The organism is Azospirillum halopraeferens DSM 3675, assembly GCF_000429625.1.
Classification (GTDB): domain Bacteria; phylum Pseudomonadota; class Alphaproteobacteria; order Azospirillales; family Azospirillaceae; genus Azospirillum; species Azospirillum halopraeferens.
The window spans coordinates 1-54,964 of sequence record NZ_AUCF01000017.1; the positions used below are offsets into that span (position 1 = coordinate 1).

54 protein-coding genes and 3 tRNA genes (1 of these 57 cut by a window edge) are annotated in these 54,964 nt (G+C 72.3%); 25 read left to right on the forward strand and 32 right to left on the reverse strand.

Annotated elements, in window-relative coordinates; translation table 11 throughout:
• From G472_RS0116825 to floR, 7 genes are all read right to left on the reverse strand, one after another.
• Nucleotides 1-286 (reverse strand): GNAT family N-acetyltransferase (locus tag G472_RS0116825; protein ID WP_029008207.1); only part of this gene is annotated, 286 nt, incomplete at its 3' end.
• A 14-nt stretch (nt 287-300) separates the two neighbouring features.
• A complete protein-coding gene (gene trpC / locus G472_RS0116830; protein WP_029008206.1) occupies nt 301-1,098 on the reverse strand; it encodes an indole-3-glycerol phosphate synthase TrpC in 798 nt (265 codons plus the stop codon).
• The gene (gene trpD / locus G472_RS0116835) at nt 1,095-2,147 is read right to left on the reverse strand and encodes an anthranilate phosphoribosyltransferase (RefSeq protein WP_029008205.1); all 1,053 of its coding nucleotides are present in this window, start codon (nt 2,145-2,147) and stop codon (nt 1,095-1,097) included. The genes trpC and trpD overlap by 4 nt, the downstream gene beginning before the upstream one ends.
• Nucleotides 2,144-2,734: an anthranilate synthase component II gene (locus G472_RS0116840; protein ID WP_029008204.1), complete on the reverse strand. Its 591-nt coding sequence runs from the start codon at nt 2,732-2,734 to the stop codon at nt 2,144-2,146. Before G472_RS0116840 ends, trpD begins: the two co-directional genes overlap by 4 nt.
• Before the next feature lie 42 nt (nt 2,735-2,776).
• A complete protein-coding gene (locus G472_RS0116845; protein ID WP_029008203.1) occupies nt 2,777-3,493 on the reverse strand; it encodes an MOSC domain-containing protein in 717 nt (238 codons plus the stop codon).
• On the reverse strand, nt 3,490-4,194 hold the full coding sequence (locus tag G472_RS0116850) for a glutamine amidotransferase (RefSeq protein ID WP_029008202.1): 705 nt from the start codon (nt 4,192-4,194) through the stop codon (nt 3,490-3,492). The genes G472_RS0116845 and G472_RS0116850 overlap by 4 nt, the downstream gene beginning before the upstream one ends.
• 303 nt (nt 4,195-4,497) lie before the next feature.
• Nucleotides 4,498-5,712, reverse strand: coding sequence for a chloramphenicol/florfenicol efflux MFS transporter FloR (gene floR, locus G472_RS0116855; protein ID WP_029008201.1), 1,215 nt, complete (start codon nt 5,710-5,712; stop codon nt 4,498-4,500).
• Between the two features lie 399 nt (nt 5,713-6,111).
• On the opposite strand from floR, the gene cueR reads away from it, so the two are divergent.
• Genes cueR through G472_RS0116870 form a run of 3 tightly spaced genes read left to right on the forward strand, consistent with a single transcriptional unit; the run spans nt 6,112 to nt 7,909 of the window.
• Nucleotides 6,112-6,552: a Cu(I)-responsive transcriptional regulator gene (gene cueR / locus G472_RS33725; RefSeq protein ID WP_051340615.1), complete on the forward strand. Its 441-nt coding sequence runs from the start codon at nt 6,112-6,114 to the stop codon at nt 6,550-6,552.
• Nucleotides 6,552-7,661, forward strand: a complete 1,110-nt coding sequence (locus G472_RS0116865) for a divergent polysaccharide deacetylase family protein (RefSeq protein ID WP_029008200.1) — start codon at nt 6,552-6,554, stop codon at nt 7,659-7,661. Before cueR ends, G472_RS0116865 begins: the two co-directional genes overlap by 1 nt.
• Nucleotides 7,662-7,705: 44 nt before the next feature.
• A complete protein-coding gene (locus G472_RS0116870; protein ID WP_029008199.1) occupies nt 7,706-7,909 on the forward strand; it encodes a heavy-metal-associated domain-containing protein in 204 nt (67 codons plus the stop codon).
• A gap of 80 nt (nt 7,910-7,989) precedes the next feature.
• Here the strand turns inward: G472_RS0116870 and G472_RS33730 are convergent, their stop codons facing one another.
• Both G472_RS33730 and G472_RS0116880 read right to left on the reverse strand, forming a co-directional pair.
• Complete coding sequence (locus tag G472_RS33730; RefSeq protein ID WP_035691686.1) at nt 7,990-8,172, reverse strand: hypothetical protein; 183 nt, start codon at nt 8,170-8,172, stop codon at nt 7,990-7,992.
• 198 nt (nt 8,173-8,370) lie between these two features.
• A complete protein-coding gene (locus G472_RS0116880) occupies nt 8,371-8,766 on the reverse strand; it encodes a tunnelling fold family protein (protein WP_051340614.1) in 396 nt (131 codons plus the stop codon).
• A gap of 272 nt (nt 8,767-9,038) precedes the next feature.
• Between G472_RS0116880 and G472_RS0116885 the strand changes: the two genes are divergently transcribed.
• Both G472_RS0116885 and G472_RS0116890 read left to right on the forward strand, forming a co-directional pair.
• The gene (locus tag G472_RS0116885; protein ID WP_029008197.1) at nt 9,039-9,245 is read left to right on the forward strand and encodes a hypothetical protein; all 207 of its coding nucleotides are present in this window, start codon (nt 9,039-9,041) and stop codon (nt 9,243-9,245) included.
• A gap of 47 nt (nt 9,246-9,292) precedes the next feature.
• Entirely contained in the window at nt 9,293-9,574 is a 282-nt protein-coding gene (locus G472_RS0116890; protein WP_029008196.1) for a hypothetical protein, read from the forward strand.
• A 6-nt stretch (nt 9,575-9,580) separates the two neighbouring features.
• Here the strand turns inward: G472_RS0116890 and folK are convergent, their stop codons facing one another.
• The gene (gene folK, locus G472_RS0116895) at nt 9,581-10,087 is read right to left on the reverse strand and encodes a 2-amino-4-hydroxy-6-hydroxymethyldihydropteridine diphosphokinase (protein ID WP_029008195.1); all 507 of its coding nucleotides are present in this window, start codon (nt 10,085-10,087) and stop codon (nt 9,581-9,583) included.
• 160 nt (nt 10,088-10,247) lie between these two features.
• On the opposite strand from folK, the gene G472_RS0116900 reads away from it, so the two are divergent.
• The 3 genes from G472_RS0116900 to G472_RS0116910 all read left to right on the forward strand — a co-directional run bounded on the left by G472_RS0116900 (nt 10,248) and on the right by G472_RS0116910 (nt 12,064).
• On the forward strand, nt 10,248-10,565 hold the full coding sequence (locus tag G472_RS0116900) for a hypothetical protein (protein WP_156927054.1): 318 nt from the start codon (nt 10,248-10,250) through the stop codon (nt 10,563-10,565).
• A gap of 74 nt (nt 10,566-10,639) precedes the next feature.
• Nucleotides 10,640-11,527 (forward strand): chorismate mutase, encoded by an 888-nt coding sequence (locus tag G472_RS37295; protein WP_051340613.1) that lies wholly within the window; start codon nt 10,640-10,642, stop codon nt 11,525-11,527.
• Between the two features lie 75 nt (nt 11,528-11,602).
• The gene (locus G472_RS0116910) at nt 11,603-12,064 is read left to right on the forward strand and encodes a hypothetical protein (RefSeq protein ID WP_035691684.1); all 462 of its coding nucleotides are present in this window, start codon (nt 11,603-11,605) and stop codon (nt 12,062-12,064) included.
• Here the strand turns inward: G472_RS0116910 and G472_RS0116915 are convergent.
• Entirely contained in the window at nt 12,001-12,429 is a 429-nt protein-coding gene (locus tag G472_RS0116915; RefSeq protein WP_029008192.1) for a PilZ domain-containing protein, read from the reverse strand. The genes G472_RS0116910 and G472_RS0116915 overlap by 64 nt on opposite strands.
• Before the next feature lie 29 nt (nt 12,430-12,458).
• Entirely contained in the window at nt 12,459-14,897 is a 2,439-nt protein-coding gene (amt, locus tag G472_RS37300) for an ammonium transporter (RefSeq protein ID WP_051340612.1), read from the reverse strand.
• A 390-nt stretch (nt 14,898-15,287) separates the two neighbouring features.
• Between amt and G472_RS0116925 the strand changes: the two genes are divergently transcribed.
• The gene (locus tag G472_RS0116925) at nt 15,288-16,169 is read left to right on the forward strand and encodes a LysR substrate-binding domain-containing protein (RefSeq protein ID WP_029008191.1); all 882 of its coding nucleotides are present in this window, start codon (nt 15,288-15,290) and stop codon (nt 16,167-16,169) included.
• A gap of 3 nt (nt 16,170-16,172) precedes the next feature.
• Here G472_RS0116925 and G472_RS0116930 read toward each other — a convergent pair whose 3' ends face one another.
• Entirely contained in the window at nt 16,173-17,300 is a 1,128-nt protein-coding gene (locus tag G472_RS0116930) for an SDR family oxidoreductase (protein ID WP_029009340.1), read from the reverse strand.
• A 397-nt stretch (nt 17,301-17,697) separates the two neighbouring features.
• On the opposite strand from G472_RS0116930, the gene G472_RS0116935 reads away from it, so the two are divergent.
• From G472_RS0116935 to G472_RS0116945, 3 genes are all read left to right on the forward strand, one after another.
• Nucleotides 17,698-17,784: transfer RNA gene (locus G472_RS0116935), tRNA-Leu, on the forward strand.
• A 3-nt stretch (nt 17,785-17,787) separates the two neighbouring features.
• Nucleotides 17,788-17,862 (forward strand) — tRNA-Gly (locus G472_RS0116940).
• Nucleotides 17,863-17,914: 52 nt separating this feature from the next.
• Nucleotides 17,915-17,991: transfer RNA gene (locus G472_RS0116945), tRNA-Arg, on the forward strand.
• Nucleotides 17,992-18,201: 210 nt separating this feature from the next.
• Here G472_RS0116945 and G472_RS33745 read toward each other — a convergent pair.
• On the reverse strand, nt 18,202-20,553 hold the full coding sequence (locus tag G472_RS33745) for a tetratricopeptide repeat protein (protein ID WP_051340611.1): 2,352 nt from the start codon (nt 20,551-20,553) through the stop codon (nt 18,202-18,204).
• Between the two features lie 509 nt (nt 20,554-21,062).
• Here G472_RS33745 and G472_RS37305 point away from each other — a divergent pair.
• Nucleotides 21,063-21,941, forward strand: coding sequence for a DUF3108 domain-containing protein (locus G472_RS37305; RefSeq protein WP_029009341.1), 879 nt, complete (start codon nt 21,063-21,065; stop codon nt 21,939-21,941).
• On the opposite strand, the gene G472_RS0116965 is transcribed toward G472_RS37305, so the two are convergent.
• From G472_RS0116965 to G472_RS0117010, 10 genes are all read right to left on the reverse strand, one after another.
• Complete coding sequence (locus G472_RS0116965) at nt 21,901-23,535, reverse strand: proton-conducting transporter transmembrane domain-containing protein (RefSeq protein ID WP_029009342.1); 1,635 nt, start codon at nt 23,533-23,535, stop codon at nt 21,901-21,903. The two genes, G472_RS37305 and G472_RS0116965, sit on opposite strands and share 41 nt — an antisense overlap.
• Complete coding sequence (locus G472_RS0116970; protein ID WP_029009343.1) at nt 23,535-25,037, reverse strand: complex I subunit 5 family protein; 1,503 nt, start codon at nt 25,035-25,037, stop codon at nt 23,535-23,537. The genes G472_RS0116965 and G472_RS0116970 overlap by 1 nt, the downstream gene beginning before the upstream one ends.
• A complete protein-coding gene (locus tag G472_RS0116975) occupies nt 25,034-26,467 on the reverse strand; it encodes a complex I subunit 5 family protein (RefSeq protein ID WP_029009344.1) in 1,434 nt (477 codons plus the stop codon). Before G472_RS0116975 ends, G472_RS0116970 begins: the two co-directional genes overlap by 4 nt.
• Nucleotides 26,464-26,862 carry an NADH-quinone oxidoreductase subunit K gene (locus tag G472_RS33755; RefSeq protein WP_051340924.1) on the reverse strand — a complete coding sequence of 133 codons (399 nt, stop codon included), beginning with the start codon at nt 26,860-26,862 and terminating at the stop codon, nt 26,464-26,466. The genes G472_RS0116975 and G472_RS33755 overlap by 4 nt, the downstream gene beginning before the upstream one ends.
• On the reverse strand, nt 26,850-27,563 hold the full coding sequence (locus G472_RS33760) for a Na(+)/H(+) antiporter subunit B (protein WP_051340925.1): 714 nt from the start codon (nt 27,561-27,563) through the stop codon (nt 26,850-26,852). Before G472_RS33760 ends, G472_RS33755 begins: the two co-directional genes overlap by 13 nt.
• Nucleotides 27,553-27,816, reverse strand: a complete 264-nt coding sequence (locus G472_RS0116990; RefSeq protein ID WP_029009345.1) for a hydrogenase subunit MbhD domain-containing protein — start codon at nt 27,814-27,816, stop codon at nt 27,553-27,555. The genes G472_RS33760 and G472_RS0116990 overlap by 11 nt, the downstream gene beginning before the upstream one ends.
• Nucleotides 27,813-28,172: a cation:proton antiporter gene (locus G472_RS33765; protein WP_084536710.1), complete on the reverse strand. Its 360-nt coding sequence runs from the start codon at nt 28,170-28,172 to the stop codon at nt 27,813-27,815. The genes G472_RS0116990 and G472_RS33765 overlap by 4 nt, the downstream gene beginning before the upstream one ends.
• The gene (locus tag G472_RS33770; protein WP_051340926.1) at nt 28,169-28,492 is read right to left on the reverse strand and encodes a monovalent cation/H+ antiporter complex subunit F; all 324 of its coding nucleotides are present in this window, start codon (nt 28,490-28,492) and stop codon (nt 28,169-28,171) included. Before G472_RS33770 ends, G472_RS33765 begins: the two co-directional genes overlap by 4 nt.
• 28 nt (nt 28,493-28,520) lie before the next feature.
• Nucleotides 28,521-29,060, reverse strand: a complete 540-nt coding sequence (locus G472_RS33775) for a Na+/H+ antiporter subunit E (RefSeq protein ID WP_051340927.1) — start codon at nt 29,058-29,060, stop codon at nt 28,521-28,523.
• Between the two features lie 79 nt (nt 29,061-29,139).
• Nucleotides 29,140-29,982 (reverse strand): universal stress protein, encoded by an 843-nt coding sequence (locus tag G472_RS0117010; RefSeq protein WP_029009346.1) that lies wholly within the window; start codon nt 29,980-29,982, stop codon nt 29,140-29,142.
• A gap of 237 nt (nt 29,983-30,219) precedes the next feature.
• On the opposite strand from G472_RS0117010, the gene G472_RS33780 reads away from it, so the two are divergent.
• Nucleotides 30,220-30,810: a ferritin-like domain-containing protein gene (locus G472_RS33780; RefSeq protein ID WP_156927149.1), complete on the forward strand. Its 591-nt coding sequence runs from the start codon at nt 30,220-30,222 to the stop codon at nt 30,808-30,810.
• Between the two features lie 15 nt (nt 30,811-30,825).
• On the opposite strand, the gene nrfD is transcribed toward G472_RS33780, so the two are convergent.
• Entirely contained in the window at nt 30,826-32,190 is a 1,365-nt protein-coding gene (gene nrfD / locus G472_RS0117020) for an NrfD/PsrC family molybdoenzyme membrane anchor subunit (RefSeq protein WP_051340929.1), read from the reverse strand.
• A gap of 88 nt (nt 32,191-32,278) precedes the next feature.
• Nucleotides 32,279-32,440, reverse strand: coding sequence for a hypothetical protein (locus G472_RS39485; RefSeq protein WP_169732825.1), 162 nt, complete (start codon nt 32,438-32,440; stop codon nt 32,279-32,281).
• Nucleotides 32,441-32,681: 241 nt separating this feature from the next.
• On the opposite strand from G472_RS39485, the gene G472_RS0117030 reads away from it, so the two are divergent.
• Nucleotides 32,682-33,734, forward strand: coding sequence for an SIS domain-containing protein (locus tag G472_RS0117030; protein WP_035692791.1), 1,053 nt, complete (start codon nt 32,682-32,684; stop codon nt 33,732-33,734).
• 7 nt (nt 33,735-33,741) lie between these two features.
• Here the strand turns inward: G472_RS0117030 and G472_RS0117035 are convergent, their stop codons facing one another.
• A complete protein-coding gene (locus G472_RS0117035; RefSeq protein WP_029009349.1) occupies nt 33,742-34,884 on the reverse strand; it encodes a PQQ-dependent sugar dehydrogenase in 1,143 nt (380 codons plus the stop codon).
• A 356-nt stretch (nt 34,885-35,240) separates the two neighbouring features.
• Here G472_RS0117035 and G472_RS0117040 point away from each other — a divergent pair, with 356 nt between their 5' ends.
• Genes G472_RS0117040 through G472_RS0117055 form a run of 4 tightly spaced genes read left to right on the forward strand, consistent with a single transcriptional unit; the run spans nt 35,241 to nt 39,096 of the window.
• Nucleotides 35,241-36,131 (forward strand): isocitrate lyase/PEP mutase family protein, encoded by an 891-nt coding sequence (locus tag G472_RS0117040; RefSeq protein WP_029009350.1) that lies wholly within the window; start codon nt 35,241-35,243, stop codon nt 36,129-36,131.
• Between the two features lie 23 nt (nt 36,132-36,154).
• Complete coding sequence (locus G472_RS0117045; RefSeq protein ID WP_084536714.1) at nt 36,155-37,144, forward strand: TRAP transporter substrate-binding protein; 990 nt, start codon at nt 36,155-36,157, stop codon at nt 37,142-37,144.
• A 60-nt stretch (nt 37,145-37,204) separates the two neighbouring features.
• Nucleotides 37,205-37,813 (forward strand): TRAP transporter small permease, encoded by a 609-nt coding sequence (locus tag G472_RS33785; RefSeq protein ID WP_051340930.1) that lies wholly within the window; start codon nt 37,205-37,207, stop codon nt 37,811-37,813.
• Entirely contained in the window at nt 37,810-39,096 is a 1,287-nt protein-coding gene (locus G472_RS0117055) for a TRAP transporter large permease (RefSeq protein WP_029009352.1), read from the forward strand. The genes G472_RS33785 and G472_RS0117055 overlap by 4 nt, the downstream gene beginning before the upstream one ends.
• 5 nt (nt 39,097-39,101) lie before the next feature.
• Here G472_RS0117055 and G472_RS0117060 read toward each other — a convergent pair whose 3' ends face one another.
• Together G472_RS0117060 and G472_RS0117065 are read right to left on the reverse strand one after the other, a co-directional pair.
• The gene (locus tag G472_RS0117060; protein ID WP_029009353.1) at nt 39,102-40,628 is read right to left on the reverse strand and encodes an L-lactate permease; all 1,527 of its coding nucleotides are present in this window, start codon (nt 40,626-40,628) and stop codon (nt 39,102-39,104) included.
• A 28-nt stretch (nt 40,629-40,656) separates the two neighbouring features.
• Nucleotides 40,657-41,661, reverse strand: coding sequence for a 2-hydroxyacid dehydrogenase (locus G472_RS0117065; protein ID WP_029009354.1), 1,005 nt, complete (start codon nt 41,659-41,661; stop codon nt 40,657-40,659).
• A gap of 215 nt (nt 41,662-41,876) precedes the next feature.
• On the opposite strand from G472_RS0117065, the gene G472_RS0117070 reads away from it, so the two are divergent.
• Nucleotides 41,877-43,751 (forward strand): ABC transporter ATP-binding protein, encoded by a 1,875-nt coding sequence (locus G472_RS0117070; protein WP_029009355.1) that lies wholly within the window; start codon nt 41,877-41,879, stop codon nt 43,749-43,751.
• A 22-nt stretch (nt 43,752-43,773) separates the two neighbouring features.
• On the opposite strand, the gene G472_RS0117075 is transcribed toward G472_RS0117070, so the two are convergent.
• Nucleotides 43,774-44,364: a hypothetical protein gene (locus tag G472_RS0117075; RefSeq protein WP_156927150.1), complete on the reverse strand. Its 591-nt coding sequence runs from the start codon at nt 44,362-44,364 to the stop codon at nt 43,774-43,776.
• 203 nt (nt 44,365-44,567) lie between these two features.
• Here G472_RS0117075 and G472_RS0117080 point away from each other — a divergent pair, with 203 nt between their 5' ends.
• The 4 genes from G472_RS0117080 (at nt 44,568) to G472_RS33790 (ending at nt 48,137) form a co-directional block, all read left to right on the forward strand.
• Nucleotides 44,568-45,158 carry a superoxide dismutase family protein gene (locus G472_RS0117080; RefSeq protein WP_051340931.1) on the forward strand — a complete coding sequence of 197 codons (591 nt, stop codon included), beginning with the start codon at nt 44,568-44,570 and terminating at the stop codon, nt 45,156-45,158.
• Nucleotides 45,159-45,241: 83 nt separating this feature from the next.
• On the forward strand, nt 45,242-46,333 hold the full coding sequence (locus tag G472_RS0117085) for a type III polyketide synthase (protein ID WP_029009358.1): 1,092 nt from the start codon (nt 45,242-45,244) through the stop codon (nt 46,331-46,333).
• A gap of 11 nt (nt 46,334-46,344) precedes the next feature.
• Nucleotides 46,345-47,058 (forward strand): methyltransferase domain-containing protein, encoded by a 714-nt coding sequence (locus tag G472_RS0117090; protein ID WP_029009359.1) that lies wholly within the window; start codon nt 46,345-46,347, stop codon nt 47,056-47,058.
• A complete protein-coding gene (locus G472_RS33790) occupies nt 47,055-48,137 on the forward strand; it encodes an NAD(P)/FAD-dependent oxidoreductase (RefSeq protein ID WP_035692828.1) in 1,083 nt (360 codons plus the stop codon). The genes G472_RS0117090 and G472_RS33790 overlap by 4 nt, the downstream gene beginning before the upstream one ends.
• 3 nt (nt 48,138-48,140) lie before the next feature.
• Here the strand turns inward: G472_RS33790 and G472_RS0117100 are convergent, their stop codons facing one another.
• Complete coding sequence (locus G472_RS0117100; protein ID WP_029009360.1) at nt 48,141-49,127, reverse strand: calcium/sodium antiporter; 987 nt, start codon at nt 49,125-49,127, stop codon at nt 48,141-48,143.
• A 360-nt stretch (nt 49,128-49,487) separates the two neighbouring features.
• Between G472_RS0117100 and acnB the strand changes: the two genes are divergently transcribed.
• Complete coding sequence (acnB, locus tag G472_RS0117105; protein WP_029009361.1) at nt 49,488-52,058, forward strand: bifunctional aconitate hydratase 2/2-methylisocitrate dehydratase; 2,571 nt, start codon at nt 49,488-49,490, stop codon at nt 52,056-52,058.
• 324 nt (nt 52,059-52,382) lie between these two features.
• Here the strand turns inward: acnB and G472_RS33795 are convergent, their stop codons facing one another.
• On the reverse strand, nt 52,383-54,964 hold the 3' portion of the coding sequence (locus tag G472_RS33795) for an EAL domain-containing protein (protein WP_169732826.1). It continues 427 nt past the right edge of the window; only the last 2,582 of its 3,009 coding nucleotides appear in the window; its start codon lies beyond the right edge, outside the window — the gene reads right to left on this strand; it ends in the stop codon at nt 52,383-52,385.

A 54,964-nucleotide genomic window follows, 5' to 3' on the forward strand; every position in this document is an offset into this window, starting at 1 on the left:
GCAGCCGCCGGCCGATGCCGGCGCCGCGCGCGTTGGGGTGCACGTACATGCGCTTCACCTCGCCGTAGCCGGCGGCGTCGTCGACGCGCAGCGCGCCGCACCCCACCGCCGTCCCGTCCCGCCGCGCCACGAAGAAGCGGACGTCGGGCGCCGCCAGCGTGGCCGGGTCGAGCAGGTGGTTCTCCTCCGCCGGGTAGAGGGCGTTGAGGTGGTCGTCCAGGTCGGCGATCAGTCGCACGACCTCGGGCGTGAGCGGGCTTTCCGCGGCGATTACGCAGGAGTCCATGGGAGTGGCCTCCGTCACGCCGGGGGCGCCAACAGGGCGCGCGTGGCGGCCGCCACGTCGTCCTGCCGCATCAGCGATTCGCCCACCAGGAAGCAGCGCGCCCCCGCGGCGGCCATGCGGGCAAGATCGGCGGGGCCGTTCAGGCCGCTCTCCGCCACCAGGGTGCGGCCGGCGGGAACGTGCGGTGCCAGATCCTCCGTCGTCGCCAGGTCGATGGACAGGGTCTTGAGGTTGCGGTTGTTCACCCCGATCAGGTCGGCGTCCAGGGTGAGGGCGCGGTCCAGTTCCGGGCGGTCGTGGACCTCCACCAGCACGTCCATGCCCCAGTGGCGGGCGGCGGCGGCCAGGTCGGCCGCGCGGGCGTCGTCGAGGGCGGCCATGATCAGCAGGATGCAGTCGGCGCCCAGCGCCCGCGCCTCCGCCACCTGGTAGGTGTCGACCATGAAGTCCTTGCGCAGCACCGGCAGAGGTACGGCGGCGCGGGCCGCCACCAGATACTCGTCCCGGCCGTGGAAATAGGGCTCGTCGGTCAGCACGGACAGGCAGGTGGCGCCGCCCAGCGCGTAGGCACGCGCCAGCGCCGGCGGGTCGAAGTCGGCGCGGATGATTCCCTTGGACGGGCTGGCCTTCTTGATCTCGGCGATCAGGCCGTAGCGGCCCTCGGCCACCGCGCGGGTCAGGGCGGCGGCGAAGCCGCGCGGCGGCGGAGCGTTGCGCGCCAGCGCCTCCACGTCGGCCGCGGGGCGGGCGAACTTGCGGGCGGCGACCAGAGCGCGCTTGTCGTCGCAGATGCGGGTGAGGACGTCGCTCATGCGGCGGAAACCGTTTCGTTGGTGATGGCGACCAGGCGGCGCAGCACGTCGCGCGCACCGCCGCCGTCGATGGCGTGGCGGGCGAGGTCGGCGCCGCCGCGCAGGTCGTCAGCCTTGCCGGCGACCACCAGCGCGGCGGCGGCGTTCAGCAGCACAATGTCGCGGTAAGGACCCGTGGCGCCGTCCAGCAGCTCGCGGATGGCGGCGGCGTTGGTCTCCGCATCGCCGCCCTTCAGCGCCTCGGGGGAGGCGCGGAACAGGCCGGCGTCCTGCGGGTCCACCTCGAACACCGTCACCTCGCCGTGGCGGAGCTGGGCCACCCGCGTCGGCCCGGTGGTGGTGATCTCGTCCAGCCCGTCGGAGCCGTGCACCACCCAGGCGCTGTCCGACCCCAGGCGCTTCAGCACGTGGGCCAGCGGCTCCACCCACTCCGCGGCGTAGACGCCGAGGAGCTGGCGTTTGGCGCCGGCCGGGTTGGACAGGGGGCCCAGCAGGTTGAACACGGTGCGCGTGCCCAACTCGACCCGGGTCGGGCCGACGTTGCGCATGGCCAGGTGGTGGCGCGGCGCCATCAGGAAGCCGATGCCGGCCTCCCACAGGGCCTTGCGCACCAGGGCCATGTCGCAGTCCAGGTTGACGCCCAGGGCGGCCAGCACGTCGGCGGCGCCCGACTTGGACGACATGGCGCGGTTGCCGTGCTTGGCGACGGGCACGCCGCAGGCGGCGGCGACCAGGGCGGCGGCGGTGGAGATGTTGTAGGTGCCGGCCCCGTCGCCGCCGGTGCCGCAGGTGTCGATGGTGCCCGGCGGCGCCTCGATCGGGACCGCCCTGGCGCGCATGACGCGCGCCGCCCCGGCGATCTCGTCCACCGTCTCGCCGCGCACCCGCAGCGCCATCAGGAAGCCGCCCATCTGCGAGGGCGTGGCGTTGCCCGACATGATGATGTCGAAGGCCAGCCCCGCCTCCTGCTCGCTCAGCCGCCGGCCGGCGGCGACGCGGGCGAGGATCGCCTTCATGTCGGAGAGGTCGCCGGAAACGGGCTGGCTCATGCGGCGGTCTCCAGCGGGCGCGTGGCGTTCAGGAAGTTTTGCAGGATGGCGTGGCCGTGCTCGCTCTCGATGCTCTCGGGGTGGAACTGCACGCCGTGGATGGGCAGTTCCTTGTGCATCAGCGCCATGATCAGCCCGTCGGCGGTCTCTCCCGTCACCTTCAGGCAGTCCGGCAGGCTGCCGCGCTCAACCACCAGCGAATGGTAGCGGGTGGCGCGGAACGGCGAGGGCAGGCCGGCCAGCACGCCCTTGCCGCCGTGCAGGATGTTGTCGACCTTGCCGTGCATGGGCTGCGGTGCGCGGATCACGTTGCCGCCGAACGCCTGCCCGATGGCCTGGTGGCCCAGGCACACCCCCAGCAGCGGCATGCGCGTCCGCTCCGCCGCGGCGATCAGGGGCAGGCAGATGCCGGCCTTGTCGGGATCGCAGGGGCCCGGCGACAGGACGATGCCGTCGGGCTTCATGGCCATCGCCTCGGCGACCGTGAGGGCGTCGTTCCGGCGCACCACCACCTCGGCCCCCAGCTCGCCCAGGTAATGGACGAGGTTGTAGGTGAAGCTGTCGTAATTATCGATCAGGAGCAGCATGGCAGCGATCCGCCGTTCCGGCCTCGTTCACGGGGGGTTACCCTAACCGGCCGGGGGGCGGATTTCCAGCGCCGCGGCGCGACCGGACAGGCGCTCCGTCTGGTCCTCCACGGCGCCGGTGGCGAGGCGGCGCGCGGCCAGGCGGCGCCAGCCCTCGGCCAGACGGGGCAGAGCCGCCATGGCGGCGAGGGCGTCGCGGTCGAACGGGTCCACGTACAGCAACCGCCGGAGCCGCTCCACGGTCCAGTCCGGCGCGTGCCGGTCGAGCAGCCGCAGGGAATCGCCGGGGCCAACCGTGCCCTCCTCCACGACGCGGCAGTACCAGCCGGTGCGGCCGCTGCGCTGCACCCGCAGGGCCATGTCGGCGACGGCGAAGCGGTGATTCAGCTTCCAGCAGGGCTGGCGGCCCTGGCTGACCTCGATGACCGCGGTGCCGAGCCGGAACATGTCGCCGATGGCGACGTCGGCCTCGGTCAGGCCGAGGGTCGAGAGGTTCTCGCCGAAGGCGCCGGGCCGGTCGAGCACGGCGCGGTCGCCGATCTCGCCCCGCCACGCCGGGTAATGGTCGAAGGGATAGTGGTGCACCGCCTTGTCCGGCCCGCCGTGGTGCCGCCGGTCCCCTTGGGCATCCCCGGCGAATCCCTCGCGGCCGAGCCGGACCGGAACGAGCAGCGGGTGCTTGGCGATGCCGCTCGGCACCGCGGCCGGTCCGAGCGGCGCGACGGTGCCGACCAGCAGGGCCTTCAGGGAGACGGTCACGGGCGCAGGCTCCCCAGCCATTCGGCGAACATGGCGCGGCCGGCGTCGCGCAGCCCTGCGGCGTGGCGGCCGGCCTCGGCGCGCAGCCGCCGGGGGTCGATGCCGGCGTCGGCCAGTTCCCGGGCGTGGCCGATCAGCCACCGCTCGAACCCCGTGGCCGCGTCCGCCTCCGGATGGAACTGCACGGCCATCACGTTGGTGCCGATCCGGAACGCCTGGTTGCGGCAGGCCGGCGTTTCGGCCAGCCGTTCCGCGTGGTCCGGCACCTCGAACATGTCGCCGTGCCAGTGCAGGACCGGGACGTCGCGCAGGTGGCGCAGGGGACTGTTCGCGCCGGCCCCGGTCAGCGTCAGGGGCGCGAAGCCGATCTCCGGCGTGCCGGTCGGGGCGACGGCCGCGCCGAGCGCCGCGGCGATCAACTGGGCGCCAAGGCAAATCCCGAAGGTCGGGCGGTCGGCCTCCAGGCGCGCCCGCAGGAACGCGCGTTCCTGCGCCAGGACGGGATAGGCGTCCGTCTCGTAGACGCCGACCGGTCCGCCCAGGACGATCACCGGGTCCGGCCGCAGTGCATCCAGCGCCGCCGGGTCGTCCACGCCGGCGTCATGGTAACGCACCGCATAGCCGGCAGCGGTGAGCACCGATTCGAAGGTGCCGAGGTCCTCGAAAGGGACGTGGCGCAGGGCGATGGCGGTGCGCGGCATGGGCGGGCTCCCGGATATTGAAGGAGGATGGCGCTTGCGGTACCGGTCATCCGGCCGGTTCCGCGATTTCCGATGGGCCGGATGATGCAGGAGATCGTCTTCGACCCGGACGAAGGCCTCAAGCGCTTTCACATGCGGGTTGACGCTCGGCCGGCGGACGTCGAGCGTCATGGCCGCGTACCGGATCTGCGGGTGCTCGGCAACAGCAATGAACGGAACAAGGAGGATGGGCGGTATCCTGCCGGACAGGATACCGCCGTTTACGAGACCGCGATGACGAGTGGTCCGCATGCCGGCGGTAGCTCAGACGACCGGCGACCTCTCGGCGCCGGCCCCTCGGGATCGAAGCAGCGCCAGACCGGCCGATACCGGTATGGCCATCGCCGTGGCGAAAAGGACCACGGGCCACGCTGTGTCGCCGTCCAGCAGCGTTACCGCCAGTGTTCCGGCGATGCTGACGATCAGGCTTTGAATGCAGAAGTAGAACGCGACCGCCGATCCCGCGATGTCGTCGAACTGTGCAAGAGCGCCATTCGCGGTAACGGACACCGTGACGACAATACCGACTGCGACAACCCACATCGGCAGGACGAAGCTGAGGAACGATGGCGAGCCGAAAAACTCGCCGATCCCCAACAGGACCGCACCGCAAACGAGCAGCGCCATCCCGCGCGCCACGCACCCTGCGATGCCCCATCCGGCGACAAAGGACTTCGCAAAACGGGTTGTCACGATCATGACAAGTGCCACGGTCGCGAAAGCCAAACTGAATCCGATCTCGGAATAGCCGGCTTGACCTATGAGCACGCGGGGTGCTGTCGAGAAGAAGACAAAGAAGGTTCCCATGGCGGCGCTAAAGGCGGCCGTGTAAACCCAGAACGCCGGGCTTGCGAATATCGGCCAAGCGGATCGGCGTGTTTGCGCCAGGTCCAACGGGCGGGTTTCGTGCCACCGAAAGCCGGCATTCAAAAGTGCGGGTAACATCAGTAAGGACAGCGCGACGAATATTGACCGCCACCCGAAAAACTCGCTGATCAACGCGCCGGCGATGGGGCCAGCGGCAGGCACGAAGGCCAACATCGAACTGAAAAGGCCATAGATGACGACGCCTTCGGGCCGACCGGCATAAACGTCCCGAACCGTCGCGAACGTCGCCACCAGCGCGGCTGACCCGCCGACGGCCTGAAGCAGACGGAAAGCGACAAAGGCTGCGGCAGTTGATGACCACGCCGCTCCGAGAGACGCAACGAGGAAAACCGCTCCGCCCGCAAGCAGGACCGGCCGTCGTCCGATGCGATCCGAAATCGGTCCGAAGACGACCTGTCCCACGCCGAGCATCACCATGTAGAGGCTCAACGTGAGTTGGATCACGGACGGCGTCGTATTCAGGATGCCGGGCATGGCCGGAACGACGGGCAGGTAGATATCCATCGCCAGCGAAGCGAGGATGTCGAAGGGAGCCATCAGCAGCAGTGCTGACGGCAGGGTGTAAGCCCACGCGGGGCGTGTGGTGGTCATGACGAATCGACCGCTCGATTGGAGTTACCGGGCGGCGTCTGCTCGTCAGCAATCAGGTGGGATTGGCCTTTACAGAACGCCGCAACAACGATGTTTGTTGTTGCGGCTTACTTGTCTGCCGACTTGCCGGCTCCCATGCCGATGACCTCATGCTGATAAAATTACGAATCGACCGGGATCTCTCGCGGGGGAAGTCCAACGGGTCGCACAGCATACCCGCTTCAACGCTCCGCATCCAGGAACTCGTACACGTGCGGCAGGGTGAACGCGGCGAGGCCCCGAACGGAACGCGACCTCCGGGCCGCAAAAGGGGCTTGACCTTCCCGCCGCTGGAAGGCGCAGTGTGCGCATCGTGGCGCGCCGCCGTCGCGGCGCCCCATCGGACCGTCGGAACCCGCCATGAACATCGGTACCGTCGCCCAGCGCTCCGGCGTGCCGGCGAAGACCATCCGCTATTACGAGAGCGTCGGCCTGATCCCCTCGGCCGGGCGCACCGCCGCGGGCTACCGCGTCTACGGCGAGCGCGACGTGGCGACGCTGCGCTTCATCCAGAGCGCGCGCTCGCTGGGGTTTTCGGTCAAGGAGGTGGGGGCGCTGCTCACCCTGTGGAACGACCGCGGGCGGGCCAGCGCCGACGTGCGGGCCCTGGCCCTGCAGCACATCGCGGACATCGACGCCAAGATCACGGAACTGCGCAGCATGCGCGGCACGCTCCAGCACCTGGTGGACCATTGCGCCGGCGACGGCCGGCCGGATTGCCCGATCCTCGACGGCATTGCCGATCCCGCACGCCTCGGCATCGCCGCGGCGTGCTGCCGTCCGGAGGGGGAGGCAGGCTGATGGCCGGGCGTCGCGGCGGGCGCAAAGCCGGCACCGGGGTGACGGTCGCCCCCATCCTGCTGGCGCTGGTGGCAGTGGCCGCGGTCTTCGGGTTTGCCCTCCTGGTGGCGTCGCTGCGGGACTCCGCCCCGACCGCGCCGAACACCCCGGCCGCGGTGGCGGTCGCCGTGCCTGCCGCGCCGGTGGCTGCCGTCCCGGCTCCGCCTCGTGTTGCGCCGGCGCCGCCTCCGACCGCGCCGGACAACCCTGCTCCGGCCGAGCCCGTGGTCGAGGCGCCGCCGCCGGTGCGCGCGGCACCGGCACCGCCGCCCCTTCCGCCCTCGGTCCTGCCGGAGCCCGTCGTGCTGCGGCCGCCGGCCGTCCTTCCGGTTCCGATACCGGGAGGCGTTCCCGCCTGGCGACGCCATGCGGTACCGGCCCCGGCGATCGACGGCCGGCCGGCCATCGCCATCATCATCGACGACATGGGCGTCGACGTGAAGCGCTCCGACCGCGCCGCGGCATTGCCGGGTCCGTTGACGCTGGCGTGGTTGCCTTATGCCACCGATTTGCCGCGCCGCGCCGCCGCGGCCCGGTCCGCCGGCCACGAGCTGCTGGTGCATCTGCCCATGGAGCCCGGCGGCCCCGCCGACCCCGGTCCCGGAGCCCTGCTGGTGTCGCTCCGGCCGGACGAGATCGTGCAGCGGCTCGATCGGGCCCTGGCGGCGTTCGGCGGCTATGTGGGCGTGAACAACCACATGGGCAGCCGCTTCACCGCCAACCGCGCGGGCATGGCCCCGGTGCTGGCGGAACTGCACCGGCGCGGCCTGCTGTGGCTCGACAGCCGCACCACGCCCGACACGGTCGGGCCCGACATCGCCCGCGGGCTGGGCATGCCGTCCGCCGGGCGCGACGTGTTCCTGGACAACACCCGCACCGTCGAGGCGGTGCAAGCCCAGCTCGCCCGGACGGAGGCGATCGCGCGGTCCACCGGCACCGCCATCGCCATCGGCCATCCCCATGACGCTACCCTGGCCGCCCTGGCCGGGTGGATTCCCGAGATGCGGCGGCGCGGCTTCGTGCTGGTTCCGCTCAGCGCCGTCGTGCGCGCCCGCTGCGCCTGCGAGTAATTCCAAATACCAACCGATCACACCACCGGAAGAGGAGTAGTCCCATGGCAGAGACGTTCAGGGTCGACGGCATGACCTGCGGCGGGTGCGCCCGCTCGGTGACCAACGCCATCGTGAAACTGGTGCCGCAGGCGCGGGTGGAGGTGGACCTGCCGTCGGGAACGGTGGCGGTCGACGGCGCGTCCGATGACGAGGTGCAGCGGGCGGTGGAGAGCGCCGGCTTCGATTTCCGGGGCAAGGCCGCCTGAGCGCGGTTGCCGAACGGCACGAAAAAGGCGTCCGGCGGGGACCGCCGGACGCCTTTCGTTTGCGTGCCGTAAGGCGCCGTTCAGGCTGCCAGCGACTCGCTGCGCAGGTGCCGGTCACGCAGGTTGCGGCGGACCCGCGCGATAAGATCCACCACGTGCTCGCGGCTGATCCCGTCGCGGCGCATCACGGCGACGACGATCGGGTCGTCCAGCATCTCGGCCAGAGTGGGCGTGTGTTGGGTGAGCGTCTGCATCTGGTCCATGCCTTTCCTCCCACGGCATAGGGCGCCGCCGGCGGGTGCGATTCTTGATGTCCCCCTTCCGCACCGGAGCGTCCGGAGCGATACTACCAACGCGCGCAAATCTCTGTCACTAACGCTTTGGCTAACCGGAGCCGGCGCTTCGGTGTGTATGCCTCGACGAACGGCCTAGACGATCTGCGCATCCGGTCGGCCGTCGGATCACTCCGGCCCGTGCTGCGCCGGCCGTGCGCGGGTCACGGCGACGCCGCCCTCGTTCTCGCCGATCTCCACCTCCACGCCGGCGCGGTGCACCCGCGATCGGGACAGGCAGAGGGCCGCCGCCCGCTCCGCCAGATCGCCGGGGCCGGCGACCGGGGTGCGGGCGCAGAGGTCGCGCAGGTCCTGCACGATGTCCTCATAGGACATGACGGCGGTGATGTCGTCGGGAAAGCCGGCGCCGGGGTGCTGCACGGTCAGTTCGATGGTGATGCGGGCGACCCGGCGCCCCTCCCGTCCCCGCTCCGCCACCGGTGCTGCGAAATCGCGCAGGAAAATGGTGTAGGTGGCGCCTCCGACGGGAGCGGCGGCACGGCGGAGGTCACGGTCATCGGCCAAGGAACGGGTCTCCCGGATGACGGCCCCCGGGGGCCGCATCGTCTCGAGGGGCGGCAGTATAGCCGATGACCCCGCGAATGCCACCCGCCGCGGCCGGACGCGGGGGCGCCATGCGATTTGCGGGGAGGTGGGCTGCTGCGCAAGGCTTGAATAATGCATTCGGGATCTGGTATGCCAGGAATGGAAATGTCGGGAACCAACCCCGGATCTTTGCGTATATGACCGTGAGTAGCCGCCGCACCCGGCGGCCCGTGCCGAAAAGGAGGTTTGCCGTGCAGATCGCGCGTCATCGCTGGTATGCTCCGCGCTCCAACTATGTCGAAGGCGCCGTGCGCGTTTCCGAGGCGTCGGCCGGTCACGTCATCTTCGTCGATGGCGACGGCAACAGGCGCTGCCAGCGCGCCTCCGCCTTCCGGGAACGGTACCGGGTGGCCAGCGGGGCGGAGATTGACGCGACCCTGGCGCGGTGGTGCGAATGAGCGCGCGGGTCATACCGGTACCCCGCGCCGGCGCGAAGGAGGGAACGGTGGACACGGCCGGCGAGCAGCGAACGACCGGGAGTACGGCCGACGAGGCGGCGGACGCGGCCCTGATCGCCGAAACCTACCGTCGGCGCGAAGCCGCACAGGTGTTGAAGAACCTGCGGATCTGCGCCGGCTCCCTGCCAATCACCGCGCTGGTGCTGCTGGCGGCGACCGGATCGGGTTATGACATCTTCGGCGGGCTGCTGCTCGCCGTCTGCCTGGCCGCCTACGCCCGGCTGATGCGCCGCTACCACGCGCTGACGGGGCAGTGGCGCTTTCTGTAAGCCCGATCAGCCGCCGTTGCGGGGCTGCACGGTGTCGGCGCCGGGGACGTCGGCCAGCAGCTCCGCCACCGTGCGGCCAAGAACCGGGTGGTGGAGCGTAGCCGCGACGTCGGCCAGCGGACGCAGCACGAAAGCCCGCTCCGCCATGCGCGGGTGGGGCACCGTCAGGTCCGGCGCGTCGATCACCCGGTCGCCGTAGAACAGCACGTCCACGTCCACCTCCCGCGGGCCGAAGCGCACGCCGCCGGCCCGGCGCCCCAGATCCGCCTCGATGCGCTTGCACAGGGCCAGCAGGTCCGGCGGGGCCAGCGCCGTCTCCCCCGCCAGCGCCATGTTGAGGAACGCCGGCTGGTCCGTGACGTACATGGGTGCCGTTTCGTACACCCGCGACCGCGCGGTGACGCGCACGCCGCCGGCCTCCAGCCGGGCGATGGCGCCCCGCAGGTTGGCATCCCGGTCGCCGAGATTGCTGCCGAGGGCGAGGTGTACGGGGATGGCGGCGCTGTCGCTCATGGCGGGGTGCTCCTGCGGCGGGCCGGATGCGGCGGCCCTTCGCATACGGCTGCGACGCCCGCTTCGTCAACCGCTGCGACCCGTTGGCAGTATCCGGGAACCGGCGCCCCGCTCCGGCCGTTTGACGGAACATTCGGCTCTGCACGGAATGGAGGCGCACGTGATCGCGGCAACACGTTTGACGATCCTGGCCGCCGGGGCGGCGCTGCTCGGCCTGACCGCCTGCGCCGATGCCCCCGCTGACCGCGGCCCCGGCCCGGTGGCGGCCGGCTGCGACACCTATGGCTTCGTCGACGCCAACAACGATGGCCTGCTGGATCGGCATGAGCTTGGCATGGGGGATGAGCGCCCCCGGGTCGGGTATTCCGGGCGGCCGGGGGTGCTGCTGCCGGGCGAGGGGATTGCCGGCTTCTATGACTGCGTCGATTACGGTGGCGGTGTCGGCCTGGTGGAGGGCGAAACCCCCGGCGGTTCGTAACGCCCGGATCGTAGCGGGCTCTGGCGCCCGGTGGTAGGTTGGCGGCCGTCCCGCCCGTCCGCCACCGAGGTTCCATGCCGCGCATCCCGACCCCCGCCGCCGTCCTGGCGCTTTGCCTGCTCGCGCCCGTCGTCGCCGCACCGGCCGGTGCGCAGACGCCGCGGCCCCTGTCGGAGATCCGCAAGGACATCGACGCGGTCGACCACGGGCTGCTGGAGCTGCTGAACCGCCGGTCCGGCATCAGTCTGGAGGTCGCAGCCGCGAAGAAGGACGGGCAGGGCCCCGTCTATCGCCCCGGACGCCAGGCGGCACTGCTGCGCCGCCTGGCCGAGCGCAACGACGGTCCGCTGCCCGACGCGGCGGCGTGGCGGATCTGGCAGGAGATCATCGCTTCCTCCATCGGGTTGCAAACCGATTTCCGCGTCGCCCACGCCGGGGCCGGGGTGGAGCCCTACGCGCTGGCCACTGCCTATTTCGGCTCCGGCACAGCGCTGGTGGCCGCCGACTCCGCGGCGGCGCTCGGCGCCCTCATCGCCGCCGGCGGCGCCGATGTCGGGGTGCTGGCGCTGGACGGCAACGGGACGTGGTGGCGCGATCTCGCGGCGCAGGGGGATGCTGCCCCGGCCTTGCAGGTGGTGGCGCGCCTGCCGTTCCTGCCGCCGGCACCGGGGCACGTCGCCGCCACCGGATTCGTACTGGCTCCCTACGAGGCCGATCCGTCCGGCGATGACCGCACCCTGCTGGTGGTCGAAACGACCGGCGCCGCGGCGGACAGAGCGGTGGCGACGGCACTGGAATCCCTGGGCTGGCGCGGCGCGTCGGTGCTGGCGCGGGTGGCGGACGGCGCCACCACCGGCCTCCTGGTCGAGGCGGAGGGTGCGCCGCCGGGCGACGGCGGGGCAGCGGGGCCGGTGGTGCGGGTCTCCGTTATCGGACGCTACGCCGTGCCGCTGCCGCGCTGACGGTGGGGGCGGAGCGGAACCGGTGCCGCGCACCGGGGTTTTCCAGATGAAGCAACGATCACGCCGGAGAGGGCCATGAACAGGGTGATGCGAGCGGCGGCGGTGGCGGGCTTGCCGGTTCTGGTGCTGGCGGCCTGCGCGACGGGCGCCGAGGACGCGGCGCTGGTGCAGCGGGCGCAGACGACGATGGTCGGCATGCCCAAGGCGCACCTCCTGTCCTGCGCCGGCGTGCCGGAGCGCCAGGCGGTGGCCAACGGGACCGAGTACTACACCTACGTGGCACCGCCGGCCTATGGCCGCGGCGGCCCGTCCACCAGCATCGGCGTGGCGGGCGGCAGCAGCGGCGGCGTCGGCGTCGGCGTCGGGCTGGGCTTCCCCCTGTTCGGCGGGGGCGGTGGTGCGCGGGGCGGCTGCCAGGCGAACGTCACCCTGCAGGGCGACGTGGTCCGGGGCGTGACCTATCCGGCCGGCGCCTATCTGCCGGATTGCGCCCCGATCCTGCGCAACTGCGTCGCTCCGGCCCCGGCGGCGCGCTGAACCCCGCCGCGGCCTGCGGCGGGGAGTCCGTCCAGCGGTGTCAGCATCCCGATGACGTAGTGGAGCACCCGCATCAGGTGGTGTTCGGCCGTCGCAAAGCGCAGCGCGAACTCGTCGCGGGACACGCGGACCACCAGCGCCCGACCGTGCACGCTCAGCGGCCGGCCGGGCATCGGCAGGTCCAGCGTGATGTCCACCGTCTGTCCGACGCGCAGTGCCGGCGGGGGATGGCGCACCCGCAGACCCCCCAGGGACAGGTCGGCAACGGGAAAGCGGTGTCCGTGACAGACCAGTCGGGTGCCGCCGGCGTCGAAGCGGCGGTCGCGGCGCCGGTCGGAGGACAGACCGAAGAACCGTCGCAGCATCGCAAGCCCTCCCTTCGTTCCTCTTCAGGTCATTGAGCGGCCGCCGGCAGTCGGCCGGCGCCGGTTTCGCTTCCGCCGATCGTCCCCATCAGCCCGCGCAGCCGCCGGGCAATGTCCCCGATGCTTGCGGCGGTGGCGGCGAGTCGGGCGGCGCGGGCATCGGTGGCTTCCGCGGCGGAGCGCATGGCGACGGTCTCGGCCGCCACGTGGTGGCTTTCCTGCGCGGCACCCTCGGCGACGCCCAGTGCATCGCGGGCCGCCGTGGCGACGCCGCCGATGCCGGCGGCGACGGCCTCCGCCTCGGCATGGGCGGCGCCGATACCGGCGGTGACCTGGCGTGCCGCCTCGGCCTGCTCCGCCACCGCGTCGCCCACGTCGCGCACCGCCGTGCCGAGGCTGTCGACCACGCCGGTGATGGCGCGGATGACCGCAACGGCATCGCCGGCCTCCTGCTGGATGGCGGCGATCTTGTGCTCGATGTCCTCAACCGCCCGGGCGGTTTGGCCGGCCAGACCCTTGACCTCCGATGCGACGACCACGAAGCCTTTGCCGGCCTCGCCGGCGCGCGCCGCCTCGATGGTGGCGTTCAGCGCCAGAAGGTTGGTCTGCTCGGCGATCTCACGGATCAGGCGCAGCACGTCGCCGATGGCGCCGGCGGCGCGGCCCAGGTCGTCGACCGTCCGGCCGGCCTTGCCGGCATGGTCCATGGCGCTGTCCACCACCCGCCGTGCCGCCACCATGCCATCTTCGATGGCGGCGATGCGGGCGGTGATGCGGCCGGTGTCGGCGGTGGCGCCGCCCATGTGCTCGGCCATGACGGCGGCGGCGCGGTCAATGCGGGCGGCGTGCTCGTCCACCGTGCGGACCGCGCCGGTCATGCGGTCCAGGCTGCCGCACACCGCCCCGGCTTTGTCGGACACCGTGCCGGCCTTGGCGGTGGTGTCGCGGGCCTGCGCCGCCAGCTCGTCCGACAGCAGGGCCAGGTCGTGCGCCGCCGCGGACAGGTCGCGCGCGCCCTCGGCGACGCCGCCGACGATGTGTTCGATGTTGTCGATCAGGCGGTTGTAGGCGAAGGCCAGGTCCGCGGCCTCGTCCCCCGACCCCTCATCCAGGCGGACCTTGAGATCGGCGCCGCCGCGCGACAGGGCCAGCATGTTGGCCAGCAGGGTGCCGGTGCCCAGCGTGGCGCCGTGCTCCGCCTCGTTGAGGCCCAGCAACTCGTGCTCGCGCGACACCCGCATACCGCCGCCGAGGCCGGCGTTCAGCAGCTTGAAGAAGATCAGCGACAGGCCGAACGCCCAGACGAAGGCGGCGGTCACCCCCTCCGCCTGCACCAGGAACTGCGACCAGACGTCGCCGGCCGGCATTTTGTCGGGCATGGCGAAGAAGGCGGTCATCAGCGTGCCCCAGGCGCCGCACACACCGTGGACGGGCACGGCGCCGACGGCGTCGTCCAGCTTCAGCAGCCGCTCCATCGCCTCGCCCGCCGCCAGCACGACCATACCGGCGGAGGCGCCGATGAACAGGGCGCCGGCGGTGCCCACCGCGTCGCATCCCGCGGTGATGGCGACCAGCCCGCCCAGCACGCCGTTGATCACCCGGTCGACCCGCCACAGCCCGTCCATGAGCCGGCCGATGATCATGCCGACCACGCCGCCGACGGCGCCCGACACGATGGTGTTGAAGACGATGTGCGCGAACTGGGGCGTGCCGGCCAGGGTGGAGCCGCCGTTGAAGCCGATCCAGCCCACCCACAGGATCAGCGCCCCGGAGGTGGCGAGCACCGGGCTGTGCCCCTGGATGGGGACGGACCGGCCTTCGGGCGTGAAGCGCCCGATGCGCGGTCCCAGGACGATCACCGCCGCCAGCGCCACCCAGCCGCCGACGGAGTGGACGACGGTGGAGCCGGCGAAGTCGATGAACCCCTCCGAGGCGAGCCAGGCGGGGTTGTCCTCGATCAGCGCGCTGCCCCACGCCCAGTGGCCGAACACGGGGTAGATGAGGCCGGAGACGAAGACCGTGGCCCAGAGATAGCTGGTGAAGCGCATGCGCTCCGCCACCGCCCCGGAGACGATGGTGGCGGCGGTGCCGCAAAAGACGAGCTGGAAGATGAAGAAGGCATAGTCCCAGTCGTTGGAATGATTGAACGCCAGCATGTTGGTGTTCCAGCCGACCACCCCGCCGGCGCTGGTCCCGAACATGACGGCGAAGCCGAACACGCCGAAGATGGTGACGGCGGCAACGAAGTCGACCAGGTTTTTCTGGGCCACGTTGATCGAGTTCTTGGAGCGCACCAGCCCGGCTTCGAGCAGCAGGAAACCCACCTGCATGAACATGACCAGCGCCGCAGCGGCCATCACCCAGACGAAGTTCAGGTTGGCCTGCACCTTCTCCACCGCCTCCAGACGGGCCAGAAGCTCCTCTGTCCGGGAAAACGCGGGTGTCGCGGTGCACAGGGTCAGGGTCATCGCCGGGACGGCAAGTCTCCACCCGGACATCCGACGGCGGTGGAACGGTCGTTCCGACAAACTTGTGCAGCGCAGCATTGGAGCGCCCATATCCATATCGGCCGACCCTGCTTCGGAACGTTGCCGTGCCGTGTTGCAAATCTTACGTTTACAATGATCCGGCGGCTGTAACATAAGCAACACAAGGGCGTCAATGCGCCGGTTTTGGGCGTATTGTTCGAATACTATGTCTGCATTGACGGGTTCTGCCTATCTGTTGAGCGTGATGCTTAAAATGCCTGCACGATTCCTGTCCATGGTGGCGGGCGGCCGTGCGTGCGCAGCCTCTTCCCCAACCCGTATCGGGAGGGGGACAATGGCGCCACCCATGGAGCCCCGGGAGAGGGTGCGATGAACCTGCGCGATCTGCGTTATCTGCTGGCAATCGCCGAGCACCGGCATTTCGGCAAGGCGGCCGAGGCGTGCCACGTCAGCCAGCCCACCCTGTCCGGCCAAGTCCGCAAGCTGGAGGACTGGCTGGGTGTCACCCTGTTCGAGCGAACCAACAAATGGGTCGTGCCGACCGAGATCGGCGAGCGCATCCTGGACCACGCCGCCCGTGCCGTCGCCGCCGCCGATGCGCTGGAGGCGGAGGCGCGGGCCGCCCGTGACCCGCTGGTGGGGGCGTTGAAGCTCGGGGTCATCCCGACCCTGGGACCGTATCTGATGCCGCTGATCTTCCGCCCGCTGCGCCGCGCCTGTCCGGCGCTGACCATCGAGCTGTGGGAGGACGTGACCGACAGCCTGCTGGAGCGCCTGCGCACCCGCAAGCTGGACGCCGCCCTCATCGCCACGGACGCGCCCGACGGCGACATGGCGGAGCGCTCCCTGTTCACCGAGCCGTTCCTGGCGGCCCTGCCGGAAGGGCACCCGCTGTCCGGGCGCGACCGGATTGCCGAGTCGGATCTGGCCGCCGACCTCATGGTGCTGGCCGACGGGCACTGCCTGCGCGACCAGGCTCTGGCCGCGTGCAGCGGGGCCGCGAACGACACCGCGGCGCTGCGCGCGGCCAGCCTGGAGACGCTGGTCAACATGGTGGCCGCCGGCTACGGCACCACCCTGATCCCCGGCCTGGCGGCCGGTGCCATGCGCGGGCGCGGCGTGGTGTTGCGGCCCCTGGCGGGCACAGCCTCGCGCACCGTGCGGCTGGTCAGCCGCGCCACCTTTCCGAGGAGCAGGGCGCTGGACGCCATCGCCGCCGTCATCCGGCAGGAGGTGGAGCCGTTCGGCTGAGCGTCAGCGCACGAAGGTGACCGCGTCCTCGGTCGCCGCCTGCCCGGCCGGCTTGGCCCCGTGGCCAAACTCTTGCGCCGCGGTCACCCGGCGGTACGCGCCGCGCGCCGGGGCGGGCCGTCCGGGGCGGGGCAGGGTGCCGGTGAACGCCGCCGCGGCGATGGCGCCCAGCCCGGCGAACAGGGCGACGGTGGCCCAGGGGTGCATCTCCGCCTGCGTGTAAAGGCTGGTGCCGCGCACGTAGCCGTGCAGGCCGGCGCGTTCGCGCCCGTTGCCGGACGGCGCCCACAGGCTGTCCCCGGGGTGGCGCTCCGCGCCGCCGGAACGCTGATAGCGCGTGAGGTAGCGGGACATGATGCGGTCGGTCAGGCGCGGCGCGAAGGTCTCGGCCAACTGGAACATCTTCCCCGCCCCGCCGACGACCAGGTCGCGCACGGGCGTCTGCGCGGCGTGCAGGATGGCCGCGGCCACGGTCTCGGGCGCGTAGAGTGGCGGCGGGTTCATCGGCTGGGTGCCGAAATGGTTGCGCCCGTGCTCCTCGAACAGGGTGTCGGTGGCGGTGGGCTTGATGAGGGTGACGGATACACCGGCGTCCTCCGCCTCCAGTTCCATGCGCAGGGCGTCGGTGAAGCCCTTCACCGCGTGCTTGGCGGCGGCATAGTGGCCCTGGAGCGGGATGGCACGAATGGACACCACGCTGCCGACGTTGATCAGGGAACCGCCGTGCGCCCGCAGATGGGGCAGGGCAGCCAGCGAGCCGTGGACGACGCCCCAATAGTCGGTGTCGAACAGCCGCCGCGCTTCGGCGACCGGGATCTCCTCGATGCGGCCGTAGATGGAGACACCGGCGTTGTTCACCCAGGTATCGATGCGACCGAAGGTCTCGATCGCGGTCCGCGCCAGCCGGCGCACGTCCTCTTCATCGCCCACGTCCACCGCGCAATGGGTGGCGGTCCCGCCGTCGCGGCGAATCTCCTCCGCGAGTTCCGCCAGGATGGCACCGTCGCGGGCGGCCAGCATGACCTGCGCGCCGCGCCGGGCGGCCATGCGCGCGGTGACGAGTCCGATGCCGCTGCTGGCGCCGGTGATGACGATGACCTGGTCCTCGATCGGCTTGAGGTGCACGCGCATGGGAGTCCTCATGGGGTTCTGCGGGGGAGGTTGGCAGACCGCGGCCTGTATCGGCCGCACGTTCCGCTGAGAACAGGGGTACCGCTCCGGCGTTCCCCGATCGGTTGCGACTTGGCGCGTGCGTTTCCCGCCCTTGAACGGGGCGTCCGCCGACCCACATTTAGATCACGGTACCCGGACGATTCGCTTGCCTCCATCATTGGCGACTGTCTGGACATTCGAACGCCGCATCGGTGCGCCGGCCGCACCGGTGCGGCGTTTTTCATGGGCATCCCGGCCGGGTGCGGAGTGTGACGTTTCCGCTGCAAAAGCCTCTTGACGGCATCCGGCGGAACGGGCATATGAGCGGCCTCCCGGCGATGGCCGGGACGGTTCTTGAAAAACCTAAGGTTCTGATGCGCTTGTGGCGGAATTGGTAGACGCGCTAGGTTCAGGTCCTAGTGGCTGCAAGGCCGTGGGGGTTCGAGTCCCTCCAAGCGCACCATGTGCGGACGTAGCTCAGGGGTAGAGCACAACCTTGCCAAGGTTGGGGTCGAGGGTTCGAATCCCTTCGTCCGCTCCATTACCGGCGGCCCTTACCAAGCCACCGGACGCCGCCTAACCACCGGCACCGCGCGCCCGTAGCTCAGCTGGATAGAGCACCAGACTACGAATCTGGGGGTCAGAGGTTCGAATCCTTTCGGGCGCGCCATTCTCTCTCTCGATACACGATCGACCTCATGTTCGGATGCGCCGGCTGGCAGGAAACATGCTCGCCAGGTCGAATTCGTCGACGTTCGGCAGGACCACGGCAAAGGACTCGTCCACCAGGGTCTCCAATCAGGCATCCAGCCCGCCCGTACAGACTTTCCCGGCGATCAACGAAGAGAATTCGACCCACGTCCGCTCCATCACCTCCGGCTCATGGCCTCCGGGGATCGGCGAGCAGCGCCCGGTATGCCGCCTCCACCGCCGCGGCCAGGGCGCGGGCGTCGCCGAGGGGGCCGTGGCGCAGGCGCGTGCGCAGCTCCGTGCGCAGGTCCGCCAGCCGTCCCGTGTCGGCGGCCAGCGCCACGGCGGTGCGCCGGTAGCCCTCCGGGTCGGTCGCCACCAGGTCGGGCAGGCCGACGCGGGTGAGCAGGGCGGCGCCGACCCGCGCGGCGTGGCGGTCACCGGCGAGGGTCACGACGGGCACCCCCATCCACAGGGCTTCGCAGGTGGTCGTGGTGCCGGTGTAGGGGAAGGGGTCGAGGCCCACGTCGATGCGCTCATAGAGGGCCAGGTGGGCCGCCCGGTCGGGCGTCCAGGCCACCGGGTCCAGGCGGTCGGCGGCCACGCCCGCGGCCGCGAACCGTGCCCGCAGATCGGCAATGACGGCGGGATCGCCGAGGGCGCGGCTCTTCAGCATCAGGCGTGAGCCCGGCACGTCCGCCAGGATGGCGGCCCACACCGCCACCACCGCCGGAGTGAGCTTGCCCAACGCGTTGAAGGAGCCGAACACGATCGGCCCCTCCGGCCGCGCCGCGCGCGGTTCCGGGGCACCGTCGGGCGGGCGGTAGCAGAGGAAGCCGCCGGGCAGCCGGATCAGCGGTTCGGAACTCCACGCCTCGGCCCCCGGCGGCTCGATGACGGGATCGGTGAGGCGGCCGTCGAGGGGCAGGCCGGTGGTGCCGGGATAGCCGATGGCGGTCAGGCAGACGGCGGCCGGGCGCCGGGCCAGCACCGCCAGCCGGCTGCCGCCGGTGTGGCCGCCCAGGTCGACCAGAACGTCGATGGCGTCGGCGCGGATCAGGTCGGCCAGGGCCGCGTCCCCCAGCCCCGCCACATCCCGCCAGCCGGCGGCGTGTGCCCGCAGGCGCGCCGTGGTGGCGTCCGGCCGGCGCACGGCGCTGTAGCACACGGGGTGGACGGCGCCGCGGTCATGGGCCTCCAGCAGCGGTTCGAAGAAGCTGGCCACCGAGTGGCTGCAGAAATCCGCCGAGAGGTAGCCGACGCGCAGCGGCCGGCCCGGCACCCACCGGGAGCGTGGGGCGGGCAGCGGCGGCGGCGCGTGCAGGCGGGCCCAGCGGCGGTGCTCCGCCAGCACGGCGCCCGGATCGGCGTCGGGGACGCTCTGAAGGAACAGCAGGGCGTCGGCGTGGCGTTCGCGGGGCAGGGCGGGGGTGATCGCCATGGCCCGGCGCAGCAGGGCCACCGCCTCCTCCGGCCGGCCGGCGTCGTGACGGGCCTGCGCCAGCACGCCCAGCGCCGCGACGGACCCCGGGCGCAGGCGCAGTGCCCGGCGGGCGGCCGTCGCCGCGGCGCCCGGCCGGCCGCGGTCGCGCAGAGCCTGGGCACGGTTGATCCACGCCTCCGCCAGTTCCGGATCGGCCGCCAGCGCGCGGGCCAGCGCGGCGCCGGCATCGCCGTCGCGCCCCAGGGCGCGCAGGGCCAGCGCGCGGCCGTTGTGCCCCTCCGCCAGGGTCGGGTTGCCGGCCAGGGCGGCGTCGAGCACCGCCAGCGCCGGCCCCGGCCGCTCCGCGGCGATCAGCGCCGCCGCGTGGTCCAGCGCCGCGGCGGGCCGGTCGGGAGTCATCCCGGCGGCCATGCCGAACGCCGCCGCCGCCGCCGCGGGGTCGGCGGGCAGCAGCAGCAGGCCGAGGTTGCGCGCGGCCGCGGCGTTGGCCGGATCGGCGGCGAGGGCGGCCCGGTAGGCGGCGGCGGCACGGCCGGGACGCCCCAGGTCGCGCAGCGCGTTGGCGCGGTTGAAATGCGCCTCCGTCAGGCCGGGATCGCGCCGCACCGCATCGCTGTAGGCGTCGATGGCGTCCGCCGTCCGCCCCGCCGCGTGCAGGGTGACGCCCAGGTTGTAGCGCACCCCCGCCGAAGCGGGCTCCAGCCCGGCCAGCGCGGCCCAGGGAGTGACCGCGGCGCCCGGCCCCTCCTCCCGCGCGGCGGCTTCGGCCAGGGCGTGCCAGACGTCGGGGCGGTTCGGTTCCAGCGCCAGCACGCGGCGCAGGGCCGGAACGCGCGGCCGGGACAGGGCGGCCAGCGCCGCCGCGTGGTTCAGGCGCAGGTCCGTGCGCTCGGGCGCCAGGCGGATGGCCGCGGCGAAGCGGTCGCAGGCGGCTTCGGGCCGGCCGTCGCGCGCCGCGGCGATGCCGGCGAGGTGCCAGGCGTCGGGCTGTGCCGGGTCGGCGTCGAGGATGCGCCCGCACAGGGCCTCGGCCTCGCCGAGCCGGCCGGCCTCCAGCAGATCGAGCGCGGCCAGCAGCGCCTCACCGATTCCGGCCATGGTCTCGTTCCGGGCGGGGGTGGGGAGTCGGGACCATGGCAACCGGTGGTCTGTCGTGCGGGGGCGGTGCACGATAGACCGGCCGCCGGCGTCCGCATAGCCGGAACGCCGGCGCGGAGCCTTACGCGTAGCGGTAGGGCGGGCCGGCGTTCTCAACACTGCCGTGGTCGCGTTCTTCAAGGACCGGCCGGAGGTCACGGAGTAGGGCCAGAGTTCTGAACTCCAAGCAATCTCCGCAGCCCAAGCCACTGATTATAAAAGAGAGTCGCACTTCAATCTTGAATTCAGTCGCCTACAGGCAAAATTCGTATAAGATGTCTTATGGAAAATACTTCCGGAGGGCTTCTGTTCCTCCGCGAAACGTGCCAGCATCCGGGCCTGTCCGCGGCGGCGGTTGCGCGCCCGCGGGTGATGCCGTCGCGGATGGGAGAGGGACGATGCCCGCCATGCCGACCCGCCGGGGATCCTGCCGTGTGCCCCGCCTTGTTTCCAACCCCGGGCTCCGTCGCATGGCCGCGGGCGCCGCGCTGGCACTGCTGGCGGCGGCCGTGCCCGGCCGGGTGGCCGGGGCGGCGGTGCCGGCCACGCCCGCACCGGTGGAACTGCGCTACGCCGTCCACGTCGGCGGGTTCCACCTGCTGGACGTGACGGTGGAGGCCCGGCTGCTGAACGGCCGCTACGAACTGACGGGGCAGGCCGCGTCGCGCGGCTTTCTCGACTGGTTCTCGCCCCTGCGCAGCCAATTCTCGGCAGCGGGCGTGCTGGAGCCGGGCGGGGCGCGGCCGGAGCGCTACCGGGCCGATCGCACCTGGCGGGGCCGCGACCGATCGGTCACGCTGGCCTACGACGGGTCGGCGGTGACCGAGGCGGTGGAGCCCCCGTCGGCCCGTGACGAGCGGGATCCGGTGCCCGACCCCCTCAAGCCCGGCACCCTCGACCCGCTGAGCGCCGGGCTGTCGGCCATGCTTGCGGTGTTCCGCGACGGGCGCTGCGGCGGCACCAGCCCGGTATTCGACGGCATGGCCCGCTACGACCTGATCGCCGGCGACGCCGGGGCCGCCACCCTGCCGGCGGCGCGCTACGGCCTTTATGCCGGCCCGGCGATCCGCTGCACGGTGGAGCCGCGCATGCTCGCCGGGTTCTGGCGCGGCGACGGCGACCGCCCGCGGCCGCAGGAGGGGGAACGGCGCACCGCCAGCCTGTGGCTGGCCCGCATCGGGCCGGGCGGCCTGCCCCTGCCCGTGCGCGCCGAGGTGGACGGCTGGTTCGGCGCCGCCGTCGTGCATCTGGTCGGCGGCAGCGGGCTGATGCATGCCGCGGCCGGCGCCGCCGGGGCGACCGCCGGGGTCACAGGGTCGCCAGCAGCATCAGCACCGCCAGGAGGCTGAAGAAGCCCAGCCCCAGCACATGCTGGGCAACGAGGCGGCGCTCCAGCGCCATGACCCGCCGGCTGGCCAGCCCCCACAGCCGTTGCAGGGCCGGCATGGGAGACGGCATGTCCGGCAGGTCGCGCAGGCGCGCCGCCGCGCGCACCAGCCGCGCCGCCGGCAGCGCCACATCCCCCGGCGGGACCGCCGGCACCCGCCAGCCCGTCCGCCACAGCACCGCCGCGAGGACCGCGCCGAGGGCCACCGGCCACAGCAGCGCCGGCAGATGGGCCAGCAGCGCCGCCGGGGCGGCGGCGGCCGGGGACCACAGGGCCACCAGCACCCACGGGCCGGCCAGCGCCGCCGCCGCCAGGCCGAGGAACGCCCCGGCCCCGCCCCGCCCCGCCGGCACCGTTCCGTCACCGCGGAGCAGCAGCAGGAAGCGCGTCATGTAGAGCACGGTCAGCGCCGAGGTCAGCGGCAACCCCACATGGATCAGGCCGAGCCAGGGCTCCGGCAGCATCCCGGCGGCGTCCTCCAGCCACGCCTTGGCCAGGGCGCCGCCGGTCGGCGGCAGCGCGGCCATGGAAAGCGCCAGCAGGGCCGCCACCGCAAGGCCGGAGCGGCCCCGCCCCACCCCGCCGGTGGCGAGCAGCAGCGCCGCCTTCACCAGCGCGTGGTGCACGGCGAAGAAGGCCAGCGCCGCGACCCCCGCCCTGCCACCGGGAGCCGCCGCCAACACGGCCAGGCCCACCGTCAGCATCCCCATCTGGCTGACCGTGGAATAGCCGAGCAGCGCCCGCGGCTGCCGCTGGGTGATCGCCAGCAGACCGCCGATCCAGGCGGTGGCCAGCCCCAGCACCACCACCGGCCCGGCCAGACCGGGCAGCGCCACCCCCTCCGGCGGCAGGAAGCGCAGCAGGCCGTAGACGGCGGCGTTCAGCACCGGTGCCGCGAACGCCGCGGCGGCGGCGGGCGGCATGGCGGCGTAGGCCGGCGCCTGCGCCACGTGCAGCGGCAGCACGCCCAGCTTGCTGCCCAGCCCGAACAGCAGCAGCAGGGCCGCCAGCTCCGGCGACCGGCCGGCGGCCATGATCATGAAGGCGGCCAGGGTCAGCAACTCCCCGAACAGGGCGACGGTCAGGTACAGGCGCCCGGCGCCCCTCCCCTCCGGGTCGGAACCGGCGGCGATCATGCCGTAGGCGGCGATGGTCATCACGGCGAAGAAGACGTAGAAGGCGACCGCATCCGCCACCATGGGGGCGCCCAGGCTGCCCGCCTGGGTCACCAGGAAGAACACGACGCGGCGCCGTTCGGCGGGGTCCGCCGGGTCGCTGCCGGTCAGGCGCCAGTGCAGGCCGGCGACCGCCCACACCAGGGCCGAGCCGCCGAGGAACAGCCGGCCGAGTCCGTCCGGCTCCAGCGTGGTGCCGAGGACGACGACCGGCATCGCCACCGACGCCCCGTCGGGCAGCAGCAGGGCGGCAGCCAGGGCCGGCAGCGGCGCCGCCGGCAGCAGCCGCACCGCCGACGGCCGGCCGGCCGCGGTGAGGGCGAGGGCGGCGACCAGCAGCGGCGCCAGTACCGCGGCGGGCAGGAGAAGGGCCGCGACCATCACGGAAACTCCTGTTCGGCGATGAAGCGGCTCCACCCCAGGGGGCTGGCGTCGAGCCCGGCGAGGAGTCCGGCGGCCAGACTCAGCGCCGCGGTGAACACCACCGGCCCGAGTAGCCGCAGGTCGGTCTCGAAGCGGCCGCGCCGGCCCTTGTCCTCGTCCGGCCAGGGGCCGGTGCGCGGGGTGAACCAGGCGCGGTAGAGGATGGGCAGGAAATAGGTGGCGTTCAGCGCACTGCTGGTCAGCAGCACCACCACCACCCAGCCCTGCCCCGCCGCCAGCGCGCCCACGCCCAGATACCATTCACTGATGAACCCGGCGACCGGCGGTGCCCCCATCATGCCCAGGGCCGCCACGGTGAAGGCGGCCATGGTCCACGGCATGCGCCGCCCCGCCCCGTCCATCTCGCTGATCCGGTGGATGCCCAGCGTCTCCGCCAGGTTGCCGGCGCAGAAGAACAGGGTGATCTTCATGATCCCCTGGTGGACCAGATGGACCAGTCCGCCCACGGTAGCGATGGGACCGGCCAGGGCGATGCCCAGGATGATGTAGGACAACTGGCTGATGGTGGAAAAGGCCAGCCGCCGCTTCAGGTCGTCCTGTTGCAGCGCCCGCAGGGAGCCGTAGAGGATCGTCACCGCCGCCAGCACCGCCAGCGGCGTGGTGACGCCGAGGTCCACCGCCAGCTCCTGCCCGTAGACGTCGTAAACCACGCGCACGATGCCGAAGGCGCCCGCCTTGACCACCGCCACCGCGTGCAGCAGCGCGCTGACCGGTGCCGGCGCCACCATCGCCCGCGGCAGCCAGCCGTGGAACGGCACCAGCGCCGCCTTGACGCCGAACCCGCCGACCATCAGCACGAAGCAGGCGGTCAGCGCCACACGGTGCTCCGGCCCGACGTGGTCGAGCGCTCCGCCCTCCTCCACGAAGTCGAACGTGCCGGCCACCACGTGCAGCCAGACGATGCCGACCAGCAGCGCCGCCCCGCCCGGCACGGCGTAGCGCAGATAGGTGCGCCCCGCCGCCAGCGCCGCGTCGGTGCCGCGGTGGACCACCAGCGGGTAGGTGGACAGCGTCAGGATCTCGTAGAACAGGAACAGGGTCAGCAGGTTGCCGGCCTGGGCGATGCCCACCGTGGCGGTGACGCACAGGCTGAAGAAGCCGAAGAAGCGGCTGCGGTGCGGCGCGTGCTCCAGATAACCGATGGCGTAGATCGTCGTCGCCAGCCACAGGGTGGAGGACAGGGTGACGAACAGCAGGGCCAGCGCGTCGATGCGCAGCACGAAGTCCATCCCCGGCAGCAGCGGGAACGTCGTCTCGAACCGCTCGCCGTGCCACACGCCCCACAGCATCAGCGCGGTCAGGGCCGTCTTCAGGATCGCCCCGGCCAGGTTCAGCGCGGTGCGCAGGCCGACGCGCTCCTCCGGCAGGACAAAGATGATCAGGCCGGGGATCAGCGAGGACAGCACGATCAGCAGGGGCGGCAGGCTGGTCCAGGTCATGGCGTGCCCACCTCCAGCAGCCGGGCCATCGGCCCGCCGGCCAGCCCCATCAGCAGCGACACCGTGGCAAGCACCAGCGGCACCCCCTGCATCCACGGCGACACCGGGGTGAAGGGGGTGTCCGACGCATCCCGGAAGGCGGGGGCGAGGATGGCGAAGACGTAGCCGGCGGCCAGCAGCCCGCCCAGCACCAGGACCACCGCCCACCACCACTGGCCACCCGCCAGGGCCGCCCCCAGCAGCAGCCATTTGGCCAGGAAACCGCCGCTGGGCGGCAGGCCCATCAGCGTCAGTCCGCCGATGCCCAGCGCGAACACCGTCAGCGGCATCCGGCGCACCGCGCCGTGGATGGACGACAGCCGGTCGGTGCCCAGCGCCTCAAGGATCAGGCCGGCGGCCAGGAACATGGCGGCCTTGGCGACGGCGTGGGCGGCCAGCAGCAGCACGCCGCCCGACCACGCCCCGACGGTTCCCGCCAGCGGGATCAGCAGCAGCAGGTAGCCGGTCTGCGCGACGGTGGAGTAGGCCAGCAGCGGCTTCAGCCGGTCCTGCCGCAGCGCCGCCACCGAACCCCAGAGCACCGACACCGCCCCGATGGCGCCCACGAACTGGCGCACCGCCTCCCCCGACACCACGCCGAACACGGCGTCCCACAGGCGCAGCAGCACCAGAACCGAGGCGGCGATCACCAGCCCCGACAGCAGGGCGCTGGCGTGGCTGGGGGCGGCGGAGTGGGCGGGCGGCAGCCAGACGTGCATGGGGAACAGCGCCGCCTTGGCGATCAGCCCGGCGGTCATCAGCGCCAGGGCGAGGCCGGCCGGCGTCCCCTCCTGCACCGCCGCGCCGAGCTGGGCAAGATCGAGCGTGCCGAACCCGTACAGGAAGCCGACGCCGATGAGGTAGCAGAGCGACCCCACCTGGGCCAGCAGCAGGTAGCGCATGGCCGCGGTGACCGCCGCCTCCTTGCCCTCCAGCGCCACCAGCACGACGGCGGCCATGGCGATCAGCTCCAGGCAGACGAACAGGTTGAACACGTCCGCCGCGAGGTAGAGGGCGTTCAGCCCCGCCCACAGCATCAGGAAGGGGGGCCAGAAGCGCCCCGGCGCCCGCTCCAGGTCGCCGTGGGTCTCGTACCCCGGGGCGAACAGCGACACCGCCCAGCCCACCAGCGCCGTGACCACCATCATCAGCGCCCCGGCACCGTCCAGGCGCCATTCGATCCCCAGCGGTGCCCCCCAGCCGCCCGGCGCATGGCGCACCACCTCCCCCTGCCCGACCGCGTCGGCCAGCACGGCCGCCCCCACCACCAGGACCGGTGCCGTCAGGTTGGCGATCCACGCCACCCGCCGTCCGCCGATCAGGAAGCACAGGGTGGCCGCCACCAGGGGCAGAGCCACCATCACGGAGATCCAGCCGCCGTAATCGTTCACCGCCGTCCCTCCCCGGGTGCGGGGGGGGCGCCGGCGGTGTCGGCCGCGTCGGCCTCGTCCGTCGCGGTGGGATCCACCGGATCGTCCACGGCGTCCAGGGTGTCCCGCCCCGTCTCGTCGGCGACGCGGCGCAGCAGCGACAGGGCGTAGGCGGTGACCGAGATGGAGATGACGATCCCCGTCAGCACCAGCGCCTGAAGCACCGTGTCGGGGCCGCCCTCGCCGTCGACGGGGGCGGAGCCGATCATGAAGGTGAAGGCACCGCTGGCCGCCACGTTCAGGGCCACGATCTTGCCCAGCAGGTCCGGCCGGTCGAAGATCCCGAAGACGCCGATGGCCAGGATCAGCACCCCGGCGACGGCGAAGACCGGTGCGGCATCGGTCACGGCGTCCATGGGGCCCTCCCCGCGTCCGGCGGGCGGCGCGGCGGCACGCCCACCACCAGGGCCGCCAGGCACAGGCCGATGGACAGGGTCAGCATGCCCTCCACCGCGACGATGATCCCGTAGGCCAGTCCGGGCGGGTATTCCAGGAAGGCCGCGCCGCCCCCCACCGGCCCGACCGCCGCCAGCAGGAACGCGAACAGCCCGATGGCCATGCCCGTGCGCAGCCACCACCGCCGGGCCGAGAACGGCAGGCGGCCGGTGAGGATCAGCCCCACCGCGGCCCCGGCCAGCACCGTGCCGCCCTGGAAGGCGCCGCCGGGCTGCGTCGATCCCGCCCACCACAGGTGCGCCGCCATCAGCAGCGCCATGGGCGCCAGACGGGTGCCGAAGGCGTTGGCGACCGGCGTCACGGCGGAGCCGAGGGCCAGCGGCTCGGTGGCGACGGGGGAGGCGCGGCCGACCGGGGCCAACAGGTGGATGCCCACCGCCGCCATCAGCAGGACGGCCACCTCCACCAGCGTGTCGTAGGCGCGGAAGTTCAGCAGCACGGCGGTCACCGGCTGGATCACGCCGCTCTCGGCCAGGTGCCGGTCCACCAGCTCACCCACGCGGGGAGCGCGCGGCATGACCAGGGCGCCCCGCACCATCAGGCCGGCAACCAGCACCGCCAGGGCGGCCGTGGCGATGCGGACGGCCCGTTCAGCGGTCATCGGACCTGCCCCCGCGGCGGCGCAGACGGCCGATGGTGTCGAACAGCACGACGCCGGTCACCACGCCGCCCACCGCCGCCTCGGCCAGCGCCAGGTCCGGCGCGTCCAGGCGCACCCACACCAGGGCCATCTGGAAGGTGAAGGCCAGGAACAGCAGCACGGTGCTGAGCGGCCGGGTGCGTCGGAGCACGACCAGCAGGGCCAGCACCACCAGGCCGCCGGCGAACAGCAGGTCGAAGGCCAGGGCGATCATCGCTCCGCCTCCTCCGGCTTCGCCGCGGGCTCGCTGCCCACGGGCATACCGCTGACCGGCACCCCGCTGACCGGTACGCCATGGTCGAGGGCCGCCTTGGCCAGCACGTTGCCGGCCACCGCCACGCCCGCCAGGGTGGCCATCCACACCAGCGCCAGCTTCGCCGCGTGGGCCCAGCCGGGATCCTGGAGGACCAGGCCGACGGCGATCAGCCCGACGCCCAGGTTGTCCGCCTTGGTCACCGCGTGCAGGCGCGTGTAGAGGTCGGGAAAGCGCAGCAGCCCCACCGTTCCGGCGACGAAGAAGCCGGCGCCGGCGAGGATGAAGGCGACGCTGAGGATCTCCGTCAGGGTCATGGCGCCCTCCCGTCGCGGTCGGTGCCGGGGGCCGGCGGCACCGCGTCGTCCTCGCCCGGCGGCGTGCCGCGCCACCACAGGCGGCGGGCGAACGTCAGGGAGGTGAAGGGCGCCAGCATCGCCGCCACCAGCGCCACGTCGTCGGCCGCCGCCATGCCCGCCGCCGCCCCCACCAGCAGGACGGCGACCACCGACGTGGTCCCCATCAGGTTGACGATCACCAGACGGTCGGCGATCGTCCGCTCCCGCCTCAGGAGCAACAGCCCCACCCCGGCGTTGGCCAGCAGGAACAGGGCGACGGCAATGTTGAGGGTCTGCACGGGCGGGGTCTCCCTTGCGGCGGGGCGGTCAGGGGGCGGTGTCGGCGTCGGGCAGGGCCCAGGCGATCCAATCCTCCATACGGGCGAGCATCGCCTCGTTCGGCAGGGTCCGGTCGATGACGTGGATCCGCAGGCCGTCGTCCTGCACGTCCATAACCAGGGAACCGGGAATCATCGTCGCGGCGAAACCCAGCGCTACGCCCACGTCGGCGCGGCCGCTGCGCAGCCGATAGGTGAGCACGCCGGGGTCGATGGCCGGGCGCGGTGTGAAGGCGCGCCACGCCACGTCCACCCCGCCCCGGATCGACACCCAGGCGAGCATGGGCAGCAGAATGGCGAAGCGGAGAACGCGCAGCCGCGTGCGGCGCGGCGGCACGAGGACGAGGCTGGCGGGAACCGCCAGCGCGACGGCGAGCAGACCATAGGCCCAGGAGTCCGCCGGCCGGCCCGTCAGCACGACCCACAGCAGGGCGAACAGCCCGATGCGGACAGCCACGGCGGGTGCCGTGTGCCGCCCGACGAGGCGGCCCCGGGGAACGCGGCGATGATCGCGTGCGCTGTCCGTCACCCCCTTCGCTCCCCGTCCGTTGCCGCCCCGCTGTCGACCTAAACCCAAGCCTGCGCTTGCGGTTCCCTGCGCGGCGCGGCTATTCGGCGCCGACGCCGGCGGATGGGATGATCAGCAGGTCGCACGGCGGCGCCGTGGCGGTCGCGGCGGCGATGCCGCCGAACAGCCGGTTCCCCGATCCGCTGGTCCCGATCACCAGCAGGTCCGGCCCGGCGTGCTTCACCTCGGCGTTGAGGACGGAGATGGTCTCGCCGTCGCGCAGGCGCAGGTCGATCTCGTTGACCAGGGCCGGCCGGCCGAGCCGCCGCCCCACCGCGCGGATGCGGGCGGCCAACGCCTCACGGTGCTGGCCGCCGACCTCGTTCCGGTTCTCCGGCGTGTCGAGGAAGCCGCCGAAGGGGACGTGGAAGGCGTGGACGACCGTGATCCGGCAGTCGGGGAACAGGGCCAGCGTGGCCTCCAGCCCGCGCTCCGCCGCGTCGGAATCGTCCATGCCGATCATCACCTTGCCATAGTCGTCGCCGGCCGGATCGACCACCGACAGCACCGGGGCGATGCCGGCGTCGGCCACCCGCTGCGCCGTGCCGGCGCTGAACATGTCGCGCAGCAGCGACGGCCGGTGGGCGCCGAGCACGACCAGATCGACGCCGCCGGCATGGACCCGGCGGACGATTTCCTCGGCCGGGTCGCCGACGCGCACCTCCAGGCTGACGGTCCGCCCCTCGACGGCGTGTCCCTTCAGCAGACGGGCGAGCTTCGCCTCCGCCTCACGGCATTGCTCGTCATCGCTGATTGCGTAGGACCCGTTCTCGACGGTGTGCAGGACGGTCAGGGTGCCGGCCGCCCCCGTCAGCCGCAGCGCCCGCGCCAGGGCGCGATCGGACTGCGTGGACAGGTCGGTGGCGAGCAGAACGGATCTCATGGTGTGCAACTCCTTCCTCCCGGAGATTATGCCCGCACCCGGAACGACAAACGGAATGGAAAACCGTTCCGGGCCAATCGAAACACGGCTCCTCCGTTAAGCCATTGCAATATTCGCATGGCCTGCGGAATTCGTCCATGACCTGGCGCAACGCGGGCGGGATGGGACATTTCGTCGCCGGTGCTGTTCATCCGCGCAGAGCGGCCCCGGCAGGGGCGATCGGTGCCGGAGAACCTTATGGACGCTATGCATTCCGACCGGCCGGCGATCCTGGCCGACCTCAACGATCTGCTGCAACTGGACCGTGACGCCCTGCCGGTCTATGCCGCGGCACAGGCGTCCCTGCCGGGTGACGCCGAACGCGAGGCGCTGGCCGATTTCCGGGCCGACCACGAACGGCACGTGCGCGACCTGTCGGCGCTGGTGCGCGCACTGGGCGGCCTGCCGGCACCACTGCCCCACGTCCCGACGGGGTTCCTCAAGCTGGGGCTTCAGCTCGCCGCGACCGCCGGGGGCGAGCGGGCGGTGCTGCTGGCCTTCCGGGCCAACGAGCAGCAGGTCCGCAACAAGTACGCCCGCCACGCCCGCCGCCCCTACCCGCCGGAGATCGCCGCCCTGATCGCCCGCCACGCGGCTGACGAGGAGCGCCACTACAACTGGGTGTCCCGGCGCCTGGAGGCGCTGGGAGCGGGGACCGGGACGCCGTTGGGCCGCGCCGCCGCGGCCTTCGCCGGCCTGCACGGCGCCAACGCCGACGCACTGGAGGCCGCCGGGCGGACCGCGATGGAAGGGGCGGCCCGCTGGCTGCCGGCGTCGTCGCGGCGGTGAGCGATCGGCCATCACCTAATGCTCCCGCGATTCGTGCAGCGAATGCTGGACCTCGGTGACCGAGAGCACCGGCAGCACGCGCATAAACACCAGGAACAGCAGCAGGAACAGCCCGACCGTGCCGGCCAGCAGCGTCCAGTCCCACACGGTCGGGCTGTAGGTGGCCCAGCGCGCCGGCAGGAAGCCGTGCGACTGGCCGGCCACCACCAGCACGTAGCGCTCCACCCACATGGCTGCGACCACCGCCGCGGACACCGCGGCCAGCGGCAGCGGGCGGCAGCGCACCGCCGGGAACGCCAGTGCCGCGACCGCCCCCAGACAGACCGCCAGCGCGCCCCAGTAGTGCAGGGCGTAGGGGCCGGCGACCCGCTCCGCCAGAGCGCCCAGGGGGGCGGGGTCGCCGCCGTAGAAGGCATGGAATTCCTTGACCCCGTGGGCGTAGAGCAGCAGCGCGCCGAACAGCATCATGCCGCGGCCGAGATAGTCGAGATGCAGCCCCGTGAGATAATGGCCGAGATCGAACGCCTGGCGCAGCACCACCGTGATGATCGCCAGCAGGGCGAACCCCGAGAAGATGCCCCCGAACATCACGAAGGCGGGCAGGATCGAGCTGTGCCAGTCCGGCAGAACGGAGGAAGAGAAGAGATAGGCGCCGCCGGTGTGGACGAACACCGCGGGAATCGCCAGAATCGCCAGGCTGCGGTAGACCCGCCGCCACACCGCCCATTGCCGGGCCGAGCCGCGCCAGCCCAGCGCCAGCACCCCGTAGACCACCGCGTGCCAGCGCCGCCGCGCGCGGTTGCGCAGCAGCGCCAGGTCGGGAATCATGCCGACGTAGCCGAACACCAGGACGTAGAGGAAATAGAACAGGTAGGAGAAGACGTCCCATTGCAGCGGGCTGCGGAACTGCGGCCAGACCTCCAGCGTGCTGGCGTAGGGCAGCAGCCAGTAGAAGTAATCGGGCCGCCCCAGGTGCAGGATGGGAAAGATGGCGGAGCAGATGGTGGCGTACAGGGCCATCGCCTCGCCGTAGCGGTTCAGCGACGTCCGCCACTCCTTGCCGATCAGCAGCAGGACCGCCGACAGGATGGTGGCGGCGTGGGCAATGCCGATCCACCAGATGGTGCCGACGATGTCGTTGCCCCATACCACCGTGTTGTTGAGGCCCCAGACGCCGACGCCGCTGACCAGCAGCACCGTGGTCGAGACCACCCCCGTGACGGTGAGCAGGAGGGCCGCGGCCATCATCAGGTACCAGCGCCGTCGCGTCGCCCCCTCCAGGGGAAAGACCGTCAGATCGCTGGCCAGGGTCCCGACGTGCCCGGCCCTGCGGTGGGCCTCTGCGGTAAAGCCGTGGGGCTGCAGGCCGCGCTGGGTCATCGGGGCTCCGGTCGGGCGTTCGGGGGCGGGTCCCCCGGTTAAACGCCCCCTCGCCCGATTGTTCCCGCCGCCCCCGGGGCGGGGCGCATCAGCGCCCGGTGGTGAGGGCCACGGACAGCCGGGGCGACGCCTGCGCCGCGGTATTCTGCCAGGGCGGCGGCAGGGTGGTCGCCGCATACACCGCCGCGATCAGCGCGACGCGGGCCAGGGTCACCAGGGTGGTGCGGGCATAGGGAGGAATCTTGGGCATGGTCGTCTCTTCTTCTTCCGGGTGGTCCGCGACCGGGTGGAGCGGCTCTGTGACGAATTTGAGCAAACCTCGTGCCAATTGGTGGGCACCGGCCGCAGCCCGTTCCCGCCGGCCTCCCGCCGGCAGGTGCGGCGTTGCGACGCGGCAAACCCTTCCCCGAGTAGGGGAAACCCGGCAATTTCGTACGGCCGGCCGGCAGATTTCGGATCGGTAACCGATGCCACCGCCATGGGAGCCCGCCATGACCACCCCGTCCCGGATGATGCAGGAGGCCCTGGCGGCCCCCGACGCGGTCCGGCGCCTGCTGGATCCCGCCGATGCTACCGGTGCCGCCGCGCTGGACGCGCTGGTCGCCCGTCTGGCCGCGGCCCCGCCCCCCTTCGCCATGACGGTGGCCCGCGGCAGCAGCGACCACGCCGCCGCCTACGGGCGTTACCTGTTCGAAACACGGATGGGGCTGGTAACGGCCGCCGCGGCGCCGTCGGTGGTGACCGCCTACGGCGCGGGGCTGCGGCTGGCCGGGGCGTTCGTGCTGACGGTGTCCCAGTCCGGCGAGAGCCCGGACCTGCTGCGCGTCACCGAAGCGGCGCGGGCCGGTGGTGCGGTGACCGCCGCCCTGGTCAACGCCGCGGACTCGCCGCTGGCGGGGCTGGCGGAGCATGTGCTGCCCCTGCGCGCCGGGCCGGAGACCAGCGTCGCCGCCACCGGGACGGTGATCGCCTCCCTGGCGGCCCTGGCCCGCCTGACCGGGCGGTTGTGCGGCGACGCCGCCCTGGCGGCGTCCCTGGACGCCCTGCCCGACCGGCTGGCCCTGGCGGCGGCGGCTGACTGGGACGCCGGCCTGCCGGCGCTGGCCGATGTCCACGACCTGCTGGTGGTCGCCCGCGGCCTGACCCTGCCGGTGGCCCGCGAGATGGCCCTGAAGTTCAAGGAGACCGCCGCCATGCACGCCGAGCCGTTCAGCAGCGCGGAGCTGCGCCACGGCCCGATGGCGCTGGTGGAGCCGGGCTTTCCCGTGCTGGTGGTCGCCACCGCCGACGCGACCCTGGCGGGGGTGCTGGACACCGCCCGCGCCCTGAAGGACGCCGGTGCCCACCTGCTGGTGGCGGCGGCCGATCCGGGGGCGCTGGCGCTGGCCGACACGCCCCTGCCGCTGCCGGCGCCGCTGCACCCGGCGCTCGACCCCATCGTCGCCGTTCAGGCGTTCTATCCCTTCATGGCCCGCCTGGCCCGCCACCGCGGCAGCGATCCCGACCGGCCGCGCCACCTGCGCAAGGTGACGCGCACGGTGTAGGGCCGCGTCAGCGCTGCGCCCGCTCGTCCCCGTCGGGGACGAGGCGCAGGACGGCGCCGTTGTCCTCGTCGCTCAGCGCGTACACCGCGCCGTCGGGGCCCTCGACCACGTCGCGGATGCGCACGCCCATGGCCAATCGCTCCACCTCGCGGGCGTCCTCACCCTCTATGGCGACGCGCACGATGGTCTGGCCGCGCAGGCCGCCCACCAGGACGTTGCCGCGCCAGTCGGGGAAGCGATCGCCGGTGTAGAAGGTCATGCCCGACGGCGCGATCGCCGATTCCCAGTAGAAGGCCGGGGACAGCAGGTCCGGGCGGGTGGGCGGATCGTCGATGGCGCCGCCGGTGTAATGGTTGCCCCAGCTCACCAGCGGCCAGCCGTAATTGCCGCCGCGCACCACCCGGTTCAGCTCGTCGCCGCCGCGGGGACCATGCTCCACCTCCCACAGGGCGCCGGTGCCCGGCTCGATCGCGGCCGCCTGGATGTTGCGATGGCCGTAGGACCAGATCTCCGGCAGCGCGCCGTCCTGCCCGACGAAGGGGTTGTCGGGCGGCACGGCGCCGTCGGGCGTGATGCGCACGATGGTGCCCATGTGGTTGGACAGGTCCTGCGCCGGGTCGAACTTGGCGCGCTCGCCCAGCGTGACGAACAGGTTGCCGTCCGGCGCGAACACCAGGCGGGAACCGAAATGGTTGCCGCCCTCCACCTTGGGCTCCATGCGGAAGATGACCTCGACGCCCTCCAGCGCGGTCTCGGTCAGGCGGCCGCGCGCCACCGCGGTCGAGGCTCCGTCCGGCCCCGGCTCGGCGTACGACACGTACACCATCCGGTTGGACGCGAAGTCGGGATGCAGCGCCACGTCCAGCAGGCCGCCCTGGCTGCGCGCGAACACCTCGGGCACGCCGGCCAGCGGCTCCGACACCGCGCCGTCCGCCGTCACCACCCGCAGCCGTCCCGGCCGTTCGGTGACCAGCATCCGCCCGTCGGGCAGGAAGGCCATCCCCCAGGGATTCTCCAGCCCCCGGGCCACCGTCTCCACGCGGATCGGGCCGGACAGGGAGTCCACCGTCCCCGGTGCGGCGCAGGCCGGCAGGTTGACGAGGGCGGCGACGGCGGCGGCCGCCGCGGCGAAACGAAACGTGCGGGTCATGGCTCCCGGTCTCCCCTGGTGCGTTCCGATTGCGGCCCCCAGAGACTCGTGCGCCCCACGGCCCGGTTCAAGCCGGCCATCCGTCAAGGCATGACCGGCAGACGCAAAGGGTTGAGTTCTATTCCTTAATCGGTATACCGTTTTCGGACACAAGGTTGCCGGACAACGGCGCCGCCGGGGAAGGACAGAGCACCGCATGCCGCAGACCGACGCCGTTGCCGGGGCGCCGCGCGTTTCCGATTCAGCCGCCGATCCCGTTACGGGGACCGCCGCCGCGCCCGCCGGGCCGGACCGGGCGGGCGCCGCCGCGTGCCGCGCCTGACACCTTCCCGCCCGCACCTCCGGAGTTGTGATCCATGAAACGTACAACCCGATTCCGCCGGCTCGTCGAAGCGCCGGAGATCCTGGTGTTGCCCGGCATCCAGGACGCGCTCACCGCGCGCATCGCCGAAGCCGCCGGCTTCGGGGCCATCACCTGCGGTGGCTACGCGGCGACCGCGGCGCTGCTCGGCGCCCCGGACACCTCGCAGCTCGGCATGATGGAGCTGGCCGACCATTACGCCCGCATCACCGACGCGGTGGACCTGCCGCTGTTCGTCGACGGCGACACCGGCTTCGGCAACACCACCAACGTGGCCCGCACCATCCGCGCCTACGAGCGCGCCGGCGTCGCCGGACTGTTCATCGAGGACCAGGTGTTCCCCAAGCGCTGCGGCCACATGGCCGGCAAGGCCGTGGTCCCGCCCGAGGAGTTCGCGGCCAAGCTGAAGGCCGCCCTGGACGCCCGGCAGGACCCCGACCTGGTGATCATGGCGCGCACCGACGCGCTGGCGGTGAACGGCATCGACGACGCCATCGACCGCGGCCGCCTGTACCGCGAGATCGGCGCCGACATGGTGTTCGTCGAGGCGCCGCGCGACGTGGAGCAGATGCGCCGCATCTGCCGCGAGATCGACGCCCCCGGCATGGCCAACAACATCGAGGGCGGCCTGACCCCGGTGCTGACCCCGGCGGAGTTGCAGGAGATCGGCTACGCCGTCTCGGTCCACCCGGTCGCCACCACCTACGCCATCACCCACGCCGTCACGCGCCTGATGAGGGCGCTGGCCGCGGACGGCACCACCGCCGCCGTGCGCGACGCCATGGTCGACTTCGACACGTTCAACCGCTTCATCGGCCTGCCGGACCAGCGGGCCGGGGAACAGCGCTACGCCGACTTCGCCCGCGACGTGACCGCGGGCAAATGATCCGAACAGGGAGGAAACGAACGATGAAGGCACTCGTTACCGGCGCGATCGTCGCCGCCGTCATGGGCACCGCCACCGCCGCGTGGGCGGCCGACCCCATCGTCATGCGCATCAGCCACCAGATGCCGCCGGCCCACCACATCGCCAAGCTGGTGGAGCAGTTCGCCGCCGACGTGGAGGAGCGCACGGGCAACAAGGTGGACGTGCAGATCTTCGGCTCGTCCCAGGTGTTCCAGCCCGATCAGAACCACCCGGCGGTGGCCCGCGGCCAGATCGAGGCGGCGATCGCGGTGAACTTCCAGTGGGGCAATACCATCCCCGAGATGAACGTCCTCACCCTGCCCTACTACTTCACCGACATGAAGCGCATCGAAGCCTTCCCCGGCTCCGAGGCGGCAAAGTTCCTGGAAGCGAAGCTGCTGGAGAAGGGGGTGAAGAACGTCGCCTGGTTCTACACCACCCGGCAGTCGGCCTTCACCTCGTCCAACCGGCCGCTGGTGAAGCCGGAGGACTTCAAGGGCGTCAAGATCCGCGGCCTGAACAAGCTGGTGGACAACGCGCTGACCGCCGTCGGTGCGGCCCCGGCGGCCATGCCCGGCTCGGAGGTGTACCAGGCGCTGCAGACCGGCGTGATCGACGCCGGCCTCACCGACGTATCCGCGGCCTACAGCCGCAAGTACTACGAGGTGCAGAAGTACGCCACCATCACCCCGTTCTTCAGCGTGTACTTCCACATGTACGCCAACCCCGCGTGGTGGAACGGTCTGCCTGAGGACGTCCGCACCGCCATCGGCGAGGCCGCCGCCAAGGCCGAGCGGGACGCCATCCCGATCACCGAGAAGTCCGCCGACGAGGCCATCGCCGAGCTGAAGGCCAAGGGCATGCAGGTCCACGTCCACACCGAGGACGAGGCCAGGGCGTTCCGGGAGGCGATGCAGGCCCCGGTGATAGAGGCGTTCCGCAAGGCGTCCTCCGATGCCGGCACGATCATCGACCTGGTGGACAAGCTGTAAGGAACGGCCTCCCCCTTCCCCGCTCCGGCGGGGAGGGGAGTGCCCTGAGGGAGACCCGCCATGCCCATCACACGCCCCTCCCCCGACGGGGGGACGGGTTTTGCCGCCCGTGCGGTCGCGGTGTTCGACGCCCTGGCCGCCGGGGTGAGCCTGATCGGCATGGCGCTCGCGGCGCTGGGGCTGCTGGCCTCACTGGGGTTGGTCGTCTGGGCCATCGGCATGCGCTACCTGCTCAACACCCCGGTGCCGTGGACGGACGAGCTGGTCGGCTATCTGCTGGTGGCCATCGTCATGCTGGCCGCCGCCGACGCGCTGCGCCGGGGGGAGCACATCGCCGTCGACGTGCTGACCGACCGCCTGTCCGGGCGGGGCCGGCGCATCACCGCCGCCCTCGGCCTGGTCTCGGTGATCGCCGCCGGCGGCGCCCTGATGGTCGAGGGCTGGAAGACGGTGGAGTTCACGCAGATGCTGGGCATCGTGTCCACCGGCTATCTGGAGATGCCCATGCACCTGCCCCAGGCCCTGGTGCCGATCGGCGGCGCCATGCTGGCGCTGGCCGGGCTGGCCGGGCTGGCGCGCATGGCCGTCGGGCGGCCGCCCGTCGACGGTCCCGAGGGAAAGGGTGAGGGCGAAACCATCGTGCACGGCGCGGGAGGGCACCCGCGGTGACCTTCTTCCTGATCCTGACCGGCGTCGTCCTGCTGCTGCTGACGGGGCTGCCGATCTTCACCGGGCTCGGCCTGTTCAGCGCCGGGCTGATGCTGCTGGCCCAGGGCGACCTGGCCGGACTGGGCGACACGGTGTTCGGCAAGCTGAATTCCTACCTGCTGGTGGCCATCCCGCTGTTCACCCTGATGGCCCACATCATGATCCGCGGCCGGGTGGTGGACGACCTCTACGGCACCGCCCACACGCTCACCCGCCACCTGCCGGGCGGGCTGGGGGTGGCGACGGTGGCCGCCTGCACCATCTTCGCCGCCATCTCCGGCTCCAGCGTGGCGACGGCGCTGACCATCGGTTCGGTCGCCATCCCGCAGATGATCCACTACGGCTACAGCCCGCGCGCCGCCTACGGCGCGGTGGCGGCCGGCGGCACGCTGGGCATCCTGATCCCGCCGTCGGGCCCGCTGGTGCTCTACGGCGTGGTGTCCGACACCTCCATCGGCGGCCTGTTCATGGCCGGCGTGGTGCCGGGGCTGCTGATGGCCGCGGTCTTCGCCCTGTGGAGCATGGTCACCGCCGGCCGCGGCGGCAACACGGTGCGGCGCGAGCCGGCCCCCCGCCCGGCGGAGGTGCTGGCGGCCCTGCGCCGCTCCTTCTGGGCGCTGATGCTGCCGGTGCTGGTGCTGGGCGGCATGTACCTGGGCGTCTTCACGGCGACCGAGGCGGCGGGGGCGGGCGCCATGGCGGCGCTGCTGGTGGCGCTGTTCGCCTACCGCGGCTTCGGCCTGCGCGACCTCTGGCTCTCGGCGGTGGACGCCTCGCGCACCTCGGCCATGCTGTTCATGATCCTGGCCGCCGCCGGCGTGTTCGGCCATGTGCTGACCAAGATGCGCATCCCGCAGGAGATGGTGGCCCTGGTCACCCACCTGGGCTTCGGCCCCATCGAGTTCCTGGTGGCGGTGATGGCCCTGGTCTTCGTCCTGGGCATGTTCCTGGAGACCATCTCCATCATCCTCATCACCACGCCGGTGGTGCTGCCGGTGCTGCTGCACCTGGGCATCCATCCGATCTGGTACGGCATCCTGCTGGTCATCAACCTGGAACTGGCGCTGATCACCCCGCCGGTGGGCATGAACCTGTTCACCATCAAGGCCATCACCCGCGCCCCCATGGCCGAGGTGGTGCGCGGCGTGGTGCCCTATGTGGTGCTGATGCTGCTGGGGCTCGCGGCGGTGCTGCTGGTGCCGTCCATCGCCATGTGGCTGCCCTCGACCATGGCGTACCGGTAACGGGATCACCCCGTCCCGGCCAGCAGCCAGACCAGGGCGCCGCCGGCCACGGCGTAGACGGCGCAGGCAAGCGTGGTGCGGCGCAGCACCTCGCCCTCGCGCCCCTGCAACCCCACGGTGGCGCCGCCGGCGACGATGTTGTGGGGGCAGACGATGTTGCCGACGGCGGCGCCGAAGCCCTGGGCGGCGATCAGCCACAGCACCGGCAGGCCCAGCCGCGCCGCCGTCGCCTCCTGGAAGTCGGTCAGCAGGATGTTGGAGGCGGTGGCCGAGCCGGTGACGAAGGTGCCCAGCACCCCCACCGCCGGGGCGAGCAGCGGCCACACCGGCCCGAAGACCTGCGCCGCCGCCTCGGCCAGGGTGCCGATCATGCCCGCATGCACCATCAGCCGGGCCAGCGCCAGCATGGCCGCCAGCGCGACCACCACCAGCGGCAGGCGGCCGGCCGCCCGCAGGGCCGCCTGTCCCATGGCCCGCGCGCTGCGGCCCTGGAGCGCCCCGCCCGCCAGGAACCCGATCAGCAGCATGGTGCCGGGGTGGTAGAGCGGCTGCACCGTCCCGTGGAACCCGCCGGGCAGGGTCCACGCCCACTCCACCGCCCGCAGCGCCTCGCGCACCGGCGGGACCAGCCGGGTGAGGAGGATGCAGGCCAGCAGCACCAGATAGGGCAGCATCGCCCGCAGCAGCACCCCGGCTCCGCCCCCGTCCGCCGCCCCGCCGGCGGCCCGGCCGCCGCCGCGCAGGCGCAGCAGGGCGACGAAGGCCAGCCCGCCGATCAGCGCACCGGCGAGCGTCGGCAGCTCCGGCCCGACCAGGCCGGACAGCAGAAGGAACGGCACCAGGAAGCAGGCCGCCGCGGCACCGGCCAGGATCCAGTCGCGCAGTCCCGCCCGGACCCCCATGGCCGCCCCGGCGATGCGGACCACGAAGGCCAGGAGAATCCAGCCGAGCAGCCCGTGCAGCAGCCCGGTGGCGCGGGCGATCTCCGCACCCGGCAGTTCGGTCAGGGCGACCTGCGGCAGCACCGGCGTGCCGACCGCCCCGAACGACACGCCCGCGGCATGGCCGATCAGCACCAGCGTCACCGCCGGCACCGGCCCGAAGCCCAGACTGACCAGGATCGGTGCCGCCAGCGCCACCGGCGTGCCGAAACCCGCCGCCCCCTCGATGAACAGGGCGAAGAACCAGGCGACCAGGATCGCCATCGACCGGGAATCGTCGGTCAGGCGGGCCAGGGCCGCCTTCAGCACCTCGAACGCGCCGCCGGCGAGCTGCAATTCATAGATGCACAGCGCCGGGAAGACGATCCACAGGATGGTGACGGCGACGAAGGCCGCCTCGGCCAGCGCGCCGCCCACCGCCGGCACCGGCCCCAGCTCGGCGAAGGTTGCCCGCCCGAAATCGAACCCGAACAGGGCGATGGCCAGGGTGGCGGCCAGCCCCGCCAGCCCCGCCGCGGCGGCCGGCCAGCGCAGGCCGACCATCAGCCCGAGGATCAGCAGGATCGGCGTGACGGCGAGCAGGGCCGGCATGGGTATCCCTTCTCCGGGGGGCGGCGGATTACGCCAGCCGTTCGACGGACACCTCGTGCAGCGCCCGTCCCTGCGCCTCGAAGGCGGTGATGTTGGCGATGGTGGTTTCGGCGATGGCCGACAGGGCCTCGCGGGTGAAGAACGCCTGGTGCCCGGTGATCAGAACGTTGGGGAAGGTCTGCAAGCGGGCGAAGACGTCGTCGCGCAGGACGCGGCCCGACAGGTCCTCGAAGAACAGGTCCGCCTCCTCCTCGTAGACGTCCAGGCCGAGACTGCCCAGCGCGCCGGACTTCAGCGCGGCGATCACCGCGCGGGTGTCCACCAGCGCGCCGCGCCCGGTGTTGATCAGCATCAGGCCGGGCTTGGCGCGGGCCAGCATGGCGTCGTCCACCAGATGGTGGGTGGCCGGGGTCAGCGGGCAGTGCAGGGTGACCACGTCGCTTTCGGCGAACAGCTCGTCCAGCCCGGCGTAGCGCACCCCCAGCACGGTGCAGGCGGGATCGGGCCGCGGGTCGTGGGCGATCAGCCGGCAGCCGAAGCCGTGCAGGATGCGGGCGACCACGGCGCCGATGCCGCCGGTGCCGACGATCCCCACGGTCTTGCCGTTCAGGTCGAAGCCCAGCAGGCCGTCCAGGGCGAAGTTGCCTTCGCGCACCCGGTTGTACGCGCGGTGGATCTTGCGGTTCAGCGCCAGGATCAGGGCCACCGTATGTTCGGCCACCGCGTGGGGGGAATAGGCGGGGACGCGGGCCACGGTCAGGCCGCGGTCGCGCGCCGCGGCCAGGTCCACGTTGTTGAAGCCGGCGCAGCGCAGGGCCACCAGCCGCACGCCCTGGCGGGACAGCCGGGCCAGGGTCGCGGCGTCGGCGGCGTCGTTGACGAAGACGCAGACCGCCTCGGCATCCTCGGCGAGCGCCACGGTTTCCACCGACAGGCGGGCCTCCAGGAACACCAGCCGGTGGCCGGCGTTGGCGTTCGCCGCCTCCAGGAAGGTTCGGTCATAGGGCTTGGCGCTGTAGACGGCGACGCGCATCGCGGCAACTCCCCTTCGGTGTCGGACGGCGGGTCTGCGAACGCTACCCGGCGCATTCCGGCCCCGCAACCCCTGCCGGTGTCCCGGTGCCGGTGGCGACCCATATTGTGCGGTAGCCCCATGGATCCATCCCCCGCCGGACGCGTTGAGGTGTCGCACCCCCTTGCCGTCGCCCCCGCCGCCGGTATCCCCGCCCGTCGCCTTCCGGACCGTTCATGCACGCCTTCTTCGAACGCCTGTTCCAGGCCCTCGCCCCGTCCGCCGCCGTCGTCCGGCCGCCGTCGGGGACGGCCGCCTTCTACGACCACCATCTGCGGCCGGTCCGCGGCCTTCTGATCGTCACGCTGATCGTGGCCGGACTGGCGTCCGTGTCCGAGCTGGTGCTGTACGCCTTCCTCGGCGTGCTGGTGGACTGGATGAGCACGGCGGGACCGGACGGCTTCCTCGACACGTACGGCTGGGCGCTGGCGGGTATGGCCGTGTTCGCCCTGATCATCCGGCCGGCCCTGGTGGTGGCGTCGCGCGGGCTGGTCAACCTGACGCTGGTGCCGGCGCTGACCGACGAGGTGCGCTGGCACAACTACCGCTGGGTGCTGCGCCAGAGCCTGTCGTTCTTCCAGAACGACTTCGCCGGGCGGGTGGCGCAGAAGGTCATGCAGACCGGGCCGGCGGTGCGCGAATCGGTGGTCAACGTCATCGACGGGGTGTGGTTCCTCATCACCTTCCTGCTCGGCACGGTGGCGCTGTTCGCGGCGCTGGACTGGCGCCTGCTGCTGCCCGTCCTGGCCTGGACGGCGGCCTACGCCGTGGTGATCGCCCGGATGGTCCCGCCGGTTCGGCGCAAGTCCGCCGCCCTGTCGGAGGCCACCTCGTCCCTGTCGGGGCGGGTCGTCGACAGCTACACCAACATCCTGTCGGTCAAGCTGTTCGCCCACGCGGAGCGGGAGGACGCCTTCGTCCACGCCGGCCTGTCCCGCCACCTGGACGCCTACCGCACCCTGACCCGCGCCATCTTCGACATGACGGTGACGCTGACCGTCATCAACGGCGTGCTGCTGGTGGTCACCGTGGGGCTGGCGGTGTGGCTGTGGCTGGCGGGCGCCGTCACCGCCGGCACCATCGCCATGGCGACCGGTCTGATCATCCGCCTGACCCAGATGTCGGGCTGGATCCTGCGCACCGTCACCGCCCTTTTCGAAAACGTGGGCACGGTGCAGAACGGCATGGAGACCATCGCCCGCCCGCACGCGGTGACCGACGCGCCGGGTGCGGCGGAGCTGGAGGTCCGCCGCGGCGCCATCCGCTTCGAAAACGTCAGCTTCCATTACGGCCGGGAGAGCGGCGTCATCGACAACCTCAGCCTGGACATCCGGCCGGGCGAGAAGGTCGGGCTGGTCGGCCGGTCGGGCGCCGGCAAGTCGACGCTGGTCAACCTGCTGCTGCGCTTCTACGACCTGGAGGGCGGGCGCATCCTGATCGACGATCAGGACATCGCCGGGGTGACCCAGGCCAGCCTGCGCGCCCGCATCGGCATGGTCACCCAGGACACGGCACTGCTGCACCGCTCCATCGCCGACAACATCCGCTACGGCCGTCCCGTCACCACCGACGAGGAGATGATCCGCTCCGCCGAGCTGGCGGAGGCCGCGGGCTTCATCGAATCCCTGCGCGACGCCCGGGGGCGCACCGGCTACGACGTGCTGGTGGGGGAGCGGGGGGTCAAGCTGTCGGGCGGGCAGCGCCAGCGCATCGCCATCGCCCGTGTCATCCTGAAGGACGCCCCCATCCTGATCCTCGACGAGGCGACCTCGGCCCTGGATTCGGAGGTGGAGGCGGCCATTCAGGGCCAGCTCGCCAACCTCATGCGCGGCAAGACCGTCATCGCCATCGCCCACCGCCTGTCCACCATCGCCGCCATGGACCGGCTGGTGGTGATGGACCACGGCCGCATCGTCGAGGAAGGCACCCACGCGGAACTGGTCGCCCGCAACGGCCTGTACGCCCGGCTGTGGCGGCGCCAGTCCGGCGGCTTCCTCGATCTGGCCGGCGACGACGCGGCCGACGGCACGACCGCCCGCCGCACCGCCTGAGCGGCGGGCGGTGCGGCCCCGGTCAGTTCGGGGTGGCCGGACCGACGGTGCTCCCGAAGGCGCGCTCCGTGTCGCCGCGGCCGCGCGGCAGGGCGGCGAAGCCGTCGGGGAACAGGTCCTTCACGGTATCCGACACCAGGAATCCGAAGGACAGGTCCTCGGGCTGCACGCGCCCGACCGACCGGTTGGTGCTGGTGCTGAGCGCCTGTTCCCCTTCGCACAGGGCCGCCGCGACGCCGAGCGCCGACGCCAGCCCCTCATAGTCGGGATTGGCCTGCTCGGCCATTTGCAGAGCCTCGGCGTCGGGACGGCAGAGGTCCGGCGTCACCGGCACCTCCGCGTCGTGAAAGGCGATGACGATGCGGTAGTTTCTCTGTCGGTCGAACAGTTCGTCCGACGTGAAATTCCGCGTCCCGTCCAGCAGCTCCGGCGGCAGATAGCCGACCACCGTACGGGCGAAGGCGTCGGGATCCATGCCTTCCTTGGCGCCGATGACGGACACCGCGAAGCCGCTGTCCTCGGGCTCCACGGTCATCGGTTCGGCCGCGGCGGGGCCGGTGAAGGCGAGTCCCGCCAGCAGGGCGACCGCCGGCACGCGCATCGATGCAACCATTGACTATCCCCCGGTGTTCAGTGCCGTACCCGCGGCCGCCCGGTCCGGGCGTCACGGACGCGGCTCAGCTTCGGAAGGAAACACGCCAGCGCCGGAAAGGTGCCGTCGGTCCCCGCCATCGGTGCCACCCGGACCGCGCCGCGCAACGCCGGCGCGGCAGGGCGGTTGGTCTGGTGTCCTCACAATCAACCGGGAGACGACCCATGAGACACGCCCTGTTCGCCACCGCCCTGCTGCTCTGCCCGGCCCTGGCCTCCGGCGCCGCGGCGCAGGCGACGATGCAAGGCCAGGGCCCCTCGATCCCCGGCCCGCTGCCCGAAGCGCCCGCCGGCCAGGCCTTCGCCACCGCCGAGCTGGCCGGACCCGACGGCGCGCGCCTGGGCACCGCCGCGTTCGTCGAGACGCCCGCCGGCGTGCTGATCCAGATCCGCTTGCAGAACGTGCCGCCGGGCATGCACGGGCTGCACATCCACGAACGGGGTGCGTGCGAACCGCCCGACTTCCGGTCCGCCGGCGGTCATTACAACCCCGACGGCCGCGCCCACGGCTACATGGCGCCGGGGGGGGTCCACGCGGGCGACCTGCCCAACCTCTTCGCCGCCTCCAACGGCGAGGCCGGCGCCGACATCCTGACCGACCGGGTGAGCCTCGGCACCGGCGCCAACACCCTGTTCCCGGAGGGCGGCACGGCGCTGGTCCTGCACTCCGGCCCCGACGACTACCGCACCGATCCCGCCGGCGCCTCCGGCGACCGCATCGCCTGCGGCGTCATCCTGCGCACGACGCAGCCGTAGTGACGGGCGGCCACGCGGCGACGCGGGGACCTTCCCCGCCCGCCGCGCGTTGCCTCCGGCGTGACCACCAAGCGGAGCCGGACATGGCCGCCTTCCTCAACCGCATCGGGACCGCGGTCCCGCCCCACGACATCCACGCCACCTTCATGGGGATGGCCGGGGCGCTGCTGCCGGACCCGCGGGCGCGCCGCCTGTTCGCGCGCATGGCGGAGCGTTGCGGGATCGAGCGGCGCCGGTCGGTGTTCGCACCGGGCGGCGCCGGCCACGGCGACGGCAGGGCTTTCGACCGCGACGGCTTCTACCGCCTCGGCGCCTTTCCCGGCACCGCCGCCCGCATGCGCGCCTTCGAGGAGCACGCCCCCGCCCTGGCGCTGGAGGCGGTCGCCGGGCTGAACCTGGACCCCGGGGAGCGGGCCGGGATCACCCATCTGATCGTCGCCACCTGCACGGGCTTCTACGCGCCGGGGCTCGACCTGCAACTGGCGGAACGGCTGGGACTCGATCCCGGTGTCGAGCGCACGGTGGTGGGATTCATGGGGTGCTACGCCGCCATGAACGCGCTGAAGCTGGCCCGCCACATCGTCCGCTCCGAGCCCGCGGCGCGGGTGCTGATGGTGAACGCGGAGTTGTGCACGCTCCACCTCCGGGAAAGCCCGGACCTGGAGACGGTGCTGAGCTTCCTGATCTTCGGCGACGGCGCGTCGGCCGGGCTGGTGACGGCGGAGCCGCACGGGATCGCCCTGGACCGCTTCCGCGCCGTGGTCATTCCCGGCAGCGCCGACCTGATCACCTGGCGCATCGGCGACGGGGGGTTCGACATGCACCTGTCGGGCACCGTGCCGGCGGCACTCGCCGGCGGCCTGCCGGGGGCTCTGCCGGACATCCTCGACGGCCGCGGGGCGGACGACGTGGAGCTGTGGGCGGTGCATCCCGGCGGGCGCACCATCCTGGACGCGGTGGAGCAGGCGGCCGGCCTGGACGGCGAGCGGCTGGCCGATTCCCGCGCCGTGCTGCGCGAGTTCGGCAACATGTCCTCGGCCACCGTGATGTTCGTGCTGAAGCGGATGCTCGACCGCTTCACCGCCACGGGCATCGGCGACAACGGGCTCGGCTGCGCCATGGCCTTCGGGCCGGGGCTGACGGCCGAGACCATGACCTTCCGCATGGCGGCCTGAGGGGCGCCGCCATGGCCTTCCTCGACCTGCCGCGGCGCCGGCTGGTGCCGGAGCTGATGGACACCCTGCCGGTGGACTACGCCGAGTTCCGCACCTGCCTGCGGCACCTGGAGGCGATCAACCGGGCGACCGGCGCCTACCGCCCGACCCTGCGCTGGCTGGACCGGGTCGCGGCGCGGCACGGCGCGGAGCGGCCCCTGCGGGTGCTGGACGCCGGGGCCGGGCACGGCGACATGCTGCGCCGCATCGCCGCCCGGGCGGCACGGCGCGGTGTGGCGGTGGAGCTGACCGGCGTCGACCGCAACCCCTGGTCCGCCCGGGCGGCGCGCGAGGCGGCGCCGGACGGCCCGCCGATCCGCTGGCTGACCGCCGACCTCTTCGCCCTGCCGGAGGAGGAGCGGCCGGACGTGATCATCAGTTCCCTGTTCGCCCACCACCTGGACGACGCGCAGGTGGTCGCCTTCCTGCGCTGGATGGAGGGGCGGGCGCGGCTCGGCTGGTTCATCAACGACCTGCACCGTCATGCGGTGCCCCTTGCGGCGGTGCGCGCGGCGGTGGCGGTGCTGCCGGTCAGCCGGCTGGTGGTCCACGACGCCCCGGTGTCGGTGGCGCGCGCTTTCACCCGGGCCGACTGGCTGCGGCTGCTGGCCGAGGCCGGCCTGGAGGGGGTGGCCCGGGTGGAGTGGTTCGCACCCTTCCGCCTGTGCGTCGGCCGCATCCGGTGACGGGGACCGAGGTTCTGGTGGTCGGTGGCGGGCCGGCCGGGGCCGCGGCGGCGGCGTGGCTGGCCGCGGCAGGCCGGCGCGTCCTGCTGGCCGAACGCACCGCCGGGCCGCACCAGAAGGTGTGCGGCGAGTTCCTCAGCGGCGAGGCGGTGGCGCTGGTGCGCGGGCTGGGCGTCGATCCCGCCGCCGCGGGCGCCCGGCCGGTGGAGTGCCTGCGCCTTGTTCGCGGCGGTGCCGAGGCCGTTGCCGCCCTGCCCTTTCCCGCCCTGTCGGTCGGCCGCGACGTCCTGGACGAGGCCCTGCTGGCCGCCGCGCGCCGGCACGGCGCCGAGGTCCGCCGCGGGGCCGCGGTGCGGCGCCTGACGGCCGACGGGGCGGGGGTGCGCGCCCTTCTCGGCGACGGGGCGGTGACGGCGGACGCGGCGGTGCTGGCCACCGGCAAGCACGACCTGCACGGCCACCGCCGCCCGCCCCCGGCCGCCGCCGTCATCGGCTTCAAACAGCATTGGCGGCTGGCTCCGGGGCCGGACCGGGCGCTGGACGGGCATGTGGAGGTGCACCTGTTCGACGGCGGCTACGCCGGCCTGCAACCGGCCGCGCAGGGCCGCGCCAACCTGTGCCTGGTGGTGGAAGCGGCCACCTACGCCCGCCTCGGCCGAGACTGGGGGGCGCTGCTGGCCCACGCCGGCGCCGGCTCGCCGCGGCTGGCCGAGCGGCTGGCCGGGGGCACCCCCTGCTGGCCCCGTCCCCTGGCGGTGGCCGGGCTGCCCTACGGCTGGGTGCACCGGGACGGCGGGCCGGCGGTGCTGCACCGGGTGGGCGATCAGCTTGCGGTCATACCCAGCTTCTGCGGCGACGGCATGGCCATCGCGCTGGATTCCGCCCGTCGTGCCGCCGCCGCGGTGGCAAGCGGCCGGCCAGCCGGCGACGGCGCCCCCTACGCCCGCCAGGTCGGCCTGGCCCGGGGTGCGGCGCGGCTGCTGCGGGCGCCGCGGCTGGCCGGGCTGGCCGTCGCCGCCCTGTCCCTGTGGCCGGGTCCGGCGCGCTGGGTGGCGCGGCACACCCGGGTCGCCGGGTGAGCGTCAGGGAAGCCCGACCGCGCTCCGCGCCGCCGGCACGATCTGGACCACGAGGTAGGCGGCGTAGCCCGCCAGGAAGGCCACCCCCTCCCAGCGGTTGATCCGCCAGCCGGTCGTGGCGAAGACGGCCAGCAGCAGGGCGGCGGCCAGCATCACCCAGATGTCGAACAGGACGATCTCCGCCGGCACCGGGATCGGCTGCACGACCGCGGTGACGCCGAGGATGCCGAAGGTGTTGAAGATGGTCGACCCCACCACGTTGCCGAAGGCGACGTCGCCCTGGCGGCGGATGGCGGCGGTGACCGTGGTCACCAGTTCGGGCAGCGAGGTGCCGACCGCCACCAGGGTCAGGCCGATCACCGCCTCCGACAGGCCGGCGGCGCGCGCCAGCACCAGCGACGCCCCCACCAGCAGGTCGGCCCCGTAGACCACCGCGGCGATGCCGGCCACCGCCAGGAGGACGGCCGGCACCACACCCATGCCGGGCGGCGATTCAGGGGGCGTCCCCGCGGCCCCGTCCCCGCCGGCGTCCGGCCCGCCGGCCGGCAGCCGCTCCGTCCGGTAGGTGTGGACGGTGTAGGCGAGCAGCAGCACCAGGAAGACGGCGCCGGTCCAGCGCTCCATCGTGCCCGCCAGCAGCACCACGGCCACCAGCAGCACGCCGGACCCGACCAGCACCGAGCCGTCGCGGCGGAACGCCTCCCTGGTCGTGACGATGGGCAAAAGCAGCGCGCCGATGCCGAGGATCAGCAGGACGTTGGCGATGTTGGACCCGACCACGTTGCCCACGGCGATGCCCGGCGAGCCGAGCTGCGCCGCCCGCAGGCTGGTCATCAGCTCCGGCGTGGAGGTGCCGAACCCGACCAGCGTCAGTCCGATCAGCAGCGGCGACACCCCCATCCGCGTGGCCACCGCCACGCTCCCCTTCACCAGCGCCTCGCCGCCGCCCAGCAGCAGCAGGAGACCGGCACACAGCTCGACAATGGTCACGCAAAGCCTCCGGAAGGACCGCCGCTCGTGCGGTCAAGCGGTATCCGAAGGCATTGGCCTAAGCAAGGCCGATGATGCGGTGCAGCAGCGGCCGGGACACGTGCTGAACCGGTCATACCATGCAAAAACGCCACCGGCGCGCGATGCCGCAGCGCACGCCCGCCGCTTGCCGACTCTGCGCTGCGGGGCTATAACACCTGCCCGAACGAGGGGGTGGAGCTTCCGGTGGATGAAGGCACCCCGACGTGACGTCGTCGCATGCCCGAAGAGTCCCGGCACCGGAAGCCGTTCGCACGGCCGCCGGAGCGGGCGTGCGCCGGGAAGCCTGTCGTCCAGCAACCCATAAGATGAGGTTCCACCGTGCTTGAAGCCTACCGGCAGCATGCCGCCGAGCGCGCGGCGCTCGGTATTCCGCCCCTCCCGCTGACCGCCAAGCAGACCGAGGAGCTGATCGGCCTGCTGAAGTCGCCGCCGGCGGGCGAGGAGGAGGTTCCGGTCGACCTCATCACCCACCGCGTCCCGGCCGGCGTCGACGACGCGGCGAAGGTCAAGGCGTCCTACCTGGCCGCCGTGGCCGAGGGGACGGAGGTCTGCCCGCTGCTCTCGCGCGTCAAGGCGACGGAGCTGCTGGGGACCATGCTGGGCGGCTACAACATCACGCCGCTGATCGAATTGCTGTCGGATGCGGAGTGCGGCGCCGCCGCCGCCGAGGGGCTGAAGAAGACCCTTCTGATGTTCGACTACTTCCACGACGTCAAGGCGCTGGCCGACAAGGGCAACGCCAACGCCGCGGCGGTGCTGCGGTCGTGGGCCGACGCGGAGTGGTTCACCGCGCGCCCCGAGGTGCCGGAGAGCCTGACCCTGACCATCTTCAAGGTGTCGGGCGAGACCAACACCGACGATCTCTCGCCGGCCCCCGACGCCTGGTCACGCCCGGACATCCCGCTGCACGCCCTGGCCATGCTGAAGAACCCGCGTCCGGGCATCGAGCCGGAGCAGCCGGGCACCCGCGGCCCGGTGAAGCTCCTCCAGGACCTGAAGGCGCGCGGCCACCTGGTGGCTTATGTCGGCGACGTGGTCGGCACCGGCTCGTCGCGCAAGTCGGCCACCAACTCGGTCCTGTGGTGGACGGGCGAGGACATTCCGTTCGTGCCCAACAAGCGCTTCGGCGGCGTCTGCCTGGGCTCCAAGATCGCTCCCATCTTCTACAACACCATGGAAGACGCCGGCGCCCTGCCGATCGAGCTGGACGTCTCGCAGATGGAGATGGGCGACACGGTGGAGCTGCGCCCCTATGAGGGCAAGGCGCTGAAGGACGGCAAGGTCATCGCCGAGTTCACCGTGAAGTCCGACGTGATCTTCGACGAGGTGCGCGCCGGCGGCCGCATCCCGCTGATCATCGGCCGCGGCCTGACCGCCCGCGCCCGCGAGGCGCTGGGCCTGCCCGCCTCCACCCTGTTCCGCCAGCCGGCCGCCCCGGCCGACACCGGCAAGGGCTATTCCCTGGCGCAGAAGATGGTCGGGCGCGCCTGCGGCCTGCCCGAGGGCAAGGGCGTCCGCCCCGGCACCTATTGCGAGCCGAAGATGACCACGGTGGGGTCGCAGGACACCACCGGCCCGATGACCCGCGACGAGCTGAAGGACCTGGCCTGCCTGGGCTTCTCGGCAGACCTGGTCATGCAGTCCTTCTGCCACACGGCCGCCTACCCGAAGCTGGTGGACGTGAAGATGCACAAGGAGCTGCCGGCGTTCATCGCCACCCGCGGCGGCGTCAGCCTGCGGCCGGGCGACGGCGTCATCCACTCCTGGCTGAACCGCCTGCTGCTGCCCGACACCGTGGGCACGGGCGGCGACAGCCACACCCGCTTCCCCATCGGCATCTCGTTCCCGGCCGGCTCGGGCCTGGTCGCCTTCGCCGCGGCCACCGGCGTCATGCCCCTGGACATGCCGGAGAGCGTGCTGGTGCGCTTCAAGGGCACCATGCAGCCGGGCGTCACCCTGCGTGACCTGGTCAACGCCATCCCCCTCTACGCCATCCGCCAGGGCCTGCTGACGGTGGAGAAGAAGGGCAAGAAGAACATCTTCTCCGGCCGCATCCTGGAGATCGAGGGTCTGCCCGACCTGAAGGTGGAGCAGGCGTTCGAGCTGTCCGACGCCTCGGCCGAGCGGTCGGCGGCGGGCTGCACGGTGCGCCTGAGCAAGGACCCGATCATCGAGTACATGCGCTCGAACATCGCGCTCATGAAGTGGATGATCGCCAACGACTATCAGGACGCCCGCACGCTGCAGCGCCGCATCGCGTCGATGGAGCAGTGGATCGCCGACCCGGCGCTGCTGGAGCCGGACGCCGACGCCGAGTACGCCGCGGTGATCGAGATCGACCTGGCCGACATCAAGGAGCCGATCGTCGCCTGCCCGAACGACCCGGACGACGTGAAGGTCCTGTCGGAGGTGGCCGGGGACACCATCGACGAGGTGTTCATCGGCTCGTGCATGACCAACATCGGCCACTTCCGCGCCGCCGGCAAGGTGCTGGAGGGCAAGTCCGACATCCCCACCCGCCTGTGGATCGCCCCGCCCACCAAGATGGACGCGATGATCCTGAACGAGGAGGGCTATTACAGCGTCCTCGGCAAGTCCGGTGCGCGCATGGAGATGCCGGGCTGTAGCCTGTGCATGGGCAACCAGGCGCAGATCCGCAAGGGTTCGACCGCCATGTCCACCTCGACCCGCAACTTCCCCAACCGCCTGGGCCTGGACACCCGCGTCTACCTCGGCTCGGCCGAGCTGGCGGCGGTGTGCGCGCTGATGGGCAAGATCCCGACCGTGGCCGAGTACATGGCGCAGGTGGAGGTGGTCAACAAGAAGGCCGCCGACGTCTACCGCTACATGAACTTCGACCAGATCCCGGAGTTCGCCGAGGCGGTGTGAACCTCCGCCTGAACCACGCTTCGGGACGGATGTGAAGGGCCCCCGCCGGGAAACCGGCGGGGGCCCTTTGTTTGACCGTATCGAAGTGTGGCAGAACAGTATCCCGTTCCGGTTCTATCGCCCTCCCGTTATGCGCGCTGCGGAAGAGGGAAAAAAGACAGCCGGAACGAGAATTCGACCGTCCGTGAGGAATTCAAGGTTCGCGTCATGCGTGACCGAGAACGCGACCGCGCAGCAGATCGACGCTGCATTCGGCCATACATCGTGCGCTTGATCGCCTCCACGACGAACCGGACGCGCCGCGGCTCCGCCCCTCGGCACCCCTCACCGCCCCTGGCGCCCCGCCAGGTCGATGACCCGGGCCGCAGGGGAGGTCAGCGGCAGGCGGGTGCGCCGCTCCTCCCAGCCGGCCAGGAAGGCGTCCAGCGCATCGGCGGGGAGCGGCGGGCTGACGAAGAAGCCCTGGATCAGGTCGCAGCCGATCCGCGACAGGGCTTCCCACTGGGCCGCCTCCTCCACCCCCTCGGCGACGACGGTGCGGTTCATGTCGCCGGCCATGCGGGTGATCGTCTGCACCATGCCGTGCGCGTCGGGTGAACGCGCGACGTCGTCGATGAAGCCCTTGTCCAGCTTCAGCGTCTGGATCGGCAGCCGGCGCAGGTGGGTCAGCGACGAATAGCCGGTGCCGAAATCGTCGAGCGCGATCGCGATGCCGTGGTGGTTCAACTCCTCCAGCCGGGCCACGGCCACGGCGACGTTGCCCATCATCAGGGATTCCGTGATCTCGAGCTGAAGGTTGCGCGGCGCCAGGCCGGTGGCGTCGAGGATGCGCAGGACGTCGGGAACGAAATCCCCGCGCGAAAGCTGCACCACCGAGACGTTGACGCTCATCTTCAGGCCGTCGCCGCCCGCGGCGGCCAGAGCCACGGCCCGGCGGCAGGCGGATTCCAGCACCCACAGGCCCAGCGGGATGATCATGCCGCTGTCCTCGCAGACGGGGACGAAGCGCGCCGGCGGCACCGCCCCCAACACGCTGTCGGTCCAGCGCACCAGAGCCTCGAAGCCGCGGATGCGGCCATCGGCGGTCGACGCCAGGGGCTGGTAGTGGAGCGTGAACGCGTCCTCCTCCAGCGCCGTGCGCAGGCGGCTCGACAGCCGCAGCCGGTCGACGATGTGGCGGTTCATGTCCGGCTCGAACTGCGACACCCGGCCGGGTCCGGCGTTCTTGGACCAGTGCATGGCCGTGTCGGCGTTCTGCAGCAGTTCGTCGAAGCAGCGGCCGTCCCAGGGATAGCGGGCGATGCCGATGCTGCAGGAGATGATGAAGTTCTGCCCCTCGACGGCGAACGGCGCCCGGAAGCTCGCTTCGATCTTCCGGGCCATCTCCGCGGCCGCCACCGCCTCCTCGCCCCGCACCACCGCCACGAACTCGTCGCCGCCGGAGCGCGACACGAATCCGCTGCCGACGATGCCGCGCAGCCTGCGGGCAAGCGCCACCAGCAGGGAGTCTCCCGCCTTGTGGCCGAACGAGTCGTTGATGTACTTGAAGCCGTCCAGGTCGAGCATCAGCAGCGCCAGGGATTCCTTGCACCCGCCCGCCTTCGCGGCGGCCAGCAGCTCGTCCACATGTCCGGCCAGGTGCAGCCGGTTCGGCAGGCCGGTCAGCGGGTCATAGTGGGCCAGCCGGTCCAGCCGGTCCTCCCGTTCACGCTCCGCCGTCACGTCGGTGTAGGATCCGGCCATGGCGACCGGGCGGCCCTCGCCGTCCGGCAACGCCCGGCCGCTGGCCGACAGCCAGACAAAATGGCCGTCCCGGTGGCGCATGCGGTAGACCGCGCGATACTCGGCCGCTTCCCCGGAGAGATGGCGGCGCAGCGCCGCCACGGTGGCATCGCGGTCATCGGGATGAATCGCCTCCATCCACGCCTCCGCATCGGAGATTGCGCCGGCGTCATAGCCCAGCACCTCCCGCACGCGCCCGGACAGCGTGCGCTGGCCGTTGACGAGGTCCCAGTCCCAGATGATGTCGCGCGCCGATTCCATCACCAGGCGCAGACGCTGCTCGCTGCGCCGCAGGGACTCCTCGCCGACGGTCAGGTCGGCGATGGTGTCCTGCAGGCTTTGCCGGGATGCCATCAGGTCCGTGTTGGCGGCGTGCAGGGCTCGCTCGGTGCGCCGGCGCCGGCGCGCCTCCAGGGCCAGGCCGGCCGACAGCGCGCTCAGCATGGCGATCACTCCCGCCATCGCAAGGACCAGCGTGCGGTCGGCCCCGAGGAAGGGGCGGGGGCCGTTGACCATTCGCACCGGGGCGGAGACCCGGTCGGCATCCAGGCCGAAGCGCGCCGCTTGGCGAACATCCACGGTGCGCACGATGGCGCGGCTGAAGTGCGGCGGGAGGTCCGTCACCGCGGCGCCGTTCAGGATGCGGCCGGCGAGGCGGCCGACCTCGTCCCCGTGGTCGCGGGGACTCGACAGGCTGCCACCCAGGAGCCCATGGCCCAGCAGATTCTCCTGAAGCCCGAACAGCGGCACGGCGCTGCGTTCGCTCAGCCGCTCGACGAACCGTTCCGGTGCCAGCACGACGCCCGTGGCATCCACCGAATAGCTGCCGAACAGGGCGAAGCCGTCGGGCGGCAGCGCGGCCAGGCGATCGGCCAGCTGCACCAGGGGCAGCGCCCCGAGGGCATGCCGCTCCAGCGTCGCACCCATGGCGTCCAGGACGTCGTGAAGCTCACGCTCCAGGCCGCGCCCGGATTCCGTGCGGTCGCTGATGAGGTGGAGCCGGCGATAGCCGGGGTTCAGCTCCAGCGCCATGGCGACCGTGCCGGCGATGTCCTTCGTCTCGTACACCCCCGTCACGTGGGCGCGGTCGGCGATCAGGGACATGGCGGCGTGCCGCAGGACAC

Excerpts from the sequence above, each read along its gene's own strand:
- trpC (WP_029008206.1), bottom strand. The coding sequence starts at position 1,098 with ATGAGCGACGTCCTCACCCGCATCTGCGACGACAAGCGCGCTCTGGTC.
- trpD (WP_029008205.1), bottom strand. The coding sequence starts at position 2,147 with ATGAGCCAGCCCGTTTCCGGCGACCTCTCCGACATGAAGGCGATCCTC.
- G472_RS0116840 (WP_029008204.1), bottom strand. The coding sequence starts at position 2,734 with ATGCTGCTCCTGATCGATAATTACGACAGCTTCACCTACAACCTCGTC.
- G472_RS0116850 (WP_029008202.1), bottom strand. The coding sequence starts at position 4,194 with ATGCCGCGCACCGCCATCGCCCTGCGCCACGTCCCTTTCGAGGACCTC.
- floR (WP_029008201.1), bottom strand. The coding sequence starts at position 5,712 with ATGACCACCACACGCCCCGCGTGGGCTTACACCCTGCCGTCAGCACTG.
- cueR (WP_051340615.1), top strand. The coding sequence starts at position 6,112 with ATGAACATCGGTACCGTCGCCCAGCGCTCCGGCGTGCCGGCGAAGACC.
- G472_RS0116865 (WP_029008200.1), top strand. The coding sequence starts at position 6,552 with ATGGCCGGGCGTCGCGGCGGGCGCAAAGCCGGCACCGGGGTGACGGTC.
- G472_RS0116870 (WP_029008199.1), top strand. The coding sequence starts at position 7,706 with ATGGCAGAGACGTTCAGGGTCGACGGCATGACCTGCGGCGGGTGCGCC.
- G472_RS33730 (WP_035691686.1), bottom strand. The coding sequence starts at position 8,172 with ATGGACCAGATGCAGACGCTCACCCAACACACGCCCACTCTGGCCGAG.
- folK (WP_029008195.1), bottom strand. The coding sequence starts at position 10,087 with ATGAGCGACAGCGCCGCCATCCCCGTACACCTCGCCCTCGGCAGCAAT.
- G472_RS37295 (WP_051340613.1), top strand. The coding sequence starts at position 10,640 with ATGCCGCGCATCCCGACCCCCGCCGCCGTCCTGGCGCTTTGCCTGCTC.
- G472_RS0116910 (WP_035691684.1), top strand. The coding sequence starts at position 11,603 with ATGAACAGGGTGATGCGAGCGGCGGCGGTGGCGGGCTTGCCGGTTCTG.
- G472_RS0116915 (WP_029008192.1), bottom strand. The coding sequence starts at position 12,429 with ATGCTGCGACGGTTCTTCGGTCTGTCCTCCGACCGGCGCCGCGACCGC.
- amt (WP_051340612.1), bottom strand. The coding sequence starts at position 14,897 with ATGACCCTGACCCTGTGCACCGCGACACCCGCGTTTTCCCGGACAGAG.
- G472_RS0116925 (WP_029008191.1), top strand. The coding sequence starts at position 15,288 with ATGAACCTGCGCGATCTGCGTTATCTGCTGGCAATCGCCGAGCACCGG.
- G472_RS0116930 (WP_029009340.1), bottom strand. The coding sequence starts at position 17,300 with ATGCGCGTGCACCTCAAGCCGATCGAGGACCAGGTCATCGTCATCACC.
- G472_RS33745 (WP_051340611.1), bottom strand. The coding sequence starts at position 20,553 with ATGGCCGGAATCGGTGAGGCGCTGCTGGCCGCGCTCGATCTGCTGGAG.
- G472_RS37305 (WP_029009341.1), top strand. The coding sequence starts at position 21,063 with ATGGCCGCGGGCGCCGCGCTGGCACTGCTGGCGGCGGCCGTGCCCGGC.
- G472_RS0116965 (WP_029009342.1), bottom strand. The coding sequence starts at position 23,535 with ATGGTCGCGGCCCTTCTCCTGCCCGCCGCGGTACTGGCGCCGCTGCTG.
- G472_RS0116970 (WP_029009343.1), bottom strand. The coding sequence starts at position 25,037 with ATGACCTGGACCAGCCTGCCGCCCCTGCTGATCGTGCTGTCCTCGCTG.
- G472_RS33755 (WP_051340924.1), bottom strand. The coding sequence starts at position 26,862 with ATGGACGCCGTGACCGATGCCGCACCGGTCTTCGCCGTCGCCGGGGTG.
- G472_RS33760 (WP_051340925.1), bottom strand. The coding sequence starts at position 27,563 with ATGACCGCTGAACGGGCCGTCCGCATCGCCACGGCCGCCCTGGCGGTG.
- G472_RS0116990 (WP_029009345.1), bottom strand. The coding sequence starts at position 27,816 with ATGATCGCCCTGGCCTTCGACCTGCTGTTCGCCGGCGGCCTGGTGGTG.
- G472_RS33765 (WP_084536710.1), bottom strand. The coding sequence starts at position 28,172 with ATGACCCTGACGGAGATCCTCAGCGTCGCCTTCATCCTCGCCGGCGCC.
- G472_RS0117010 (WP_029009346.1), bottom strand. The coding sequence starts at position 29,982 with ATGAGATCCGTTCTGCTCGCCACCGACCTGTCCACGCAGTCCGATCGC.
- G472_RS33780 (WP_156927149.1), top strand. The coding sequence starts at position 30,220 with ATGGACGCTATGCATTCCGACCGGCCGGCGATCCTGGCCGACCTCAAC.
- nrfD (WP_051340929.1), bottom strand. The coding sequence starts at position 32,190 with ATGACCCAGCGCGGCCTGCAGCCCCACGGCTTTACCGCAGAGGCCCAC.
- G472_RS39485 (WP_169732825.1), bottom strand. The coding sequence starts at position 32,440 with ATGCCCAAGATTCCTCCCTATGCCCGCACCACCCTGGTGACCCTGGCC.
- G472_RS0117030 (WP_035692791.1), top strand. The coding sequence starts at position 32,682 with ATGACCACCCCGTCCCGGATGATGCAGGAGGCCCTGGCGGCCCCCGAC.
- G472_RS0117035 (WP_029009349.1), bottom strand. The coding sequence starts at position 34,884 with ATGACCCGCACGTTTCGTTTCGCCGCGGCGGCCGCCGCCGTCGCCGCC.
- G472_RS0117040 (WP_029009350.1), top strand. The coding sequence starts at position 35,241 with ATGAAACGTACAACCCGATTCCGCCGGCTCGTCGAAGCGCCGGAGATC.
- G472_RS0117045 (WP_084536714.1), top strand. The coding sequence starts at position 36,155 with ATGAAGGCACTCGTTACCGGCGCGATCGTCGCCGCCGTCATGGGCACC.
- G472_RS33785 (WP_051340930.1), top strand. The coding sequence starts at position 37,205 with ATGCCCATCACACGCCCCTCCCCCGACGGGGGGACGGGTTTTGCCGCC.
- G472_RS0117060 (WP_029009353.1), bottom strand. The coding sequence starts at position 40,628 with ATGCCGGCCCTGCTCGCCGTCACGCCGATCCTGCTGATCCTCGGGCTG.
- G472_RS0117065 (WP_029009354.1), bottom strand. The coding sequence starts at position 41,661 with ATGCGCGTCGCCGTCTACAGCGCCAAGCCCTATGACCGAACCTTCCTG.
- G472_RS0117070 (WP_029009355.1), top strand. The coding sequence starts at position 41,877 with ATGCACGCCTTCTTCGAACGCCTGTTCCAGGCCCTCGCCCCGTCCGCC.
- G472_RS0117075 (WP_156927150.1), bottom strand. The coding sequence starts at position 44,364 with ATGGTTGCATCGATGCGCGTGCCGGCGGTCGCCCTGCTGGCGGGACTC.
- G472_RS0117080 (WP_051340931.1), top strand. The coding sequence starts at position 44,568 with ATGAGACACGCCCTGTTCGCCACCGCCCTGCTGCTCTGCCCGGCCCTG.
- G472_RS0117085 (WP_029009358.1), top strand. The coding sequence starts at position 45,242 with ATGGCCGCCTTCCTCAACCGCATCGGGACCGCGGTCCCGCCCCACGAC.
- G472_RS0117090 (WP_029009359.1), top strand. The coding sequence starts at position 46,345 with ATGGCCTTCCTCGACCTGCCGCGGCGCCGGCTGGTGCCGGAGCTGATG.